Raw genomic sequence first — 57235 nt, 5'->3', positions numbered from 1 at the left:
ACACCCAGTTTGACTGCGGCGTTGTAGAGGCGCGCGCCGTCCAGGTGCAGGGCCAAACCGTGTTCACGGGTGAAGCTGCGCGCACGGGCCAGATACTCCAGCGGCAGGACCTTGCCCTGCATGGTGTTTTCCAGCGCCAGTAAACGAGTACGAGCGAAATGGAAGTCGTCGGGTTTGATCGCCGCGGCAACCTGGGCCAGGTCCAGCGAACCATCGGCCTGCACTTCCAGCGGCTGCGGCTGGATCGAGCCGAGTACCGCCGCACCGCCACCTTCGTACTTATAGGTGTGGGCCTGCTGGCCAACGATGTATTCCTCACCGCGCTCGCAATGGGCCATCAAACCCAGCAGGTTACTCATGGTGCCGGTGGGGACAAACAGCGCGGCGGCGAAACCCAGGCGTTTTGCCAGTTCGGCTTCCAGGTGATTGACCGTCGGATCTTCGCCATAAACGTCATCACCGGTGGCCGCGCTGGCCATGGCGTCGAGCATTCCCTGGGACGGCTGGGTGACGGTGTCGCTGCGAAGATCGATAACGCTCATGAATCTGGCCTCGGTAAGCAGGGGAAAGTCCCTTTCAAGATCGAAGTACTGCGGGCATGCCGACGATTAATCAACCCTTGGGCGTAGAAAAGGCGCTTTGTGCCTTCGAAAAACTCGATATCAATCATCAGAAAGCAGCAATGCGCACGTAGGAAATATGTGTTAAAAACGCTTCGCCGCCAAATATTCTGGCGGCAAAACGTTCTCAGGGCGGGGTGCAACTCCCCACCGGCGGTAATTGCGCGCAATGCGCATAGCCCGCGAGCGCTTGGCGACAGCACGGCTTCGGCGGTGAATGGCGACAAGGTCAGCAGACCCGGTGTGATCCCGGGGCCGACGGTCATAGTCCGGATGAAGAGAGAACGGGATTGGCGCCAAAGGGCCGCTTGCACGCATTGTTGCGAGCACGCGTACCCTTAAATCCCATTCGATTCATAAGCCCTGTTTTTCACACAAACAGGAACCAGAACATGCAACCCACCGCAATCGACAGCAAAAGCAAAAACCATCACGGCGAGCGCGTCGCGTTCATCCAGGCCTGCTGGCACAAGGAAATCGTCGACCAGAGCCGTAAAGGCTTCCTCGCCGAAATGATTGCCCAGGGCTATCAGGAATCGGACATCGATTTCTTCGAAGTCGGCGGCGCCTTTGAAATCCCGTTGCACGCCAAGCTGCTGGCCAAGTCCGGTCGTTATGCCGGCATCGTTGCCGCCGGCCTGGTGGTGGATGGCGGAATCTACCGTCACGAATTCGTCGCCCAATCGGTGATCAGCGGCCTGATGCAGGTGCAGCTGGAAACCGAAGTGCCGGTGTTCTCGGTAGTCCTGACCCCACACCACTTCCACTCCGGCGAAGAACATCAGAAGTTCTTCTTTGAGCATTTCGTGCATAAAGGCCAGGAAGCGGCGAAGACGTGTGCGGATACGCTGCACAAGACGCGGGCGTTGCGTCGTAGCGAGCCACGGGCGGTAGCGGTCTAGTCAGCGTTGAATGATCGTTCCCACGCTCTGCGTGGGAATGCATCAATGGACGCTCTGCGTCCGCTTTGGGACGTGGAGCGTCCCGGGCGGCATTCCCAAGCGGAGCGTGGGAACGATCAGGGCGCAGGAATCAGGCGAGGTTTTCGTCGCTGGTCGGCACGATCAGGATGCCGGCACGCAGGCCGTTCTTCACCTTGGGGTTCGGGAAGATGATCCGGGCACCCTTCTCTTCGATGATCCAGCGGGTCTGGGCGATGTCTTCGGCCAGTACGTAACCCACTTCCAATTCCGAAAAGTTCTCGATGTCCGCTGGCAGGTTCAAGCGGAAGCTGTCGCTGTGCTTGATGATTTCCCGCGCCACGCTGAACAGCTGCAAACCGTCCAGGGTCGCTTCAGCCACGGGCGGCTCGTTGCCTTCGATGATCTGCTTGAGACGGGTTTCCAGCAGATCGACATTGACCCCGGCGTTATGCCCGAATGGCCGGGCCTTGCCCAATTCAAGGGTGAAAGCCTCGGCACCGAGCTTGTCGTAGGTGTAGGAACTGAACACGATGGATGGCTTGTTCTGCAACAGCACAGCGTCCATGCCGGCAGCGCGCAGGCGCGCCAGTTCCAGGCGCGAGTGCTGGCGACCTTCTTTCCACGGGTACAACGCGAATTGCTCGATCTTCGAACCACGAATCGCCGTGTGCAGGTCGTAGTGCAGACGGTCACGGTCCGGCAGGCTGAAGAAACTCGCCGCCAGCCGTTCCAGTTCACAGGCGCGCAGAGCTTCGGAACCGCTGCTTTGCTCGTGACGGCCGTTGAACAGCCGGTTGACGTCCTGCTCGATGTAACGCTCGCCGCGGCGGATCGCCTCGGGATTGCCGAACAGGAACAGAATACGTGCGCGCGGTTTAAGGTCGCCGCGGGCGATGTCATGCAACAGGCGATCGAGCAACTCGATCGGCGCTGTTTCGTTGCCGTGGATACCGGCCGATAGCAGCAGGTCCAGGCCATTGTCGCGCGCTTCAGGTGGCCGGACTTCCAGCGCACCTTCGCTCAACCAGCGCATGCGCACGCCTTCGACAGTCAGTTGAGTCTTCTCCGCCGGTTCGCGGCCGGCGAGGGTCAGTTCAAGCAGTTTGCCGAGGGCGAGCATAGAGCGATTTCCTTAGTGGTCGTGTGCGCAATCCGGGCCGTGCACGTGGTCTTCGTCACCGACTTCGGCCGGTTCCATTTCCAGTTGCAGACTTACCAGATTAGTCGCCAATGGGCGCAGCAGCAGGTTTGCGTATTCGGCATCGCCCTCTTCGACGTCCACGCCAATCAGCAATTGGCCGCGGCCGTCTTGCTGGATCCACAGCTCTTTGCCTTGCCACAGGACCGCGACGCGGGTGCAGGACGTTTCCAGTTGCGTGCCGTCGGTGTCTTCAAGGATCAGCTGCAGGGTATCGCTCATGTTTTTTTACGCTCTCGTTGGGAGATAAAAGCGGCGCGCCCCTTACAAGAGCCCGCCAGCCCTTAATTGATCTGGAATGGATAAACCGCGCCCAGTTTAAGGATTTGCGTCAATTCATCCAGTGCCGTCCGGCATTCAAGCAGCAATTGCGGGTCCGCCAGATCGTTTTCGGTCATGCGGTCGCGGTAGTGCTTGTCGACCCATTCGGTCAGCGTGCCGTACAACGGTGCCGTCATGATAACCCCTGGATTGACCGCCGCCAGTTCGGTTTCGTTGAGTGCGACGCGAAGTCTCAGGCAAGCCGGGCCACCGCCGTTCTGCATGCTCTGTTTCAGATCGAAGACTTTCACTTCGCGGATCAGCCCGCCGGAGCTGGTCAAACCTTGCAGGTACTGCCAGACGCGCTCGTTGCCACGGCATTCTTCCGGCACGATCAAGAGCATCGAGCCGTCAGGACGCGACAGAAGCTGGCTATTGAACAGGTAGGACCGAACCGCGTCTTCCACGGTAACCGCGGAACGCGGAACACACACAGACTGAAATTTCCCACCGACCTTGGCGAGTTTTCCGGAAAGCTCGGCCAGCATCTGTTCGGTGTCGAGGAACGCGTCCTCGTGATAGAACAAGACTTCGCCGTTGCCCACGGCAATCACGTCGTTGTGGAACACGCCCTGATCGATTACCGATGGGTTCTGCTGCGCGTAAACCACGCCGTCATCGCTCAAGCCGTGCAAACGCGCTACGGCCTGGGACGCTTCGAGGGTCTGGCGCGCCGGGTATTTCTGCGGTGCCGGGTAGCGGTTGTCGAAAGCGCTGCGACCGAACACGAAGAACTCGACGCCCGCCTTGCCGTACTCACGGCAGAAACGGGTGTGGTTGGCCGCGCCTTCGTCACCGAACTGCGCCACGGCCGGCAAGGCGGCGTGGTGCGCGAAGTGTTTCTGGTCAGCGAACATCGCGCCCAGCACGCGGCTGGTGGTCGGGTGTTCGATGCTGCGGTGGTATTTGCAATTGAGGTTGGCGGCGGTGAAATGCACCCGGCCATCAGCAGTGTCCGCACTCGGGCTGACCGTGGCGGCGTTGGCGACCCACATGCTCGAGGCCGAGCAACTGGCGACCAGCAGCGGCATGGCTTCTTTGGCAGCCCGCTCGATCACTTGGGCGTCGGTGCCGCTGAAACCCAAACGGCGCAATGCAGCGACATCCGGGCGTTCTTGCGGTGCCAGTACGCCTTGTTGAAAGCCCATTTCCATCAGGGCTTTCATTTTTGCCAGGCCTTGCAACGCCGCTTCCTTCGGGTTCGAAGACTGCTGGCTGTTGCTCTGGGACGCGACGTTGCCGTAGGACAGGCCGCCGTAGTTATGGGTCGGCCCCACTAGACCGTCAAAATTGACTTCATAGGATTTCATCAGCGAGGCTCCACGAGAATCTGTTTTTATAGGCATCTGGTAACAATTCAGTAAGACCGCGTCGCGGCGTTCGCGGGCAAGCCTTGCTCCTACGGGATTTGTGGTGTGTGCCGATTATGCGGACGCCACAAAACCTGTAGGAGCGAGGCTTGCCCGCGAATGGGCGCTACGCCATCCGTACGCCAGGCGTCAGGGTCGCAGGCAACGTCAGGCTCGGCGTTTCCAGCGAAGCCACCGGGTACGCGCAGTAATCCGCCGCGTAGTAGGCGCTGGCGCGATGGTTGCCCGAGGCGCCGACGCCGCCGAATGGCGCGCTGCTCGCGGCACCGGTCAGCTGCTTGTTCCAGTTGACGATCCCGGCGCGGCTTTCCAGCCAGAACTGCTGATAACGCGCTTCGGAATCCGACAGCAAACCGGCCGCCAGGCCATAGTCGGTGTCGTTGGCTTCGGTGATCGCCGCTTCAAAATCAGCGTAGCGGATCACTTGCAGCAACGGGCCGAACAGCTCTTCGTCAGGACGATCGGCCACGGCGGTCACGTCGAGAATGCCCGGGGTCAGCAGCGCGGCTTGCGCCTGGGGCTGAGTCATTTCCAGCAGCGCCACCGCGCCGTTGCCCAGCAGATGTTCCTGGGCATCCATCAACGCTTTCGCCGCGCCAAGGGAAATCACCGAGCCCATGAACGGCGCCGGCGTCTGATCAAACGCACCAACATCAATCGTCGCGCTGACCGCCACCAGGCGCGCCAGCAATGCGTCACCCCAGGCACCTTGCGGCACCAGCAAGCGGCGGGCACAGGTGCAACGCTGACCGGCGGAAATGAAGGCCGACTGGATGATGGTGTAGACGGCGGCTTCAACATCCGCCACTTCGTCGACGATCAATGGGTTGTTACCGCCCATTTCCAGCGCCAGGATCTTGTCCGGGCGACCGGCGAATTGTTGATGCAGGTGATTGCCAGTGCGGCTCGAACCGGTGAAGAACAGACCGTCGATCCCCGGGTTCGCCGCCAGGGCGATCCCGGTTTCACGAGCGCCTTGCAGCAGGTTCAACACGCCCGCCGGCAGGCCGGCTTCGATCCAGCACTTGACCGTCAGCTCGGCGACTTTCGGCGTCAGCTCGCTGGGCTTGAACAGCACGCTGTTACCGGCCAGTAGCGCCGGCACGATGTGACCGTTGGGCAAGTGGCCCGGGAAGTTATAAGGACCGAACACCGCGACCACACCGTGCGGCTTGTGGCGCAACACGGCAGTGGCGTCGCCCAATGGGCCGCTCTTCTCGCCGGTGCGTTCGCGGTAGCTCTGAATCGAGATGGCAATCTTGTTGACCATGCTGGTGACTTCAGTCGCCGACTCCCACAGGGGTTTGCCGGTTTCTTCACCGATGCAGCGGGCCAGTTCGTCAGAATGATTTTTCAGCGCGGCGGCAAAGGCTTCGAGCACGCTGATGCGCTCGTCCAGGGTGCGACGGGCCCAGCCCGGGAACGCCTGACGCGCGGCTTGCACGGCGGATTCAACCTGAGCGGTGGTGGCGCCTTCGCCGGTCCACAACACTTGCTGGGTCACCGGGTTCAGCGATTGAAAAGCTTCACCCTGGCCAGCCAGCCATTCACCTGCGATGTATAGCGAATTCATTATTTCGACTCCCGAGCAGCGGACAACGGAACGGCGCGCACTTGATCGCCGGCGTTGAGTTGAAGACGTTTGGCGGTCAGCGGATCGACCACCAACGTACCGGCGGCGAAGCGTGCAGGTGCGGCAGTGATCCGGCAGTCTTCGCGCTTGCGGTTGTGAATCAGGAACGGTGTGGCGTCGTCACCTGGGGTGCCGATGGCCAGCACCAGCGCCTGGCTGTCGCGCACGGCGCGGATCTTGCCGGTTTCGCATTCCACCGCCGGGCCAGCGTCGAAGATGTCGACGTAGCCCTGATAGCTGAAACCTTCGCTCTTGAGCATCGACAGGGCCGGCTCGGTGTCCGGGTGAACCTGGCCGATCACGTTGCGCGCATCTGGCGACAGGAAGCAGGTGTACAGCGGAAACTTCGGCATCAGTTCAGCGATGAACGCCTTGTTGCCCACGCCGGTCAGGTAATCGGCCTGGCTGAATTCCATCTTGAAGAAGTGCCGACCCAGGCTCTCCCAGAACGGCGAACGCCCGGCTTCATCGGACACACCGCGCATCTCGGCGATGATCTTGTTGCCGAACAGTTGCGGGAATTCAGCGATGAACAGCATCCGCGCCTTGGCCAACATGCGGCCATTGAGGCCACTGCGGTAATCGGCGTGCAGGAACAGCGAGCACAACTCGGAGTTACCGGTCAGGTCGTTGGCCAGGAATAGCGTCGGGATTTCGCGGTAGATGTTCAGCTCTTGCGAAGCGCTGACGGTCAGGCCGACCCGGAAGTTGTACCAGGGCTCACGCATGCCGACCGCGCCGGCGATGGCGGAAATCCCCACCACGCGACCGTTGTCGTCTTCGAGCACGAACAGGTAGTCCGCATCGCCCCGCCCGGCTTCGCCGCGAAAAGTTTTTTCGGCCCAGCCGACCCGATGGGCCAGACGTTCTTCGTTGGCAGGCAAGGTAGTCAGGCCGGTGCCGGTGCTGCGGGCCAGGTCGATCAGAGCGGGTAAATCGCTGCTGCGTACGGGACGAACGATCATGCTATCTCCTCAAACGGGCCGCTCGCGCCACCCGTGAAACTCTCAGCTTTTATAAGCAAGCTTAAACCGCGACCAGGCGCACGCTGGCACCTTCGCCGACGCCCAGGGCTTCGGCCGCTTCCAGATCCAGGGTCACGGGTTTGCCCGGCGCGTAATCGAGCTCGAGCAACACGGCGCGGTAATCCTGCAACTGGGCGTTGGCCACCAGGTATTGACGACCGGCGCCTTTGACCGGCTCACCGATTTTCACCGGGACCACACGGCTCTGGGCGATCGAGCGGATTCCCGAGACACGGGCGTGCAAGGTCGGGCCGCCGTCGAAAATGTCGATGTAGTGATCAGTCTCGAAGCCTTCGCGCATCAGGATGTCGAACGTGATCTGCGCACGCGGATGCACCTGGCCCATGGCTTCTTGCGCGGAGTCCGGCAGCAGCGGCACGTAGATCGGGTAATGCGGCATCAGCTCGGCGAGGAAGGTCCGGCTCTTCAAGCCACACAGACGCTCGGCGGCGGCGTAGTTGAGGTCGAAGAAGTTGCGACCGATGGCGTCCCAGAACGGCGAGTCGCCATTTTCATCGCTGTAACCGACGATCTCGGTCACCACGGAATCGGCGAAGCGCTCCGGGTGGCTGGCGACGAACAGCAGACGACCACGGGAGTTGAGTTCTGCCCACGGCGAACCCACCAGCTCCGGCTTCACGTAGAAACTGGTCAGCAAGCTGTTGCCGGTCAGGTCGTGGCACTGGGAGAGCACGTGGATCTTGTTATGAATCTTCAGCTCGCGGGAGGCGTGCACGAAGGTTTCATTACGGAAGCTGTAGAACGGCTCGGAATAACCGGCCGAGGCAACGATCGCCGAGCAGCCCGCCAGTTTGCCGGTGGCGCTGTCTTCGAGGACGAAGAAATAGCTCTCTTCACCGTTGAAGCTGACTTCAGCGGAAAACGAGGCCTCGCTCGCCGCGATCTTGTCGCTCAGGCGTTCAACGTCATCCGGCAAGGAAGTGACACCAATCGGGCTGTCCGCAGCCAGACGCTGTACCTCGCCCAGATCAGCCATTTGCGCGGGGCGCATCACCAGCATGGTGTCACTCCTTTCTCGAAAAACTCTTATAGGAAAAATAGCCGGGTCAGTCCTGAAATCTCTCAGAGCCAACTGTGGGAGCCCTTGTGTGGCGAGGGGGCTTGCCCCCGTTGGGTCGCGAAGCGGCCCTAAATCAGTCACCACACTCTCGAATCAGAACGTGGAAACCGATTCACGATTGCTGCGCAATCGAACGGGGGCAAGCCCCCTCGCCACAACAAGCCCGCCCCCACATTGAAGCTAACCCGGCATAAAAATTTGGATCGACGCCTGAATTGTCAGGCGTCGAAGGGTGGATCAGGCTTGCGTCAGTTTTGCAGCAGCGCGCTCGAAACGATCCAGGCCGGCATCGATGTCGGCGTCTTCCACCACCAGGCTCGGGGCGAAGCGAATCACGTCCGGGCCGGCTTGCAGGATCATCAGGCCTTCACGCTCGGCGGCGTTGAAGATGTCCTTGGCCTTGCCTTTCCAGGCATCGCTCAGCACACAACCGATCAACAGGCCCAGGCCACGGACCTGGGTGAACAGGCCGTATTTCTCGCCGATCTGTTCCAGGCGCGCCTTGAACTTGTCGTGCTTGGCATTGACGCCGGCCAGCACTTCAGGGGTGTTGATCACGTCGATCACGGCTTCCGCAACCGCACACGCCAGCGGGTTGCCGCCGTAAGTGGTGCCGTGGGTGCCGACGACCAGGTGTTTGGCCAGGTCTTCGGTGGTCAGCATCGCCGCGATCGGGAAACCGCCGCCCAGGCTCTTGGCGCTGGTCAGGATGTCCGGGGTCACGCCGTAATGCTGGTAGGCGAACAGCTTGCCGCTGCGGCCCATGCCGGTTTGCACTTCGTCGAACACCAGCAACGCGTTGTGCTCGGTGCACAGTTCGCGGGCACCTTGCAGGTAAGCCAGTTCGGCCGGCAGCACGCCGCCCTCGCCCTGGATCGGTTCCAGCACCACGGCGCAGGTCTTGTCCGAAACAGCCGCTTTCAAAGCCGCCAGATCGTTGTAAGGCACGTGGGCGATACCGGTGATTTTCGGACCGAAACCGTCGGAATACTTCGACTGGCCACCGACGTTCACGGTGAACAGGGTGCGGCCGTGGAAGCTGTTCAGCGCGGCGATAATTTCGTACTTCTCAGTACCGAAACGATCGAAGGCGACGCGACGGGCCAGCTTGAACGCGGCCTCGTTGGCTTCGGCGCCGGAGTTGCAGAAGAACACGCGCTCGGCAAACGTGGCGTCGATCAGCTTATGCGCCAGGCGCAGGGCCGGCTCATTGGTGAACACATTGGACACGTGCCACAGCTTGTTCGCCTGCTCGGTCAAGGCACTGACCAGCGCCGGGTGCGCATGGCCCAATACGTTAACGGCAATCCCGCCGGCGAAGTCGATCAGCTCGCGGCCAGACTGGTCCCAGACGCGGGAACCGGCACCACGCACAGGGATGAATGCGGCAGGCGCGTAGTTGGGAACCATTACCTGGTCGAAATCGGCGCGTTGTACCGCAGCGTGCTCAACGGACATCGGAGTCTCCTGAAGAGGAACACTCGCCTGAAACTGGCGAGCGATGAGGGGATTGTAAGGACAGTTTTCAGCCCGGCCTTGCCGCCAAGCGACAACTTCTTATAGCGCAAACCCCGGTTTCAGCCGGGTTTACGGCAATGCGACATATACCGTCGCAAAGGCGCAGTTTAAACCGATGCACGGGATGAGCGGCAGCGTGCGCGACATTAGATTTCAAGTGGTTGGCGAATGTGCGGTAACTATGTACCGCACCTGCGCGATCGATTCGGTGTCTGCTGGCGTCCCCCAACCTGTTCAGGGACGAACCCGTGACTGATTCCAAAGCGCAGCCTCTATGGCCGCAGCATTTCGACAACCACTATGGCCACCTCGCCAACACCCTGCCCCGCTGGCTGATCGACGCCAGCCCTTCCCGCCGAGCCGCCCTGAGCGCCACGGCGCCGCAGATCCGCCAGGCCTTCAAAAACACCTCGCCTGCGCAACACCAGATTCTGAAGCGGCTGAACGCCAGCTACTGGACCGCCCAGAACAGCGTCGACCAGCGCCTGCAACAGCTGCAAGACCCGCGCGCCTTCGGCGAGCCCTTGTTGCGCGACGCGTTGAAAAACCAATACGGCCTCGACCTGGACGTCAATCGCACGTTTTTGCGCCTGTACGTGCCCGCGTCGATTCCCTGGTTCCCGATCCAGTCCGGCGGTGCCCGCGCCTGGACGGTGTCGCTGCTCGACGCCGCGCTGCACAACTTCGAGCCATCGGAGGCCGAAACCGATGCTTACGAGGCCAACTCCACCTACATCACCCAGCCCTCGGCGACCGGTCATTTCGAGGTGCTTGGGCACCTCAAGGATCGCCTGACGATTCCGGACTTTGTGCGCCTGTGCCGGGAACTGGATATCGGCCAGCAATATCAGGACTGGCTCGAAGACAACCTGGGGACGAGCAACCCGGTGACCCAGGCAGTGTTGCAACAGCAAGTCAAGGACAGCCACAAAGCCGCGCTGCGCCTGGCGCTGGAATTAGCGTTGATCGACGACCAGCCGTTAACACCGCACACCTATAACGCGATGCTCGGCGTGATCAATGAAGTGCCGGGCATGCTGCTCGACGGTAAACCGCTGCTGTGCCACGACCTGACGATCATGTCGGCCAGCGTGACCGGCATCCTGCTGTTCGCCCCCGACCTGGAACTCAACCGCAGTGCGGTGCCGGTGGTGGCGTACATCCCGGATGATCCTCAGTCGCCGCTCAAGCAATACCCGTCCACCGCGCACTTCATGGCCGACCTTAGCGGCAAACTGCGCTCGCCCGACTACCAGCGGTTTTTCAGTCGCTTCATTAATCACGCGGACCGCGGGTATTTTTTCGCCGGCCTCAACCAGCGCTTGTCCCGGATCACCTGGCACCCGCACAGCGTCGGCGACCCGCAACCGACCTGGCGCGAAAGCCCGGCACCGCACAGCAACCTGCAGTTTGCCTGCCACGCCATCAGCGGCAATCTGTGGCAACACCTGTATCAGCGCCAACTGGACAAGATCCTCAACGATGGCCGCACCCTGGCCGTCTCGACTGCCAGCAGTGACCAAAAGCAGCGCTGGGAACGCTGGGAATCCTTTACTCACATCGCCTCCACCCTGCTGCAGATTGCCGCGTTCGTTGCGGCGCCCTTCGTGCCCTTCCTCGGCGAGTTGATGCTGGCCTACACCGTTTACCAAGTGCTCGACGAAACCTTCGAGGGCATCATCGACTGGGCGCAAGGCCTGACCGACCAAGCCTTCGAACACACCATGAACGTGCTGCAAACCCTGGTGCAACTGGGGATCTTCGCCGCCGGCGCCACCGTGGCGACCCAGACGTTTCGCCAGGCGTTGCCCAAGGCGTGGATTGATTTCATTGACCGCTTCACGCCGGTCAAATCCACTGACGGTCAAACCCGCTACTGGAACGGCGACCTGGGGCCTTACCAACGGCAAACCCCGCTGCCGAGCGGCAGCCGCCCCAATGCACAAGGGTTGCACACCCTCGGCGAGCACACCTTGCTGCCCCTGGAAGACACGCACTACCAGGTTTCCCATGACGCCACTCGCGGCCAGTTTCGCATCGAGCATCCGACCCGACCCGAGGCCTACAAGCCGCGCCTGGAAACCAACGGCAATGGCACCTGGCACACCGAACTCGAACAGCCGCTGACCTGGGATCGCGCAACGCTGCTGCAACGCCTCGGGCAGGTGGCCGACACACTCTCGGCCAGTGAACGCGAACAAGTGCTGCGAATCAGCGGCTATCACGAAAATGCCTTGCGCCGCATGCATGTCGACCATCAACCCCTGCCGCCGCTGCTGGCCGACACCCTCAAGCGCTTCAAGATCGACAAGGACCTGCAAACCTTTATCGAGCGCATCGCCAGCCAGGACCTGCGCACGTACCTCTCGGCCGACCCGCAAACCCAACTGCAATTGCTCACCGAGCAACTGCCATGGCCCCAGGGCAAAGGGCTGCGTTTGATCGACAGCAGCGGGCAAACAGCCTGGCGCAGTCACACCGGATTGACCCAGGGCGCCCTGGTTTTTGACCTGCCGATGGGCCGTGGCGACGTGCTGGAAATGGCCCTGAGTTTTCTGAGCAAGGCAGAAATCAGAACCCTGTTCGAGGAGAGCTTCGGCGCCCCCGTTCTGGCGCTGGAGGCTCGCGCCGCGAACTTGCGTGCCCGCCTCGCGCGCATCGTGCAGGAACGGCGCGGCACCTTGTTCGAGTCCCGTTATCGTGCGCTGGAGCGCAACGTCGAGCCCCGGGCGCGGCGCCTGATGGACGAGGTTCGGGGCCTGCCGGCCAGTGTCGCCGAGGAACTGCTCAACAGCGCCAGCGGCAAAGACCTGCAACTACTGGAACAAGGCACGCTCAGCCGCGAGCTTCAAGAGCGGGCACGCTGGGCCCAGGAACACGTGCGAGCGGTGCGCGCCCGGGAAAGCCTGGAACTGGCTTCACCGGACAACCCTGACACCGCTCGACTGGCCTTGCATTCATTGCCACGGCTGCCGGGTTGGTCGGGCCAGGTTCGCCTCGAGGTCACGCGCTACTCGTTCAGCGGCGAACGCCTCGACAGCATCGGCAGCCCACAGGCCCCTGAGCGCAAAGTGCTGGTGCAACTGGAAGAGGGCGGTTACCAGGCCTACGACGAACGCGGCGAGGCACTGGCCAACCGCGAGGATTTCTACAGCAGCGTGCTGTGGGCGTTGCCGGACAGCGAACGCCAGCGACTGCAACTGCGCACCGGCCAGGGCCCACGGCTCAAGCAACTGGTGCGCGAACATGCGCTGGATCATGAGGCCTTGCAGAAAGTCTTATCCCCGCACCCGCTGCGCAAACCGCATTACGACCCGCACACCATGCGCCTGCCCGGCGGCATGGAGGGCTACCATCATCTGCAACCCGGAGCGCCTTCGCTGCAGGATCGGGTCCGCGAACTTTACCCGGCGTTTATTCCTGAAGAGGTCGACGCCTACGTGCAGGCCTTGCAACAGCATCCCGATGGCGGCTGGATGGAACTGTCGCGGCGCTACCACGAATACAGAACGCTCCATGACGAACTGCACCTCTGGACCCTGGCCACCCCCTATTTCGACCAGCAAACCGGGGCCAGGCTCAGCATCGCCCAGCGCCTGGACGCCCTGCAAAACCGCAGGTTGCTGATGGAAGAATTGCAGCGTTGCTGGCGTCGGCAAACGGCCCTGAATGACGGCGACCTGGACGCAGGCGATCGCGGCTACATGTTCCGGTGCACCCGCCCGATCATCGGCGAACTGCCGGAGTTGCACGCCGACTTCAGCCACGTGTCGTTCCTGATTCTGGAGGGCCATCCGAACACCCGGGGCGGCGCAGCGTTTCTCAGTCACTTCACCGGCCTGGAACGCATCGAGGTTCGAAACCTGCCCCTGGCCACGTTCCCGGAATCCATCGCCCACCTGCCGAACCTGACCCAAATAGTGCTCAGCAACTGCGGCATCACCCTGACTGCCCAGACCCAAGCCACCCTCGGCTCGTTGAGTCGGCTCAAGGTGCTGGACCTGTCGAAAAACCCGCTGGGCCTGATCGTCAGCCCCCAGGCCATGACCTACCTGAGCTATTTCGACCTTGGCGACACTGGCCTGACCCAACTGCCGCCCGGTCTGCTGAGCCTGGAGCATCTCAATGGCGTCATCCTGCCGGACAACCAGATGACCGAACTGCCCCTTGAACTGTTCGACTTGCCCGCCAGCCAAGCCAGGGGCTTTGACCTCGGCGGCAACCCCTACGACGCCCAGACCCGGGATCGCGTGAAAGCCTATTTTCAAGCGAAGAACGAAGATTGGGGGATCTACGCCCCGCAAGCCGATCTGGAACGCGCCGCCAACCTGTATCCGAAACTGGATCGCGAGATGGCCAGCGACTTCGTCTACCGACTGCCGGGCACGCTGGAGCAAGGACGTGTCGAACTCACACGCCTGGAAGCCGAGTACGACACGCTGACGACGGCGCTCGCCGTCTGGACTGCCGACCTTCCCGCCGTCCACCCTGTCACTGGCCAACCCCTGACTGCGCAAGAAGAGCTGATCGAACACAGCACCCGTGACGACCTCAAGCGCATGATCGAGAAAGGCTGGCGCAAGGAGACGGAGCTGGATGATTTCAACGAAACCCTGGAAGCCTCCTATGAACTGGCCCTGGACTACGTGGTCATCGGCCAACTGCCGACACTGACCGCCGACTTCAGCCACGTGTCGCACCTCTACCTGCACAGCATGGATGGCGTGACCTCGGTCGGCGATGGTTTCCTGCGCTGCTTCCCCAATCTCGAAGGCTTGACCATTCGTGACTACCGATTGGGGGAGCTTCCGCAATCGGTGTTCCACATAGGCGCGCTCAAATCACTGGTCCTGCCGGATTGCGAAATCACATTGACGGCCAACACGGTCCAGGCGTTGGCGGGCATGGAGCACCTGGATTTCCTCGACCTGGGTGGCAACCCGCTGATGCTCGCCCCGGACGTCAGCCATATGCCTCAAATGGCCACGTTGATTCTCGATCACACGCAGATCACCGAATTACCCCCGGGCCTGCTGAACCTCACCGAGCTCGACATTGCCAACTTGAGCGACAACCGGATCGTCGAGCTACCCCACGCCATTCTGGAGACGCCGGTGGAGCTCGCTGAAAGAATCAACCTGCGCGGCAATCCGCTTTCCGAGCAGAGCCTGCAACTGCTGCTGGCTTACTTCAAGAACACCCACTGCGACTTCGGCGTGGAAGAGGTTATCCAACTGGCTGAATTGGAGGTGTCGGACTCGGAGGAATCGACGGTGGAAGACTGAATCGCGGCGCCAGCCCTGCTGGCGCACATCGACCGGATCAACCGCGCTCGGAAGGCACCGAGGACAATTCGAACGGACTGCTGCTGCGCCGCTGGTTGCGATCTTCCCGCGGCGTGGCGCCGAAGAAATTGCGGTAGGCGCTGGAGAAGTGCGGCCCCGAAGAGAAGCCACACGACAGGCCGATCTGGATGATCGACTTGCTGGTTTGCATCAACATCTGCCGGGCCTTGTTCAGGCGCAGTTCCAGGTAGTACTGGCTCGGCACGCGGTTGAGGTATTGCTTGAAGATCCGCTCCAACTGCCGGCGGGACACGCACACGTGCTGGGCGATTTCGTCGGTGGTCAGGGGCTCTTCGATGTTGGCTTCCATCAGCAACACCGCTTGGGTGAGCTTCGGATGGCTGGAGCCGAGACGGTTTTGCAGGGGAATGCGCTGGCGTTCGCCACCCTCGCGGATGCGTTCGACCACCAGTTCTTCGGACACCGCACCGGCCAGTTCGGCGCCATGGTCACGGGCCAGTACCGCCAGCAGCAAGTCGAGCACCGACAGGCCACCGCACGCGGTGAGGCGATCGCGATCCCAGTCGAACAAATGACTGGTGGCGATGACTTTCGGGAAGCGTTCGGCGAAATCGTCCTGCCAGCGCCAGTGCACGGCGGCGCGATAACCGTCGAGCAAACCGAGCTGCGCCAACGGGTAGACCCCGGCGGACAAACCACCGATCACACAACCGGCGCGCACCAGTTGTTTCAGCGAACTGCTGAGGGCTGGCGCGAGTGCGGTCGGCGGCTCATCGGCGAGCAAAAACAGTTTCTGGAAGTTTTCGAGCTTGCCGGCCCAGGGTTCACCGGGCAATTGCCAGGCACCTTCGGTCGGCGGTTCGGCCTGCAAGAACGACAGTTCGTAGACAACGTCCGGATGCACACGCTGGGCAACACGCAAGGCCTCCTCAGCCAGCGCAAGCGTCAGAGCTTTAGTGCTGGGCCAAATCAGGAAACCAATTCGATGGGCAGTCATGGCGGGCAATCCGAAACGAAAACAGTGATGAAGGCATGGGCCAATGCTAGCCCGTAAATGAACGCTTATCTCGAAACTGGCAGCGATCCCCTGTAGGAGCGTGGCTTGCCCGCGAAGGCGGTGTGTCATTCACAAATGATGTCGACTGACACGGCCTCTTCGCGGGCAAGCCTCGCTCCTACAGGGGATCGAGGCCAGTCTTTAGGTCGCGAAGCATGCACTATCCCGGTGCACAACGGGAGCCCGGTTTACTTCAGGCTGCCCGAGAGGAACTGTTGCAGACGCTCGGACTGTGGATTGACCAGCACTTCACGCGGGTTGCCGCTCTCTTCAACCACACCTTTGTGCAGGAACACCAACTGGTTCGACACTTCACGGGCGAAGCCCATTTCGTGGGTCACCACCACCATGGTCCGGCCTTCCAGCGCCAGGGCCTGCATGACTTTCAGCACGTCGCCGACCAGTTCCGGGTCCAGAGCCGAAGTCGGTTCGTCGAACAGCATCACTTCAGGCTCCATCGCCAGTGCACGGGCAATTGCCACGCGCTGCTGCTCGCCGCCGGACATATGGCCCGGGTAAGCGTCTTTACGATGAGCCACGCCAACCTTGTTCAGGTAGTGCTCGGCTTTCTCGCGCGCTTCGGCCTTGGTCATGCCGAGCACGTGGACCGGCGCTTCCATGATGTTTTCCAGCGCGGTCATGTGCGACCACAGGTTGAAATGCTGGAACACCATCGACAGGCGCGAACGCATGCGTTGCAGCTGTTTCGGGTCGGCGGCCTTCAGCGCGCCGTCCTTGTTCGAAACCAGTTTCAGCTCTTCGTTGTTGAGCAGGATCTTGCCCGCGTGCGGCTGCTCGAGCAGGTTGATGCAGCGCAGGAAAGTACTTTTGCCGGAGCCACTGGAGCCGATGATGCTGATCACATCGCCAGCCGCCGCTTTCAGGGACACGCCCTTGAGCACTTCGTGACTGCCATAGCGTTTATGCAGGTCTTGGACTTCAAGTTTGTACATGCGGTCGGTTCTCACAAAAACAGTCAGTCAGTCGTTAAGCAAGCGCCCGTGACGCAGCGCTTCGCGCCCCGCCACCTTGGCCAGCCAGAAACCGGGTTGGGCATAACGTAGCCGTTCAATGGCAAACAGCACCCCGGACGTACCAGCACACACCGTGCTGACCCGATCCGCCAACGGATCGATCACTTCGAAAATCTCATCGCCGGCTTCAATCCATTCACCGGGTTTACGCAGGAAACTCACCACACCGGGGTGCGGCGCGAACAGCAATTCAGTGCCTTCGAACGGCATGCCTTCGCAGGCTTCGTGCGCCGGTTTCGGCCATTCGCCGCTGATCAGGCCTTGCTCGGCGAGGAACGCCAAAATGCCTTCGGCGTGGAACTCGGCTTGCGGGCGACCGGTGTCAGCCTGCCCGCCCAGCTCGATGGTGGTCGCCAGGCACGCCAGAGGGATCTGCGCGTCCGGGAACAGCCGCGACAGACGCAGCCATGACAGCGAACAGGCTTCATCAAAGGAGCTGCCGCCGGAATCTTCCGCCAGCAAACCCACCTTCACGTCCAGATGCGCAGCCAGCGAACGCCATTGCGGCCAATGTTGCGGCAAGGCGTACATGTGCAGCGCGGCCTCGGCATCGCAATGCAAATCCAGCACCACGTCGGCGGTGCAGGCATGGCTGAGCAAGATGCGCTGCATGCCTTGCAACTGGCTGGCGGCGGGTGGCAATGCGGCCAAGGTGTCGCTCATGGCCTGGCGGATCAAACGGATATTGGCGTGGGGATCATCCCCCAGGCGCCCGTCCACCGCAGCGGCCACGGGGGCGCTGAGTTCGACGAAATCGCGGTTGAAGTTTTTGCCGCTGCCCGCGTCGAAACGCCCTTGATGGTTGCCTTGCAACAGTTGACCGAGGCCCAGTGGGTTGGCCACCGGCACCAGTTCGATCACGCCGTTGAGCAAGCCTTGGGCTTCGAGCTCACCTAAACGCTTTTTCAGCTCCCACGCGGTGCGCATGCCCGGCAGTTCATCGGCATGCAGACTGGCCTGGATGTAGGCCTTGCGCTCGCCAGTGCCGAAACGGAACACCGAAATCAGGCGTTCGCTGCCCAGGTGACTCCACGGCAATGAATGATCGATGCGTTCCATATCAGTGCTTCCGCGGGGCCATATAGCCCAGCCAGCGGCGCTCGGCCAGTTTGAAGATCTTCACCAGGATGAAGGTCAGGCACAGATAGAACACGCCGGCGGTGATGTACGCCTCGAACGGCAAGTAGAACTGGGCGTTGACCGTGCGCGCGGCACCGGTGATGTCGATCAGTGTCACGATGGACGCCAGACTGGTGGTCTGCAGCATCATGATCACTTCGTTGCTGTACTGCGGCAGCGCCCGGCGCAAGGCCGACGGCAGCAGGATGCGCTTGTACATCTTGTAGCGGGACATGCCCATGGCCTTGGCCGCTTCGATCTCGCCGTTCGGCGTGGCCCGCAGGCTGCCGGCGATGATTTCCGCGGTGTAGGCGCTGGTGTTGATCGCAAAGGCCAGGCACGCACAGAACGTCGCGCTGGACAGCCACGGCCACATGAAGCTCTCACGTACGGCTTCGAACTGCGCCAGGCCGTAGTAGATCAGGAACAGTTGCACCAGCATCGGCGTGCCGCGGATCACGTAGGTGAACAGCCAGGCACTCATGTTGACGACGGAGTTCTTGGACACGCGCATCAGCCCCAGCGGCAACGCCGCCAGCAGACCAAAAAACAGCGACAGCGCGAGCAACTTGAGGGTGGTCACCAGGCCGCCGAAGTACAGCGGCAGGGCCTCCCAAATGACGTTGTAGTCGAAGATCATAGATCAGCCGCCCTTACGCCTACCGAGTAGCGCTTCTCAAGGTGACGCAATGCCAGCAACGAGACACTGGTGATCACCAGGTACATCGCCGCCACTGCGAGGAAGAAGGTGAAAGGTTCGCGGGTGGCATCGGCCGCCTGCTTGGCCTTGAACATCATGTCTTGCAGACCCACCACCGAAATCAGCGCGGTGGCCTTGGTCAGTACCAGCCAGTTGTTGGTGAAACCCGGAATCGCCAGGCGAATCATCTGCGGCACCAACACCCGGAAGAACACCTGAAAACTGCTCATGCCGTAGGCCATGCCCGCTTCTGCCTGACCTTTCGGGATCGCCATGAAGGCGCCACGGAAGGTTTCCGACAGGTACGCACCGAAGATGAAGCCCAGGGTGCCGATACCGGCGGCCAATGGGTTCAGGTCGATGTAGTCGTCAAAGCCGAGCATCGGTGCGACGCGGTTGAGCAGGTCCTGACCACCGTAGAAAATCAGCAGGATCAGCACCAGATCGGGAATCCCGCGGATCACCGTGGAATACAGGTCGCCCAGCCAGGCCAGCCAGCGGATCGGGGACAGACGCAGCGAAACGCCGATCAAGCCCAGAACAATGGCCAGGACCATGGACGACAAGGCGAGCTGAAGCGTCAGCCATGCGCCATCGAGGATGACAGCCCCGTAGCCTTTCAACATGATTCAGGTCCTCGAAAGTTGGGATGAAAAAATGGCGCAAACCTCAGAGATCCTGTTGCTTGCGCCATTTCGGACTTGTCGCTCGGACGTGTTACTTGCCGTAGATATCGAAGGCGAAGTACTTGTCCTGGATTTGCTTGTATTTGCCGTTCTCGCGAACGGCGGTGATCGCGGTGTTGATCTTGTCTTTGAGCGCATCACCCTTGCGAACGGCAATACCCACGCCGTCGCCGAAGTATTTGACGTCGGTGAAGGCCGGACCGACGAAGGCGAAACCTTTGCCGGCGTCGGTTTTCAGGAAACCGTCATCCAGCAGCGTAGCGTCTGCCACGGTGCCGTCGAGGCGGCCGGCGGCCACGTCGAGGTAGATTTCGTTCTGCGAACCGTAAGGCTTGATCTCAGCACCCAGCGGGGCCAGGACTTCGCGGGCGAAACGCTCGTGGATCGAACCACGTTGCACGCCGATGTTCTTGCCCTTGAGCTCGGCCAGGCTTTCGCTGACTTGAGTGCCGGCCTTCATGACCAGGCGCGCCGGGGTGTTGTAGTACTTGTTGGTGAAGTCCACGGACTTCTTGCGGTCTTCAGTGATCGACATGGACGACAGGATCGCGTCGATCTTGCGCACTTTGAGTGCCGGGATCAGACCGTCGAACTCTTGCTCGACCCAGACGCACTTGACCTGCATCTGTTCGCACAGGGCGTTGCCGATGTCGTAGTCGAAACCGACGATGCTGCCGTCCGGGGCCTTGGAGGCAAACGGAGGGTACGCCGCTTCGATACCGATCTTCAGGGGCTTTTCATCGGCGAAGGTCGGCAGGGACAGCACGGACAGTGCCAGGGCGCCAAGCAGCACAAGTTTCTTCATCTTGGGACTCCATCGGTAAAGGGCAAAAACGGCAGAGTGAGCACAAGCCCAATATGCGAATGGGTTAAACGGGAAAGCGGTGCTGCGTCCTGAGAAACCCGCGCTGATTTCAACGCGAGCAACGACGAGCGAGTGATCGGCATTCTAACGACAGGCCCGAAGTCGATATTTCTTCAATGCGACAACTAATTACAGATGCACTGAGAATGCCGCTTGGGCACGTTGACAGCCTTGCAATTTCATGCAAGAGCAAAAGATTGTAAACCGATCTATGCTGCAAATTGCGGGCCTATTATTGGCAAAGCCTTCTAATCCGGCAAGCGCAGCGTTATGTCTTATTTTTCATGGGCGTTTCCGATGCCCTGAAACGGGACGTTGCGTTTCCCTACGCCCCGGATCGGCGGGGGCGGTTACACATTCAGACACACTCATGGGTGGAGGTAACAGTGGGAAATGGCCTACAGGTGATGCCGATAATTATTCGGCTCACCCGTTGATCGTTCCCACGCTCCGCGTGGGAATGCCGCCATGGACGCTCCGCCTCCGCCGTTGACGCTGTGACGCAGAGCGTCACGGGATGCATTCCCACGCGGAGCGTGGGAACGATCCTACCTCTGTAGGCGCGAGGCTTGCCCGCGAAGAGGCCGGACCTGCCACCCCAAAAACCCAGGCAATAAAAAACCCCACCAGACGTTTTGCCTGGCGGGGCTTGTGCGACTCAGAACCGCTGCTTACGCGACGTTCATCGTCTTGTGCGTATCAATCAAATGCTGCACCACGCCCGGATCCGCCAGGGTGGAGATATCCCCCAACCCATCGTATTCGGCCGTGGCAATCTTGCGCAGGATCCGGCGCATGATCTTGCCCGAACGGGTTTTCGGCAGCCCTGGCGCCCACTGGATCACATCCGGCGAAGCAATCGGGCCAATCTCTTTGCGTACCCAGTTTTTCAGCTCCAGGCGCAGTTGCTCGCTTGGCTCTTCGCCATTCTTGAGGGTGACGTAGACATAAATGCCCTGCCCCTTGATGTCGTGCGGCACGCCAACCACGGCAGCCTCGGCGACTTTCGGGTGCGCGACCATCGCGCTCTCGATCTCGGCCGTGCCCATGCGGTGCCCGGAAACGTTAAGCACGTCATCCACGCGACCGGTGATCCAGTAATAACCGTCTTCGTCGCGACGGGCGCCGTCACCGGTGAAGTACATGCCACGGAAGGTCTTGAAGTAGGTATCGACGAAACGGTCGTGATCGCCATACAACGTGCGCGCCTGGCCTGGCCACGAATCGAGAATCACCAGGTTGCCCTCGGCGACGCCTTCGATGATGTTGCCCAGGTTGTCGACCAACGCCGGCACCACACCGAAGAATGGACGTGCTGCGGAACCCGGCTTGAGGGCGTGAGCACCCGGCAGCGGGCTCATCATGTTGCCGCCGGTTTCGGTCTGCCACCAGGTATCGACGATCGGGCAACGGGACTTGCCCACATTCTTGTAATACCAGTCCCACGCTTCCGGGTTGATCGGCTCGCCGACCGAACCGAGCAGGCGCAAACTGCTGCCATCGGCGCCTTCAACAGCGGCTTGCCCCGACGCCATCATTGCGCGGATCGCGGTTGGCGCGGTGTAGAGGATGTTGACCTTGTGCTTGTCGATGATCTTCGCCACCCGGGTGATATCCGGATAGTTCGGTACGCCTTCGAACAGCAACGTGGTCGCGCCGTTGGCCAATGGGCCGTAGACGATATAGCTGTGGCCAGTGACCCAGCCGACGTCGGCGGTGCACCAGAAGATTTCGCCCGGACGATAATCGAACACGCGCTCGTGGGTCATCGCCGCGTACAACAGGTAACCGGCGGTGGTGTGCTGCACGCCCTTTGGCTTACCGGTCGAACCGGAGGTGTAAAGGATGAACAGTGCTTCTTCAGCGCCCATTTCTTTCGGCGCGCACACACTGCCCGCCACTTTCATCAGGTCTTCGTACCAGATGTCGCGATGCTGGTTCCACTTGATGTTGCCACCGGTGCGCTTGCACACGATGACTTTCTGGATGCTGCTGGTTTCCGGGTTGGTCAGCGCATCGTCGACGTTGGTCTTGAGCGGGATCTTCTTGCCGGCACGAACACCTTCGTCAGCCGTGATCACTACTTTGGATTTGCAGTCGATGATGCGACCGGCCAAGGCTTCCGGCGAGAAACCGCCGAACACCACCGAGTGAATCGCGCCGATCCGGGTGCAGGCCAGCATGGCGACCACGGCTTCAGGGATCATCGGCATATAGATAGTCACCACGTCGCCGCGGTGCACATCCTGGCCGCGCAAGGCGTTGGCGAACTTGCAGACTTGTTCGTGCAGCTCGCGGTAGGTGATGTTGCGGCTCTCGGCCGGGTCATCCCCTTCCCAGATAATCGCGATTTGATCGCCGCGCTCGGCCAGATGGCGGTCGAGGCAGTTGTAGGAAACGTTCAGGGTGCCGTCGGCGAACCATTTGATGTCGACATGGTGATCGTCGAAGGAAGTCTGCTTCACCGTGGTGAAAGGCTTGATCCAGTCGAGGCGCTTGGCTTGCTCGCGCCAGAAGCCGTCCGGGTTGACGACCGACTGCTGGTACATGGCCTTATAGGTGGCCTCGTCAGTCAGCGTATTGGCTGCTACCTCGGGACGAACGGGATACAAAGAAGCCGCACTCATCTTTCTTACCTCGGTGGAATAGTTGTTTTTGTATGGCTCTGTTGTAGCCGGGCCGGGCCTATAGAACCATTCGACGATGGTAGTAACAAGCCCCTATAAAACGTCGTGGTTACGCCCCTTTTTGGGTTAAACCCCCGCAATCCGGGCCTCCCCGCCCCCGTAGGCGCTGGCGAAGCCTGTGAACTTTCGCTCTTTGCAGGGATTGTTACCAAATCCGCGAAAGGTGTTTATCAAAACCACGGGTATATGAATCCACCCCCCACGCCTAAAATCAGCCCCGCCAACAAGGCAACCCTGATTAACCAAGTTGCAGCCCCCACGAAGGCAGTTAATCAAAACACCAAGTACTGAAGTTCCACACGCAATCCCAAAAAGATTGCGTGACCCCTCACGACTTTAGAAAGGTAAAACTGAAATGAAAGCTTTATTAGTTCTGGCCCTCAGCAGCTTGTGCTTAAACGCCATGGCAGACGAGGTCCCGACTGATGTCGCACAGCAACAACCCGTGGTAGAAGAGGAATACACCTACTCCACTCACTTGGACATCGCCAATGTAGTGTCCATGAGCGAAGTCCCGAACGTGTGCGAAGTGGTTCCGATGAAAATGGAATACGACGACTCCAAAGGCCAACGCCACATCCTGCGTTATAGCGTCATGGGTAACGGCTGCTCTAACGGCTGATCTTCCCGCACTTTCCCTTAACGGTTCGACCCACCTGCCCGCTGTTTAAGGCCGATGAAGCGCCGAACCGTATACATCGATAAATACGATTGTTTAGTGCGATTATTTGCGCTTTTTAATCAAATTAACCGGCGTAGTATGAATTCCACACCCAAGGCACAAAACGCCAACGAACCTGGAGCCACCACCATGAAAACCAAACTGATCCTTGCCCTGACCCTTTCCGTACTGGCCGGTAGCGCTTTCGCTGCTGATGGTTATGACCGTACGGGCTCCGCCGTCGCCGCTGACGGTTACGATCGCACCGGCTCTGCCGCGGTTGCTGCGGATGGCTACGATCGCACCGGTTCCGCCACCGTTGCAGAAGACGGCTACGACAAAACCGGCTCGGCGACCTTCGCTGCCGATGGTTTCGAACGCACCAACTCGGCGACTTTCAGCTGACATTTGGCTGAATCAGCATTGCCCGACTTCGGTCGGGCTCAGTTGTGTCTGGAGCCATCGAAAAGCGCCTCAAAACACAACATGTAGTGAAAAACCGGTTTTTTGGCTATTTTTTGAGCAAAAAAACCAACTCGCCAAAATTAATGAAAAAAAATCTGCCCCCGCGATACCCAGCCAAAGCCCTGTAAACCCTCGCTCCGACCAAAAAAACCTCCCCCACCGTCCGATCTCAGTGCCATTTCGTCGCACCACAGCCCTGTTTTTTTCCCTATAATGCGGCGTTAAACGGGCCTGCAATATTCCCTTACACGGATCAGCAGCCAGTCTGAAGCCCACGCAGAAGCGATTGCGTTTTTCTGCGCCCGTCAGCGGCTTCGGCCCCGTAAAAAATTCCTGTTTTTGCCTGCCTTAGCTGCAATTACATTTTCTTAGATCCAACGCGGCCAGTACGACCGTGTGACAAACCATCACATGGGCAATCTGGCCCTCACGCAGGAGACGACACGTCATGCTGAGCTGGGACGAATTCGACAAAGAAGACACGGGCGAAGTAGCCGTAAAAGGCGCCAACGCCGGCCACGCGACTGAAGCCAACATGGACCGCCTCGACACCGCCGGTGGCGTTGCCGCCCAAGAAGCGCGCGCCGTGACCGCCTCCGACTCCGCCGCCATCGCCCGTGCCAAGGCCGCCCTGGACAACCTCGACGTTGCCGAAGGCCTGGCCGAACTCGAAGGCGCCTCCGCCCGTGTTGCCGTCGACGAAAAGCGCATGATCAACTGCCGCGCCGACCTCAACCAACTCGTCCCGTTCAAGTACGACTGGGCCTGGCAGAAGTATCTGGACGGCTGCGCAAACCACTGGATGCCGCAAGAAGTCAACATGACCGCCGACATCGCCCTCTGGAAAGACCCGGAAGGCCTGACCGACGACGAACGCCGCATCGTCATGCGCAACCTCGGCTTCTTCTCCACCGCCGACTCCCTGGTTGCCAACAACCTGGTCCTGGCCGTGTACCGCCTGATCACCAACCCGGAATGCCGCCAGTACATCCTGCGCCAGGCGTTCGAAGAGGCGATCCACACCCACGCCTACCAGTACTGCATCGAATCGCTGGCCATGGATGAAGGCGAGATCTTCAACATGTACCACGAGATCCCATCGGTCGCGAAAAAAGCCACCTGGGGCCTCAAATACACCCGCTCGATCTCCGATCCGAAGTTCGAAACCGGCACCGTCGAAACCGACAAAGAACTGCTGCGCAACCTGATCGCCTACTACTGCGTCCTGGAAGGCATCTTCTTCTACTGCGGCTTCACCCAAATCCTCTCCATGGGCCGCCGCAACAAAATGACCGGCGTCGCCGAGCAGTTCCAATACATCCTGCGCGACGAATCCATGCACCTGAACTTCGGCATCGACGTGATCAACCAGATCAAAATCGAAAACCCGCACTTGTGGGATGCTGAAATGAAGGAAGAAGCTTCGCAGATGATTCTGCAAGGCACTCAGCTGGAGATCGAATACGCGCGTGACACCATGCCTCGCGGCGTACTCGGCATGAACGCGGCGATGATGGAGGACTATCTGAAGTTCATCGCTAACCGTCGTCTGTCGCAGATTGGGTTGAAGGAAGAGTATCCGGGGACTACGAATCCGTTCCCTTGGATGAGTGAAATTATGGACTTGAAGAAAGAGAAGAATTTCTTTGAGACTCGGGTTATTGAATACCAAACCGGTGGTGCGCTTAGCTGGGATTAACTCCCGAGGCTAATCGAAAACCTAGAAGCCCCGATCTAATCGGGGCTTTTTAATGCCTAGAAGAAAACTTGGTCGTCCCTACATCACCTGGCTAAAACTCCTACAGCATATCCAGCCGTTTCCTGATTGATCCCACTTCAATGCACCTCTAAGCTCAATCCAGGTGCCTAAGAAACGCCCAACGTAGAAGCTGACTTATTCACACAGAACCGCGTTTTGTCTTGAAGACTTGCGCGTGAACTTGTGTGAAAGAGAATGGCTGTTGGGATTTCTTACCTCCTCTACGTTGGGTCTGGCTCTATCCAATTCATTCGTAGAGGTAATGGATATGCCCACACAACAAGCAATCCGCTCTCCTGGCATTTTGGAGATCGGTCATGTCTGATCCCTTCATCCCCACTGTCTTCACCCGCCAAAACTTATACCTTCACGCCCTCCTCCTGGAAAACCAGCCATGGTTCTGTGCCCGCGATCTGGGTCGCTTAATGGGTTTCCATTTGAACGATCGATTGGTCAGCAAACTAGACGAAGATCAGCGGCATACATTGCTGATCAATTATCACGGCCAGCCGGAGAAGCGCTTGATGCTCAGCGAGTCCGGCGTGTATGCGTTGCTGGTCTATCACTACGTGCCAGGGAATCGGTTGTTGCGCGAATGGTTGACTCATCAAGTGGTGCCCGCCTTACGTGATGCCGTGCCGTCGAAGAATCCTGATCGACCAATGTTGAGTTTGTTGGATTGGCCGGAGATGTCGTTGAGTCTGTTGCATTGGCAGGATGAGGGCTGGATTCGGCTGCGGGACATGCCTTATCTGTTGCTCAATCGCACGCGGCGGCGCGTTCCAGCGGTTAAGCCTTGGTGGCGCAAGGTCTTGGAGGCGATTTACTCTTCGAAGCACTCAATCGGCTAGACCTGGTTTCGCAGACGCCCCCCAGTCAGTATCGTCCGAGGGCTTTCAACCCTCGGCGATGTTATGAGCGCAAAGAGGAAAGAAAGCGCCTGGAGTGCCCTTGAGATTAAGGCCAATCGCCTTGGCGCATCGCTCAATCAGCGTTCAATTACCTCCAACCGCTGCTTCAACCTCTCATTCATCAGTGTTCCGTGCACGCCAGAATGAATTTCCCGATGACAACTTGGGCACACGGCCCCCACGTAGCGTGGATGATCTAACCCACCATCGGAGAGCCGGTTTACGTGATGCGGCTCTAAGTAGGGTGTGCCGTCCTTTTTCATAAAAGGAGCCGGCTTCTCACAGCTCTCACATTCACCCTCCGCGCGCATCAGTACATAGTGCGCAACCTTACGGCTGCGTTGATAGATCTTACGCGGAGCGGATTGCCCTAGATCATCGCTGCTAGGTTTACATGCAGCCAGAGCAGCCAACCGCGCTGCAGCCAGAGACCCAGAAAGGTCAGCCTCATCTTCATCCTGATCTTCAGCTTCAATTATTTCACTAGGAATGCCCATAGGGACTAACCGAAAAACAATCGCCGTCCGATCCTGGCCGTTCACATCAGGCTGGGTCCGCTCAAACATGTCGGCGCAAGAAAACTCACCCATGTATTCGTTGCCTTTACCTTTGCCGAGGGACTTAAACAAGTGCAGCGCTAGACCATTCTCCGCATGATTAGCGATGGATCTGTTGCCTCGGATCAAAGTCATCGGCCCGCGTTGTCCTTCACCGGTATAAAGGTACGCGCCTTTGTCCCAACCGTCGGCATACCCGTATTGCTCACCACTATCGCCCGTGAACAAAAATATCGCTGGGTAGGTCGCGGACTTTGCGATGCCGCTTTGGAGGCTCCCACCGAACAGTCCATTGATCTCAGTTTTTCTGTCGTAAATAGCCCCCGGCGTGAACTGCAGCACCGGGTCGCCCTCCCCACGCGGTAACTCCACAATAGTGAAGCCTCGCTTTTCCAGGTAACTGTTGGTCGGGCGTCCTCCAGAGAATTCGCCTACGGCAATGCCGGTCGCCAAAGAGACGATTTTCTTCGCCGGATACAGTTCGCCGCCCGCATGAATGGCATAACGATGAGCTAGGTTATTTTCCCAGCCCTGCCACTCACGCCTACTCCGATATTTACGATCAAACTCCAGCATCGCTTTGTCTATTCGTTCCTTCGAAACCGCTTTGATCGCCACGAGTGCTGCCCTTTATCGACAATTGCCGTAGGAAAATTCCTACTGCCGTCAAAGTACCAAAGGGTTTCAATACGTAACAGGGCGAAAAGCCACTATTTCTCGGCGATGGCGGCCTTTTCATCCCTTTGATTGATTCAACACGTGCGCCATGACTCGCTACCCGCTATTAATACCCTCCCCACTCAAGGACCCGAGCCCACCATGAAATTCGACCTCGCCTACTGCCTCAGCCTCGACGACAAGCTGTCGATCTATGACGTGCGGGATTTGAATTTTGACGAGACGATGGCATTCGATTCCGCCAAGGAACACTTCCAGTGTCCCAATGACGCCTGCCGGGCGGCCTTCGATGCGGCGAATGTGCTGACGACGTTCAACGCCAAAAACGTTAACTACGTTCGCACCCCGCACTTCAAGAACACGCCCAGCACGCGGCATGTGGCGGATTGTCCTTATGTCAGTCTCAAGGCATCGGCGTCAGGTGTGGACACGGACGGTGCGGAATCGGATGACAGTCGCGAGGAGCATTTTCCGTCGGAATTGTTACTGACTCGGCGTGAGTATGTGCGCAAGCCGTCGAACCCGGCGGTGGCGGCGGATGTGGTGCGGGATGATCCGAAACCCACGTCAGTGGATAAGCACACGGAACACCCGAGCCGCGAGTCGGCGCCGGACAAGACCAGTGTCTTCGCCCACCCGGTGGAGTGTTTTGTGTCGAACTTCGAAGACAAGGAGTTGCTCAAGCGCATGCCGCTGAAGATTGGCGAGCACACGGCGCCTTATGGGTCGTTCTTCAAGAAGATCGAATACCTGACGGACAACAAGGGGCTGATTTACTGGGGCAAGATCAAGGAAATCAAGGATTACACCCAGAGTTTTCGTATCGATTTCGAGCAGAAGGTCTGGTTCAAGCAGGCGGATGAGGCGAAGAAGAAGCCGTATTCGGTGAATGTTTATTTGAGCAAGAAGTTGATCGACAACTACCGCAAGCGCAAGGCGTTTCTGGAAGAGATCAAGCACGCCAGTGAGAGCGGCAAAGAGTTGTTTTGCTTTTTCTATGGGGTGACGCCGGAGTTGAAGCAGGTGCCGAGCAAGAAAAACCCCGAACAGACGTTCGGGGTGTTCAGTGCGAATATCGAGAACCTGGATCACTTCATTGTTCGTGAAGCGCCGGGGTTGGACGATAAGTAACGCGCGTCAGGGTAATTGCAGCGCGGCACTGCCGGGGTGTTGCTGGATGAGGTTGTAGGGCAGGACGCTGAACGCTGTGTCGCGGCACATGGAAGAGATGTGCGGGAACGATGGCACTAACTTGATGCCGCTTTTGGTGAAGTACCAGGACGGGTATGCCCATGGTTGTTCCTCGCCATAGATGCAGCCGTCTTCACGTTCTGTGGTGGTTTTCATTTCGTCGGGATAGAGCGCGCTGAGTTGCTGAACCAACCATGGCGCCAGGGTTTTGGTGCGGTAGTCGGAATAGGCGTCGTACGATTCGGAAGACGGCGTGGCGTCGTTGTACTCGCGCTCGTAGTGCAGCGGTTTGCCCTGGCCGAGCCACAGCACGTCTTCAAGGGTCAGGGTCTTGCCGGTTTTGACGTCCAGATTGAGTGGCATGTCGTTTTCATCGGTATAGGCGCCGCCGCAACTGTACTCGGTGGCAATGCTCACGCTGATGGTCGACGGCCCCATCCACAAGGGTTCTACCGTTTGTGCGTAGAACGTCTCGCCGGCACTGGCCTCACAGTCGAACTTCCCCGCCACTTCTTGCCACAGGCGCCCCATCAATTGTTGATTGATGCGCTGGCGCTCCGCGGCGGTGTACCCCGACATCACTTCAAACAGTGTCGTTTCGGATGTTGGTTCAATCCACCATTGCAGCGAGTAGCCCATGAAGGTTTCGGCCTTGCCCTTCTTCAGGTCCAGGCCTTGCAGACGCAGGTACTCGTAAGGTGACTGATCACGCAGGGTGGTGAGAAAGGGCACGGTTGCGGCGGGCGCGGGTGCAATGTTGGCTTGCTGTAGATCGACTTTCAGCACCTTGCCTTCGGGGCTGCGCCATTCACCGGACCAACCGTCGGGCTTGGGCTGTAGACGAATCGTCGGGTGGGGAGCGTCCTGATAACCCCGCAGCGGAGCCTCGTCGAGCACCAGCGTTTCCCCGTCCTTTTGGCCGCTGAGCATCAGGTCCTTACGGTACTTTTGGTAGAAGTAGCGGCCACCCACGTCGTCGGCGCTGTCGGCGTTTACTTCAAGCACGATTGGCGTTTTGCCCAAGGTGCCGGTGTAGACCTGCTTGCCACTTTCGGCCCACAGCGCGGTAGAAAACGTTGAACACACCAGCGCGGCAATGCTGGTTAGACGACACAATCCTTTGAACATCAAATCATCCTTGGGTAAATGGCTGGGCATTCTCAGGGTAATTGCAGCGCTACGCCGCCGGGGTGTTGTTTGACGAGGTTGTAAGGCAGAACGCTCCAGTCAATGTCTCGGCACACTGCCGCCGCGTGAACAAAAACGGGCTCCAACTTGAGGCCTTTTTCGGTGAAGTACCAGAGAGGGGAATTCCAAAGGTTATCGTCGTTGTAGACGCAATCGTTCTCCTCCACTTCGGGCTTTGGCGTCATTTCGCTGGGGTTGAGTTTGAGCAATTGCGCCACCAGCCACGGCGCCAGTTCTTTATTGCGATATTCATAATGAGCTTTGAACGCCGGGGATGAGTAATCAAAGCCCTCTTCGAAATGCACGGGTTTGCCCTGCCCCACCCACAGCACATCATCAAGCGTCAGGACATTGCCGGTCCTGGTATCAAAGTTGAGCGATTCGTTGTCCAGATTCGGATGAAGACCACCGCAATAGAAGTCGGTGGCGGTAATGACGCTCATCACCGAAGGCGACATCCATACGGGATGACTTGTTTGAAAATAGGACCCCGGGGCACCATCGACAGTGCACTCCAAAGTTCCCCCGACGCCCTGCCACAAGCGCGCCATCAGTCGCTGATTGATGCGTTGAAGCACTTCAGCGGGATAACCCGAAATGACTTCGAACAGTTGCACTTCTGATTGCGGCTCGCTCCACCATTGCAGCATGTAGCCCATGAAATTTTCGGTCTGGCCTTGTTTGAGTTTCAGGCCTAGCAAGCGCAGGTATTCGTAGGGCCATTTGTCATGAAGTTCGACGAGATAGGGCAAGGTATCGGCGGGCGCTGGCGCAAGTCTGGCTTGCTGCAGCTCCATCTTCAGCACTTTGCCCTTGGCGCTGGTCCACTCGCCAGACCAGCCATCCGGCGTGGGTTTGAGGCGCATGGTCGGGTAAGGCTGACTTCCACCGCCCTCCTCCAGTACCAGTGTTTCCCCTTCTTTTGTAAGGCTCAGAACCAAGTCCTTACGGTACTTTTGGTAGAAGTAACGACCGTCGCCAGAGTCAGGATTCATTTCCAGCACAATCGGCATTTTGCCCAAAGTCCCGGTATAGACCTGAGTACTGGCGTCAGCCCAAATCACAGGCGAAGCCGTTAAGCACGCCAGGACGACAACTCCGGCCAACCAGCGCAATCCGTTGAACATCAGATCTTCCTTGGATAAATGGCCGTATCCAGCCTTAGGGCAATTGCAGAGCGACGCCGCCAGGGTGTTGCTTGATGAGGCTATAGGGCAAAAGACTCCATTCCACATGCCCACACGGCGCCTCCGCATGAGAGAAGTAAGGCTCTAACTTGATGCCTTCTTCAGTGAAATACCAAGTCGGGAGAATCCAACGGTCTGCTTCACCGTAAGCGCAGTTCTCGTCACTGCCAGGTATCTGATCGGGGTGAAGCTTATGCAACTGTTCGACTAGCCAAGGTGCAAGTTTTTGGGTGCGGTACTCGGAATACACTTCGCGCGCTTCCGGGGTTTGGTCATTCAGCTCTTCGTAATGCAGCGGTTTACCCTGCCCGACCCAAAGGACGTCTTCTAACGTCAGGGACTTACCGGTTTTGGCATCCAGGTTAATGGGCGCCTCGCTGTAATCGGGGTGCTGGCCGCCACAACGCCCCTCGGTTTCAACGTTCACGCTGATAACCGATGAGGTGATCAGCAGCGGTGTCATCACTTGGATAAGCGACGTATCGCTACCGCCAGCGAGACACCCGTAGTACCCCACCACTTGCCGCCACAATTGATTCATCAACTGCTGATTAATGTGATCGCGCGCTTCAGGGGTATACCCGGAAACCACTTCAAATATCGCCAACTTCGTCTGCGGCTCACTCCACCACTGCAACGAATAGCCATTAAATGTTTGTGTCTTGCCTTGCTTGAGTTTCAGACCTTGCAGGCGCAGATACTCATAAGGTTCCTGATCATGGAGCCTGGTTAGATAGGGCAACGTATTGGCCGGTAGTGGTGGGCTTTTGGCTCGCGCCAACTCGATCTTCAGCACTTTACCTTCAGGACTGATCCATTCGCCGGCCCAGCCTTCAGGCGTGGGCTGCAAGCGAATTGTCGGGCGCGGCGTGTCCTCGCCGTAAGGTTCTTCACCCTCTTTAAGAACAAGGGCTTTGCCTTCCTTTGTGCCGTTGAGCGCCAGATCCTTGCGGTACTTCTGGTAGAAGTAGCGGCCGGTCGCCGTTTCGGGGTCCATCTGCAGCACAATCGGCGTTTTGCCCAAGGTTCCGGTGTACACCTGAGCGCTGTTTTCCGCCCACAGCGGCGTAGAAAACGTTGAGCACGCCAGCGCGATAACGCCAGTCAGACGACACAATCCATTGAACATCAAATCATCCTTGAACGAAGCGAGCGTTTGCTCGGTAGTAATGGGCGCGGATTATGGCGAAGAGGCGTCAAACAATCGATGCCGCAATGTCGATCATTGCTGCGCCAGTTGCGACTGCAACTGCCCAATCTCGCGCTTCACTGCTTTACGCCGATCACGTGCAGCCTGAACACTTTGTTCATCCTGGCCGGAGTAAGTGCGTAACCAGTGCGCAATCATTTCTTCATCGGGCCAGTAATAGTCCTTATGGCCTTTACTCAGTCGCGGGGTGTCATTCCTCCGAGCGTCGAAGCGGCCAGCCTCGTATTCGTCAGCCGGTAGCGAACCCCATTCGGCGGCGTAATCCTGGAAAATCCAAGAGACTTCGTCGATGTGCTTTTGCGCACCGCGATGCCGGCGCTTATAGAAAACATACTCGCTACAGGCCTGCTCATAACGCTGCTCCATGAGATCGCCATCGATCCATTGAAACAAGTCATTCTGCGTCGCATGGCGCATCAAGCCGTAGAGCCAGCGCTCAGAGAAGCGTTGGATAAATCCGGCAACGTCAGCCTTTTTCGCGTCCGCGAAAATCATGCAGTAACGGGTTTTGATGTGCATGACGAACAGCACGTGCTTGCGCTGTACGGTGATCGCATGGACCAGCCACTGCTCTGTCAGATCAGCCGGTTCATCCTCTTCCGGGGTGGGCGATGGTGGATTGAAGTCCACGGGCGTGATTGTTTTACCCTTTTGGACGCGACTGAAAAACTGGCTGGCTGCTTCGGTGCAGTTAAAGATCAACATCAATGGCCCTCAAGCGTTAGGTGTACTTAATTAACCCACATACCAAGCATCACTAAAAGCAGCAAACCGATGTAGACCCAAGCATGTATGCGATCAGGTATCCGCCCGATCCAAGGCGTAGCCAGCCTCATGCCGATAATCGATCCAGCCCCCAATATCGCAAACGCCAACACATCCACATACCCCACAAACCACGGCCCCAGATCAAACTCGGTGAACCCGGCCATCGCCATGTAAGTCAGCGTCCCGGCCAGGGCCACGGGCAAACTCAGTGGGTTGGCCATGGATGTGGCTTGGGTCATGCTCAGGCCGCATCGCCTCAACAATGGCACGGTCATGACGCTGCCGCCCACGCCGAGAAAGGTGGCGATAGCGCCGATTCCTACACCAGATACCTCCACCCTTCCCAATCGTCGTGGGATTGCGTTACCCGAGTGCGTGAGAAAACCGCGCCTGAACAGGCAGTCCAGAATCGTAATGCCCAAGTACACGACGAAGGCATAGCGAATCACCTCACCCTTGGCCCACATCGCTGCAACAGCGCCGACCATCGCGCCCAACCCGATGTACCCACCTAACGGCCACAGATAATGGCGAATCAGGCTACCGGCGCGCTGATGTTTTCCGGTGGCGATCAGCGCGTTGACGATCATTACGCAAGTCGAAGTGGCAACGGCGATGTGCATTGCCGATTGACCGATGGGGTCGTCGGCCCCATGGCTGGCCATGAGCATCCGATACAGCAACGGCACCACGACGAAGCCGCCGCCGAAGCCGAACAGCACGGCGGTGATGCCGGTCATGCAGCCGAACAGTGTCAGTAAGAGGTAGAACATCGCGCATCGTCCAATAGTAGGGAGCGGTCGACGATAAAGCGGTGCCGCTTGGCCTGCTTCAGCAAGTCAGCCAATAATGCTCGCGTTTACGCCAACTGCTGGATATCGCCCGATGCGCAATGTTTCGATCAATCTGCTGGACGACACCCCGCGGCCGGTGGTGGCGATCGGTACGGATTATTCCCACGGTCATGTGTTGCCCCTTCATACACATCGACGGGCACAACTCCTGTATGGCGCCACTGGCGTGATGCAGGTCAGCACCCACGATGGCAACTGGGTGGTGCCGCCGCAACGGGCGGTTTGGATCCCGGCCGGGGTGGCCCATGAAGTGTTGATGCTCGGGGTGAGTACGCGGAGTTTGTACATCGAGCCGGCGGCGGTTGATCTGGGCAGTCGTTGCCAGGTGATCAGTGTGTCGCCGTTGATGCGGCATCTATTGATGGAGGCTGTAGAGGTGCCGTTGGCCTACGATGAGTCCTGGCGCGACGGTGTGCTGATCGACTTGTTGCTGCACGAACTGGCCCGTAGCGCTCATCTGCCGCTGCATATTCCGCTGCCCGTCGAAGGACGATTGCTCGGGTTGTGTCAGACGTTTCTCCAGCAGCCCAACATCCATCAAGCGCCGCAGTACTGGGCCGATCAGTTGCATATCAGCCTGCGCACCTTTAACCGCCTGTTTCGCCAACAGACCGGCCTGAGTTTCAGCCAATGGCGCCAGCAAGCGTGCGTGGTGCTGGCCCTGGCGCGGCTGGCGGTGGGGACGCCGGTGACGCGGATTGCCGTGGACTTCGGCTACGACAGCCCGGCGGCGTTCTCGTCGATGTTTCGCCGGGTACTGGGGCAGGCACCGTCCGTCTGGATGGATGCGGCGAAATAGCACAAATCAAAAAATGCGTTTGATCCGGGATCAAAACAACTGTACAAAAACACAGTACATTTTGAATCAGCACTCTCGAGCCCGGAGAACACCATGGCCTCTCTTGCGATGAAAATCACCCTGGAACGTATCGCCCTCTTCCAATTCACCCCGGCCCACAGCGCCCAGGCCCGAGCGATGCTGGGTTGGAGCGTGGAAGAACTGTCTCGGGAATCCGGGGTGTCCGTGGACGCCATAGAACGATTCGAGGCCGAACGCGACGTGCTGGATGTCACCCGACTGGCGTTGGCGTACCGGTTTGAATCGGAAGGACTGGTGTTCTTCCCCGGGTTTGCGCCAGGCAGGGGGATGAATGTGAAGGGGGCGACACCCAATCCGGTGGCGCGGCCGGATTATGCGATGGTTGAGTGAGGTGTCCGCAGATGAGTGATATCGATGCAGGGGCCGTGCGAGCCAAAGCCGAATACGTGATGAAAATAGGCATGCTTCTGAAAGCCGGTGAACTAAGCAATGCCGAAGCGGCGCAAAAGCTTGGGCTGTCTCAGGCGGATCTCGATGAAGTGCTACGAGGACAACGTCGCGATGTGACCATGGCAAAGATCTCGGGGCACCTGAATCAGCGACAGGATGAGCCTCGCTAACGGAGTGATGAGACCCGGGCCGCCTCCATGGCAGGCGGCTCGGTCCCACATCATCAAGCGCTCTACGCCGTCACCTGATCGCCAACGCTTTCCAGTTCCGACCACCAAGGGCTGCCGCGCTGCGGATACATCACGTTGAACGCCTCGCCCATCTGCGGCGTGCTGATCGACACGTTCCGCTCCCAGGCCAGCGCCAGGATGCGATCGAAGGGTTCGTACCAGGCGTGCATCGACAGGTCGAAGGTGCCGTTGTGAATCGGCAGCAGCCAGCGCCCTTTGAGGTCGATGTGCGCTTGCAGGGTTTGTTCGGGTTGCATGTGCACGTGTGGCCATTCGACGTTGTAGGCACCGGTTTCCATCAGGGTCAGGTCGAACGGGCCGTACTGTTCGCCGATGCGTTTGAAGCCGTCGAAGTAGCCCGTGTCACCACTGAAGAAGATCCGGGTGTTGCCGTCGATCATCACCCACGAGGCCCACAGCGTGCTGTTGCCATCGAACAGGCCGCGACCGGAGAAGTGCTGCGACGGTGTGGCGATGAATTGAAGGCCATCGACTTCAGTGCCCTGCCACCAGTCCAGTTGGCGAACTTTGCTGGCATCGATGCCCCACTTGATCAGGGTATCGCCCACACCCAACGGCGTGAGGAAGTATTTGGTCTTGTCCGCCAGTTTGAGCACCGCGTTGTAATCAAGGTGGTCGTAGTGGTCATGGGACAGGATCACCGCTTCAATCGGCGGCAATTCTTCCAGGCTGATCGGCGGCTGGTGGAAACGCTTGGGGCCGGCCCATTGCACGGGGGAGGCGCGCTCGGCGAATACCGGGTCGGTGATCCAGAATTTGTCTCGCAGTTTGAGCAGTACCGTGGAGTGACCGAGGCGGTAGACGCTGTGGTTCGGAGCGGCGATCAGCGCGGCCTGGGTCAGGGTGTGCACCGGGATGGCAGCACTCGGGCGGGTGCTGCGTGGTTTGTGGAAGATCATGTTCCACATAATGCGCAGCATTTTGCGAAAGCCTTCGCGCTGGACCGGTTGGTGATTTCGGAAATGCCCTTCTACCTGACGAGAGGCTTCAGGTCGGATGGCGATTTGTGCAGAGGAATTTGTATTGGCCATGAAGGAATGACTCCAGAAAAACCGCGCGATTCACGGGTTTCCGCTTTGGGACGTTAAATGGCCAAGGCACGCACGCATCAGCCGAAGATCTGTTTTTAGCCGTGCAGGATTAACAGCGGATTACACTGCACAGTGTAGTTTCTAGGTTGCATCAATCCTGATGACAAGTAAACTGCCGAGTGTAATTCCCACCTTTTCCTGCCGAAGCGTACTTATGACAGCTCCACAACGCCTGACCGACCGAAAACGCGAAGCCATCATCCAGGCGGCGATTGCCGAATTCCGTACCAACGGTTTCGAGATCACCAGCATGGACAGGATCGCCGCCACGGCAGGTGTGTCGAAGCGCACGGTGTACAACCATTTCCCGAGCAAAGAAGAGCTGTTTGCCGAAATTCTCAACCAGTTATGGGCGCGGGTTACGGAAGAACAGGACACCTCGTACCGCCCTGACCTGCCCCTGCGCGATCAGCTTCGGCAGCTCCTGTTGGCGAAAATGCAGATGATGGGTGATAACAATTTTCTCGACCTGGCGCGTGTCGCCATAGCCGCGACCATCCATTCCCCCGAACGTGCGCAGAACATGATCACCCGCATGGGCGAACGCGAAGAGGGCCTGACCCTGTGGATTCGCGCCGCCCAGGCCGATGGCCGACTGAAACCGGTCGCCCCGGAATTTGCTGCACAGCAGGTCCAGGGTTTGCTCAAATCCTTCGGGTTCTGGCCGCAGATTTCCATGGGCCAGACCGGCCTTTCGCCCGAGGTACAAAGCACGGTCGTCGAGTCGGCCATGGACATGTTCCTGGCCTGCTACCAGCTCTAGAACAAGTCCCGCCACGCCTGCGCCCGTGTTAAATGGCTCCCAAGGACACTGATTATTCCCGTTGGAATAAATGACAATGTCAGCCGCTTTACCGATGAACGGTAACTCTGAATAAAACACGGCAAAGTGTTTCAGAATGAATCTGGCGCAGGGAATTATGGAAAACCAACGCGGCAAGGGCCTTTCGTTTGCCCGACGCATCTACATGCCCAGAACGGTCGGTCTGGGCATCGGCTGTATCTGTGTGACCGCCGCGCTTTATCCATTGAACCTGCCCGGCTGGGTCTGGGTGCTGATGCTGCTCAATGGCTTCGTCTGGCCCCACCTCGCCTACCAGATGGCCACCCGGTCACCGTTTCCCTATCGCGCCGAACGCCGCAACATCATTTGCGACTCGCTGTTCGGCGGCTTCTGGGCGGCTGCCGCTCAGTTCAACCCGATCGTGACCGTCACCATTCTGTCCATGATGACGATGAACAACGTCGCCGCCGGTGGCCCGAGGTTGTTTCTGCACGGCGCCCTGGCGCAAATAGTCGGCGTCATTGTTGCCTGGCTCCTGTTCGGCATCGGCTTTACCCCGAGGGCCACGCCGATTCAGGTGTGGGCTTGCCTGCCGTCGCTGACTCTTTACCCGTTGGCAGTGGGAATGGTGTGTTATCGACTGGCGTTCAAACTCGCCGAACACAAACGCACCTTGAGCGCGTTGAGCCGCACCGACAGCCTGACCGGCCTGCTCAACCACGGCGCCTGGAAGGACCTGTTGCACGTCAAGTTCGAGCAATGCCGGCAGAACCAGGTCGCGTCGGTGATTGCCCTGATCGACATCGATCATTTCAAGGCGATCAACGACACCTACGGGCATATCGTCGGCGATACGGTGCTGCGGCAATTGAGCGTGGAGCTCAAGCGCACCCTGCGTGACAGTGATCTGGCCGGCCGCTATGGCGGCGACGAGTTCTGCGTGATCCTGACGAACATGTCATTGCAGCAAGCCAGGGAAGCGATGGAACGTTTGCGCGAAGTGCTCAACGAATATCGCCACCCGCACGCGCCCGAACTGCGCATCAAGCTGAGCATTGGCCTGGCCGCGTACCAAACGCCTTTCGCCGACGCGATTGCCTGGCTCAACGACGCCGACAAAGCCCTCTACACCGCGAAAAACACCGGCCGTAACAAGATCAGCATGGCGTCGAGTCATTCAACATCGATTCAGCCAATCGACGCTTACGCAGGACTATAGTGATCCCAAGTCCCGATTCCCTGCCGAGCGCACCATGAACTCCACCAAGTCCGACACCCAACCAGCCGCCCCCGTAGATCACCTGCGCTTCCACCGCCCTCACGCTCATCTGGCGCCGACCTTCGGTAATGACAAATTCGCCCTGCGCGCCGAGGCGTTTGCACGGTTCTTCGGCACGCCGACGTTTCTCGGGGCGCAAACCCTGATCGTGGCTATCTGGATCGGCGTCAACCTGGCGGGCGTGACTCACTTCGATGTCTACCCGTTTATCCTGCTCAACCTGGCCTTCAGCCTGCAAGCAGCCTACGCCGCGCCGTTGATCCTGCTGGCCCAGACCCGTCAGGCCGCGCGAGACAAAGCCCAGTCTGACGCCGACGCGCAACACCGCGAAGCCTTGGCCGTCGCCAACAGCGAGCGCCAGGCGCAGGCTGCGCAGAACACCGCGCAATTGCTGGAACTGCTGGAACAGAACACCCGCCTCACCGAAATGACCAAGGCCTTGACCGAACGCATCGAAAACCTGACGTCGGAAATGCATCAGCACTTTGTGCGCAAGGACGAACCCAAAACGCCGATCTAAGGCAAGCGCAGCGCTCGCCCCAGCTCGTCAAACAACGTCACCACCGAGCGCAAGGCGCGGCAGTCCGGACGCGTCAGCAACCATAGCGCCGTGTCGCAGCCCTGCAACGGCCCGGTCAACGGTTGCAAACCCTCGTCGATCAGAAAGTCCGGCAATGCCGCGACGCCAAGCCCCGCCCGCACCAACCCGGTCACCGACAACAGGCTGTTGCAGCGATAACCCGGCACCACGCCGGGCCATTGCTGGCGGCGCCAGGCGATGGTCGGGTGGTCCGGCAGGAAGTCGTCCGGGGCGATCCAGGTCAGCGCTGCCAGATCGGTGGGATCGACGGTGTTCAGATAGGCCGCACTGCCACAGACCCGGTACGACACCTGCGCCAGCCATCGACCGACCAAGTGTTCGGGCGGTGTGCGAGTCAGGCGCAGGGCGATGTCGGCATCCCGGCGGCTGAGGTTGGCGAAGTCGTTGGAGGTGCTGAGTTCGATGTTCAGCGCCGGGTAGGCCGGCATGAACTGCGCCAGCGCCGGCAGCAGCAACTCTTGAAGGACGGAGTCGGTACAGGTCAGGCGCACGGTGCCACTGATGATTTCACCACCCTGCTCCACGCCGACACGCGCCGCGTCCAGTGCCTGTTCGGCGCGTTCCGCCTGTTCGGCCAGGGTCTGGGCCAAGGTCGTCGGCAGATAACCGGCGCGGCTCTTTTCGAACAATTGTTGACCTAGCGCGGCTTCCAAGCGGCGCACGGCCCGGAACACCGTCGAGACATCGACCCTTAACAACTGGGAAGCCCGGGCCAGAGAGCCGCCGCGAACCAGGGCAAGGATCAGGGCCAGGTCCGGGTAGTCCAGTCGATAGTGCGTCGGTGCATTGATCAATTGGGGTAACGCCAATATTGAGTGCGCGAACGCCAATCTATAGTGACTGCCAGAAACGAACAACCTCGCCACAGGTTTGGTCGCCATTTTGCAGATCTCAGCCGACAAGGAAAATCACATGGACTCTGTTTCTCCTGACCATCCCATCCGCATCGCCCTGATCGGCGATTACGACCCGCAAGTCACCGCCCATCAAGCCATCCCCATTGCCCTCGGCATGGCCGCCGAACACTCGGGCCGGGACGTGCAATTCCAATGGCTGGCCACCGACCGCATCCATGCCGGTACGCCGCTGGAGCACTTCGATGGCTTCTGGTGTGTGCCTGCCAGCCCCTATCGCGACATGGACGGCGCATTACGCGCGATCCGTTTTGCCCGCGAACACCAACGCCCCTTCCTCGGCACCTGCGGTGGTTTTCAACACGCAGTGCTGGAATACGCGCGCAATGTGTTGGGCTGGGCCGATGCCGAGCACGGCGAGACATCCCCCGACGCCGCACGGGCGCTGCTCACGCCGCTGACCTGTTCGCTGGTGGAGGCCGTCGACAGCATTCACCTGGTTAAAGGTTCGTTGCTCGCCACGGCGTATGAAACGTCCGAGATTCACGAAGGCTATCGCTGCCGCTACGGTGTGAATCCGCAGTTCGAGCAGGCGCTGTTGAACGGGCAACTCAACGCCGTGGGTCACGATTCGAATGGCGATCTGCGGGCGGTGGAACTGAGAGGTCATCCATTCTTTGTCGCGACCCTGTTCCAGCCGGAACGTGCTGCGCTCAAAGGAACGTTGCCGCCATTGGTGGCAGCCCTGATCGATGCCTGCGCGAGGCAGAAAACATGATCGCCCCGCCCCCCGTCATCTCGGTTTAACCGCGGAAAAGATCGCAGCCTTCGGGCGTACACATCCCCGGTAGGCGCTGCCGAACGCTGCGATCTTTTGACGTTACCCCCGAACCAAACTGCGCACCGCCGAAATCTCCGGCACTTCCAGCCGGTTCATATACACCCGCAACGGTTCGGTGATGTTGATCCGGTCATCGATATTCTGATCCAGCAACAGCTGAATCAGCTCACGCTTAAGGGTCATCGCCTGCTCGGGTCCCGGCGCCCAGACGAATTCGCTGGTGGGGATGATGCCGTCATCCGCCACGTCCATGCCGAAGGCGTCTTCGCTGAAGCGCACGATGTACTGGCCGGTCTTGCGATTGAGGCCGACGAAGCCCTTGAGTTGGTCGGCGGCCTGGCAGATGAGCTGGGAAGTGATGCGCATATAAACCTCACAAAAGGTCGCAAAGGGACCGGTGATCGATGGTTTACACGCAAGGGCTGGGGAACGGGTTTCCCTCTGCCGGGGAAACTGCCGGGGCCAAGAGTACTGCAAAGAACCGCACAAAAGCGCTGAAAAAAATCGCTTTAAACACGTTTATGTCGGTCTGGCGATGGCGCTCCCGGCGCTCAGTTGTTAAAAGGTACGTCTTTGAAAACCTCTGCGAAAGGACCTCGACCATGCCTGCTACCTTCACCAAGAGCGCCTTGGTACTGAGCCTGTTGCTCGGCCTCGGCCAGGCACAGGCCGCCAACCAGCCCAGCCCCACCGCGCGTGCGACCACGCTGGGCATCCCGCATCCGGCCGTGATTGCCCACCGTGGCGCGTCCTTCGATACCCCGGAATCCACCGCCGCGTCCTACAAACTGGCCCGCGACCTGGGCGCCGACTACCTGGAAATGGACCTGCAGCGCAGCAAGGACGGCGTGCTGTTTGCCCTGCACGACAACAACCTGCAGCGCACCACCGACGTCGCCACCAAGTTCCCCGAGCGCAAGGACGCCCCGGCCAATCAGTTCACCATCGCCGAGCTGAAAACCCTCGACGCTGGCAGCTGGTTCAACACCGCTTACCCGGATCGCGCGCGTCCTTCCTACGTCGGCCTGAAAATCCTGACCCTCGATGAAATCATCGACATCGCCCAGGGCAACCCGCTGCACAAACCCGGCCTGTACATCGAAACCAAAGAGCCGAAGCAATTCCCCGGCATCGAGCGCGACCTCAAGGAAAAACTCCAGGATCGCGGCTGGCTGAGCCCGGTCGGTTCGAAACTGGCGAAAAGCGAGATTGCGGTCGGCCAGGGCAAAGGCAAGGTCGTGCTGCAAACCTTCGAGAAGAGCAGCCTCGAACTGCTGCAAAAAGAAATGCCGAACGTGCCGAAGATCCTGTTGCTGTGGGTCGGTGACGGCAGCATCGAGCCGAAATCCAAAGTGACCTTCGCTGAGTCCGGCGACAAGGACAAAGCCACTTACTACGCCAAGCAAGAGCCGAAAAGCAAAGCCGAATTCCAGCAATGGGTCGAGTACGCCAAGGCCCAGGGCGCGATCGGCACCGGTCCTTCGGCCGCGTTGACCAAGGGCGGCGATCAGAGCTACTCGGACCTGGTCAAGCCATGGATGAACCAGTTCACCCACGATCAGGGCCTGCTGGTGCACGTCTACACCATCGACGATGCGGTGGATTATCAGAAAGTCATGGATGCCGGTGTCGACGGTATCTTCACCAACCGCGCCAGCGAATTGCTCAAGTTCTACAAACGCCCGGCGGCGGGCACCGTGGCGCAATTGCTGCAGAACAACGGCTACTGATCGGCGCACCGCATTAACGCCTTCGCGAGCTTGCTCGCGAAGGCCGTTTTTAAGGGTGAATTAAGTTGCGCCGGTTAACCTGAGCCCACTTAAACAGATCACCCCAAGGAAAGACTTTTATGAAAACCCTGACTGCCCTGTTCACCGCCGCTGCCCTGACCCTCACTGCCGGTATGGCCCAGGCTGACATCCGCGTCGACCAGATCCCTGAGCTGGTCAAAAGCGGCAAGATCAAGCCACTGGAAGAAATGAGCCAGGCAGCGCTGAAACTGCATCCGGGTGCGACCATCACCGACACCGATCTGGACAACCACTTCAACGGCTATGAATACGAAGTCGAATTGAAAGATGCCAAAGGCGTTGAATGGGACGTGGATTTCGATGCCGCCACCGGCAAAGTCCTGAGCAACAAACAAGACACATAATCCCCCAATCCCTGTGGATCACCGCCATCCCTGTAGGAGCGAAGCTTGCTCGCGAAGGCGGCAGCACATCCAGCATTGATGTGACTGACACACCCCAATCCCTGTAGGAGCAAAGCTTGCTCGCGATAGCGGTGAATCAGGCGACATCAATGTTGGCTGATCGTCCGCTTTCGCGAGCAAGCTTCGCTCCTACAGGGGTTATGCGAAATCCAAAAAACGCACGATCATCCGGTCGTGCGTTTTTTTGTGCCTGCGCGCGCCAGGATCGCTAGAATCCGTTCACGGCGTTCAAGCAGAGAACAAGAAACATGCAAACAGCGGCAGCAGACATCACCACCATCGGCCGCATCAGCGCCGTGCCGGCGATTCTTCAGGTGATCCGGGAAATGACCGGCCTGCGCTTTGCCGCCGTGGCCCGTGTCACCGAGGATTCCTGGACGGCCTGCGCCGTGCTCGATCAACTGGACTTCGGCCTCAAGGTCGGCGGCGAACTGGATGTGGTCTCCACCCTGTGCCATGAAATTCGCCAGGCCCATGTGTCGGTAGTGATCGACAAGGCCAGTGAAGACCCGCTGTACCGCGATCATCACACCCCGCGCCTGTACCAGTTCGAAAGCTATATTTCGGTCCCGGTGTTCCGTACCGACGGGCGTTTCTTCGGCACCATCTGCGCCCTCGACCCTAACCCCGCCGAGCTCAAGAGCAGCGCGATCCAGACCACCATGGAGTCGTTCGCCAGGGTGCTGTCGCTGCAGATCGAAGCCGAAGAAAACCTGCAACAGACCGAAGCGGACTTGCAGCAGGAACGGCAAACCGCCGAACTGCGCGAACAGTTCATTGCCGTGCTCGGCCATGACTTGCGCAACCCGCTGTTCGCCATCAGCGCCGCCGCCGAAATGCTCCAGCGCAAATCCCCCAATCCGGCCAGCGACAAACTGGTGCAGCACATCCTCACCAGCGCCCGACGTGCCGCGCAATTGGTGGACGACGTGCTGGACTTCGCCCGTGGCCGCCTGGGCAATGGCATCCCGCTCGATATCGCGACCTGCCCGGACCTGGGCGATGCGCTACAGCATGTGATTTCAGAGATCCAGGGCGTGCACCCGCAACGGGTCATCCGCGCGTCGATCGGCGACCTGCGAGACGTCCAATGCGATCGCGAGCGTGTCGCGCAATTGCTCTCCAACCTGCTGGCCAATGCTATTGCCCATGGCGATGTCCGAGGTGACATCGAAGTCATTGCGCAGGTGGATCAGGGCGCCTTGATGCTGGCGGTGAAAAATCAGGGGACGATCCCCGAAGCCGTGCTGCCCCATCTGTTCCAGCCCTACTCGCGACCGACCCGCGACACGCCCCAGGCCGGCCTCGGGCTGGGCCTCTACATTGCCAGTCAGATTGCCCAGTCCCATGGCGGCCAACTGCACGTGGCGTCCACGGCGCAGAGCGGCACGCTGTTTACCTTCAGCCTGCCGGCCGCGAGTTAAGTCGACGTACTGACCATCGACCCGGACGTGCTGCTGCCTTCCTGCTGCAACGCCTGCAACAACGCCGCCGTAGCGGTCTGCAATGAACCCGAGGTGGTTGCGATCTGCGATTGCGCGGCGGCCACATCGGCGGCTTTGGCATCGGCGCTTTCCTGTTTGGCCTGAGCGGCTTGCAGTTGCTGTTGTTGTTCCTGCAATTGCTTTTGCAGCTCGGCGATCTGCTTGCGCAAGTCCTTCACCGCGTCGGATTCCGTGCTGCTGCTCGAACTGCCGCCACCCGCCGCCGGCGCCGTACCGTTCGCGGAAGTCTTGGAGGTATCGCTGGAGGCAGCCGCCGTCACGGAGGTCGCGTCGTCGGTGCTGTCGCTGATCGCGGTTTTGCTGGTCGGTGTTGAAAGGGTCTGGTTGATGGAAACCGAGGTGATGCTAACCATGGGATTGATCCTAGGTGGGTTCAGGTTAAACCCATCATCGACATCCGCTGGCCGCACTTGAGATCGACTGTGTACCGGTTTGGTAAGCGAACCGGTACACAGTGTTTTTGCTTAAGCGCTCAGACGCGCCGTCACTTCATTCAACTGCCCCGACAAGCCGTGCAGGTTGTGGCTGGCGGCTTCGGTACGTTGCACGTTGTCCAGGTTGGTACTGGCGATGGTGGTGATCTCGGTCAGGTTGCGCGAGATGTCTTCGGCCACCGAAGTCTGTTCTTCGGCGGCGGTGGCGATCTGGCGGTTCATGTCGCGGATGGCTTCCACGGCATGGGTGATGCGCTCCAGCATCGCGCCGGCCTCGGTCACCTGGGCGACACTTTCTTCGCTGCGCGACTGACCGCTTTCAATCGCCTGGGCTGCGTCCACCGCACCGGTTTGCACGGTCTGGATGATCTGGTTGATCTCGATGATCGACGCCGCCGTGCGCTGGGCCAGGCTGCGCACTTCGTCGGCCACGACCGCAAAGCCGCGTCCGGCTTCACCGGCACGGGCCGCTTCGATGGCGGCGTTGAGCGCCAGCAAATTGGTCTGCTCGGCGATGCCGCGAATCACTTCCAGCACTTTGCCAATGCGGCCGCTGTCGGTTTCCAGACGACGGATCACCGTGGCCGTATTGGCGATTTCGCCGCGCATCTGGGTGATGGTGTGAATGGTGCCCTGCATAACCTTTTCGCCTTGCTGGGCGGACTGGTCGGCATCGTCGGCGGCGCGTGCCGCATCGGCGGCGTGACGCGCCACTTCCTGAGCCGTGGCGGACATTTCGTTCATCGCCGTGGCCACTTGGTCGGTGCGGTTGAACTGTTCGTTGGTGCCGCTGGCCATCAGGCCGGCGATGGCGTTCAACTCGCCGCTGGCGCTGTCCAGGTCCTTGGCACTGCGCTGCAAACGGTTGAAGGTTTCGGCGAGGAAATCGCGCAGGGTGTTGGCGGCCATGGCCAGTTTGCCCAGCTCATCCTGACGGGTGCTGGCCACGCGGTCGGCGAACTTGCCCTGGCTCAGTTGCGCCACGTAGTCGATCAGTTTGCGGATCGGGTCCACCAGGTTGCGGTTGATCAGCCACAGGCTCAACAGGCCAATCAACAGACCCGAGGCGAGCATCACGATAATCCCCAACATCACCGTGCGCTCGGCACCGGCGCTGATCAGTGCCGATTGCTCGGTGCCCTGCTTGCGCAGTTCGCCGACCAATTCGCTCATTTGATCGCTGGTGGCGCGGTCCACGCCTTTGACGGCGGTGTCGCCAGCGGTTGGGTCGGCACCGGCGGCGACGTAGGCATCGCGTCCTTTCTGGTAGGCGCTGCCCAACTGACGGTGTTCGTCACGCAGGCGTTCGATGCGGGTCTTGAGCTGGCCGTCCAGGCCTTTCTGGCTGGCCAGTTCGCTGAGGATGCCCTGCACGTCGCGCTGGCGGTCTTCGAATTGCTTCCAGTATTTATCCAGGTCCGCCGGCTGCTTGCCGCGCAGCAGGACGTTTTTCCACTCCTGTACCTGCACTTTGAATTGCAGGTTGGCCTCATCGATCAATTGCGAAGTGTGCAACGGCCCGTCGATCAGATTGGCGTAGCTTTGCACGCCGCTGGACAGGAAATGAAAGCAGGCCAAGGCGATCAGCAACATCGCCAACAGGCTGCCGCCGAGCAATGCGAGGATTTGGGCTCTCAGGGATTTTTGCAGCATCGAGTGATACTCATGACAGGAAATAGGCACGCCTGGTTGGGCGTGAGAGACGTCCAAACTTCCCTGTCTGCGGTCCCGGCTCGTGGCCGAAGCCGCGCAACCTAACACCTGCGTCATCGGCGTGCCAGAGCGGTTCTTGAATCAATTCCGATCATCGGTAGCGCACACGTTTGCGCACCACGCAACTGTCACAAAACCGTCAAGAGACCTTGCGATGATGCGGCTCAAGTGAACCTGTGAAACCCGCGACAGGCACTTCCTCCCAGCGAGACCTCATGAACCACAGCATCGATCACACTCACCGCGACACTGACTTGTTCGGCTTGCTGTACGGCTTCCGTTTTCGTCCGGGTGAGCGCGGCCGGGAGATCGATTCGGCTGAGGCGCTACGCTGTTTGCAGCAACCGGATGACAGCGACGAATTCCTCTGGCTGCACCTGAACCTGGCCCACGCCGCGTGTGAGCGCTGGATGAAAAGTCATCTGGAATTGCCCGAGGAGTTTTTCGAGGCGCTGCACGAGGGCTCGCGTTCGACGCGGATCGAGCATGTGGATTCGGCATTGCTGGCGGTGGTCAACGATGTGGTGTTCAACCTCAGCAGCATGGTGTCCTCGGATGTCTCGACGCTGTGGGTCTGCGCCCGCAGCAAATTGATCATCAGCGCGCGCCTGCAACCGCTGCACTCGGTGGATAAGTTGCGTTCCTCGGTGAAGGCCGGCGAGTGCTTTCGTTCGCCGCTGGAATTGCTCGTGCACCTGCTGCGCGATCAGGGCGAAGTGCTGACGCAGATCGTGCGCAAGACCAGCCAGAGCGTCGATCAGATCGAAGACGAATTACTCTCCTCGCGACTGTCGACCAACCGTGCCGAACTGGGCGCCAATCGTCGGGTGCTGGTGCGCTTGCAACGGCTGCTGGCGCTGGAGCCGGGGTCGTTGCTGCGCCTGCTCAACCGGCCGCCGCAATGGCTGCAGAAGGAAGACGTGAAGGAGCTGCGCAAGTCCACCGAGGAGTTTGCGCTGATCATCAACGACCTCACGGCCCTGGGTGAACGGATCAAGCTGTTGCAGGAAGAAATCGCCGCCAACCTCAACGAACAGAGCAACCGCACGCTGTTTACCCTGACCGTGGTCACGGTGCTGGCGTTGCCGATCAACATCATTGCCGGTTTTTTCGGGATGAACGTGGGTGGCGTGCCGCTCTCCGGCGACCCGGAAGGTTTCTGGATTCTGGTGGCGCTGGTGGCGACCTTTACCTTGATTGCCGGGCGTTGGGCGTTTCGTAAGCGCCAGGATTATTAACGCACCCCATTCCTCTGTAGGAGCGAGGCTTGCCCGCGAATGGAACGCCTCGGTCTATCTGAATGACCGCGTTATCGTTCTTCGCGGGCAAGCCTCGCTCCTACAGGACGTTGATCGTTCCCACGCTGTTGATCGTTCCCACGCTCCGCGTGGGAATGCAGCCAGGGACGCTCCGCGTCCCAAAGCGGACGCAGAGCGTCCGGGGAGGCATTCCCACGCGGAGCGTGGGAACGATCAGTAGGTGAAAAACCCCAAACACTGACCCACCGCAGTCTCTCTGTCACATTTTGAAACGATCATGGGCGACACTCCTTCCCTCATCAGGATTGTCCGTGATGGCTACTCCTTCCTATACCACTGCCCAGGCGCCCGTCAGCGGCAGCAGCGCCAGACCGCAGCTCAATAAAAAACCCGGCCTGTTCACCCTGGTGATTTTCTTCGGGGTACTGGCCAGCGGGTTGTTGTTCACCGCTTACAGCCTGATGCACGACATGCACGAACTCGGCACGGTGGTGACCACCTGGACCCCGTTTCTGCTGCTGGGTGTGGCGCTGCTGATCGCCCTGGGTTTTGAATTCGTCAACGGCTTCCACGACACCGCCAACGCCGTGGCCACGGTGATCTACACCAACTCGCTGCCACCGAACTTCGCGGTGGCCTGGTCCGGGTTCTTCAACTTCCTCGGCGTCCTGCTGTCCAGCGGCGCGGTGGCGTTCGGCATCATCGCGTTGCTGCCAGTGGAACTCATTCTGCAAGTCGGCTCCTCCGCCGGTTTCGCGATGATCTTCGCCCTGCTGATCGCCGCGATCCTGTGGAACCTCGGCACCTGGTGGCTGGGCTTGCCAGCCTCGTCGTCCCACACCTTGATCGGTTCGATCATCGGCGTCGGCGTGGCCAATGCCCTGATGCACGGCCGCGATGGCACCAGCGGCGTGGATTGGGCACAAGCGACCAAGATCGGTTACGCGCTGCTGCTCTCGCCCTTGGTCGGCTTCGGTTGTGCCGCGCTGTTGCTGCTGGCGTTGCGCGCCTTCGTCAAGAATCGCGCGCTGTACAAGGCACCGGAAGGCGACGCACCGCCGCCATTGTGGATTCGCGGCCTGTTGATCCTGACCTGCACCGGCGTGTCCTTCGCCCACGGTTCCAACGATGGCCAGAAAGGCATGGGCCTGATCATGTTGATCCTGGTCGGGACCCTGCCAATGGCCTACGCGCTGAACCGCACCATGCCCGCCGATCAGGCGTTGCAGTTCGCCGCCGTGGCCGAAGTCACCCAGCAAGCCTTGGTCAAAGCATCGCCGCAGCCGGCCCCGGCGGATCCGCGAGCGATCCTTTCCGACTACGTACGCAGCAAGGAGGCCACGCCACAATTGGTCCCCGCCCTCGCCGAACTGACCGGCCGTATCGGCGCCGAGGTCAAGGGCTACGGTTCGCTGTCGAAAGTCCCGGCCGAGGCCGTGGGCAACGTGCGTAACGACATGTACCTGACGAGCGAAACCATTCGCCTGATGGACAAGAACAAGGTCGGCAACTTCGACGCCGACACCAGCGGCAAGCTGCAACTGTTCAAGCAACAGATCGACAACTCCACGCGCTTCATTCCGCTGTGGGTGAAGATCGCCGTGGCCATCGCGCTGGGGTTGGGCACCATGGTCGGCTGGAAGCGCATCGTGGTGACGGTCGGTGAAAAGATCGGCAAGACCCACCTGACCTACGCCCAGGGTGCATCGGCGGAAACCGTGGCCATGCTGACCATCGGCGCCGCTGACATGTTTGGTTTGCCGGTGTCGACCACCCACGTGTTGTCCTCGGGGGTGGCCGGTTCGATGGTCGCCAATGGCGGCGGCTTGCAGATGAAGACCATCCGCAACCTGCTGATGGCCTGGGTCCTGACCTTGCCGGCGGCGATCCTGTTGTCGGGCAGTTTGTACTGGTTGTTCACCAAACTGTTCTGACCCGCCCGGACCTGTGTAGGAGCGAGGCTTGCCCGCGAAGGCTGCTTAACATTCAACGTAAATGTTGACTGATAGACCGCTTTCGCGAGCAAGCTTCGCTCCTACAGGGGTCAGTGGGTTGCCTGGATAACGTGTTCCAGCCACTCCATGAACGCCCGCACCCGCAACGGCAAATGCCGCTGCCGCGCATACAGCAGTGATACGTCCATCGACGGGGCTCGCCATTGCGGCAGCACCTCCACCAGCTCCCCCGTGAGCAGATACGGCCGCATGCCATGCAACGGCGCCTGGATCAAACCGAAACCACCCAGGCACGCCGATTCGTAGCCATCGGAGTTGTTCACCGTGATGCTGCCGGCCATCGGCACGCGACGGGTTTGCCCCGCCGCCTCGTACACGAATCCTTCCGAACGTGAACCCAGCACACCGACGTAATGCACCAGCCGATGCCGGGCTAAATCATCGAGGTGTTCCGGCACGCCATAACGCTCCAGGTACGCCGGGCTCGCGCAGTTCACCATGGAAAACTCGCACACCCGGCGCGCCACCACCGATTGATCCGGTTGCGCCCCGACCCGCACCACGCAATCAAACCCCTCGCTGAGCAAATCGACCCGGCGGTCGGTGCTGCTGATCTCCAGTTCCAAGTGCGGATGCTTGGCCATGAACTCCGGCAGGCGCGGCATTACGAAGCGCCGCGCCATGATGCTCGGCATGTCGATGCGAATCCGCCCCGCCAGCGAGGCCTCGTCCTGCTTGAACAGGCCTTCGATTTCATCCATGTGCGACAGCAGATCCTTGCTGCGCTCGTACAACGCCAGGCCATCCTGGGTCGCCTGGACCTTGCGCGTGGTGCGTTGCAGCAGGCGTGTGCCGAGCAGGGTTTCCAGGGCCTGGATGTGCTCGGACACCGTAGACCGAGGCAGGCCAAGGCTCTCGCCGGCGAGGGTAAAACTCGACATTTCGCTGACACGGACGAAGGTGCGCAGCAGTTCCAGCTTGTTCATAGGCCGACCTTTATTGTTCGGATTAACCGACCAGTGATTCCGATTCACTCCTGTTTATCACTGCCAGGCGGATAAATACACTTCCTCACATCGCTCACCCACCGCTTGAGGAAATCCCATGAACCGTAAAATCGCATTGATCACTGGCGCCAGCCGCGGCCTGGGCAAAAGCACCGCGCTGCACCTGGCCACCCAAGGCATCGACGTCATCGGCACCTACCACAGCCGCGCCGATGAGGCCCAGGCACTGGTCGCGGAAATCGAAAGCCTCGGTGGCCGCGCCGCCATGCTGCAACTCGACGTCGGCCAGAGTGAAAGCTTCGCCGCCTTCAGCAGCGAAGTCGCCAAGGTGCTGAAGAACCACTTCGATCGTCAGCACTTCGACTTCCTGGTCAATAACGCCGGGATCGGTGTGCACGCCAATTTCGTCGACACCACCGTCGAGCAGTTCGACTTGCTGGTAAATATCCATTTCAAAGGCCCGTTTTTCCTGACCCAGAACTTGCTGCCGCTGATGAATGACGGCGGGCGCATCGTCAATATTTCCAGCGGTCTGGCGCGCTTCAGCCTGCCGGGTTACGGCGCTTATGCGGCGATGAAAGGCGCGATGGAAGTGCTGACCCGGTATCAGGCCAAGGAACTCGGCGAGCGTGGAATTGCCGTGAACATCCTGGCGCCGGGGGCCATCGAGACTGATTTTGGCGGCGGCGCAGTGCGAGATATCGCTGTGGTGAATCAGATGGTAGCGAGCAACACGGCGCTGGGTCGCGCCGGTCAGCCGGATGATATTGGTGCGGCGATTGCGCTGTTGCTGTCGCCGGGCGGCCAGTGGATCAACGGCCAGCGCATTGAAGCGTCGGGTGGGATGTTTTTGTAGGAGCGAGGCTTGCCCGCGATGGCACTTGCTGACTGAATGACCGCCATCACCTGTAGGAGCGAAGCTTGCCCGCGAAGGCGTCGTCACAGCCACTATCAATGTCGGACGTGATGGCCTCTTCGCGGGCAAGCCTCGCTCCTACAGGTTTAACGCGCCAGCAGTTGTTTGAGCACGGTCAACAACTCGACCCGGCCTTTGCGCGGTTCGCCTTCAAACTCGATCCAGCCTTCATTGAAGCCATCGAGCATCTGCATCCGTGGCAATGGATGGCGCATCCCCTGACGTTCAAACAAGCCCTGCCAGGTTTCCCGTGGCACGACGTGCATGCGCACCGGTTTACCCAGCAATTCGCTGAACCCGGCGCCCAGTTGCAGCGGCGTGATCCGTTGCGGGCCTTCCAGTTCGACGATGCGTTGACCGCGCCAATCCTCTTGCAACAGCTCGGCGGCGACGCGACCGACATCGGCGGTGGCGATCATCGGCACGGGTTTATCCAGCGGTTGCAGGAAGCTCGGTATCCCGCCCGAACCGACGGCGTGCTCGACATCCCATAACGCGTTTTCCATGAACCAGGCCGGCCGTAACAGGGTGACGGGCAAGGCCAGCTCGCTCAACGCCAGCTCCAGCAAGCGCAATTGATTAAGCAGGTTCGGTTGGGAAGCCTGAGCGCCGATAGTCGACAGGGCCACAACTCTGCCGGGGCGCGCCGTTTCCAGCGCCGAACCGATGTTCTCCACCACTTGCCGGGTTTCCGGGAAACCTGGAGACGGGTCGAAGTTCGACGGCATCATCACGAACACGCCTTTTACGCCGGTAAACGCCTCGATCATGGCGTTGCGGTCATCGACATCCGCCACCGCCACCTCACAGCCCTGCCGCACCCACACCGCACCTTTATCCAGACTGCGCACGACCGCGCGCACCGGATGCCCGGCGGCCAGCAACGTCCGGGCGACCGCGCCGCCCACTTTCCCGGTAATGCCCATGACTGCGTACATCAGCTGTTCTCCTGCGCGATGGCGACGGTTGTCGCGATGGACGCAATTATTGGGTGCAGAGCGGACATTCTCCGATAGCATGAATGTCATTGAACAAATGATCGGGAGTCATCAATGAGTTTTGATGCGAGCCTTGCCAGCGGCATGGGCGTGTTCAGCGCGGTGGTCGATGGCGGCAGTTTCGTGCGGGCGGCCGAGGCGCTGGAGCTGACGCCGTCGGGTGTCAGCCGCGCCATTGCCCGGTTGGAAAAACGCTTGGGCATCCGGTTGTTCGACCGCACCACGCGCACGGTCACGCTGACCGATGAAGGCCGGCGCTTGCATGGCGAAATCGCGCCGCTGCTGGCCAGCCTGGAAGAAGCCGCCAACTCGGCCTCAACCAGCGCCACCCAAGTGCGCGGACGGTTGCGGGTGAACATGGACCCGTATTTTTCACGGCTGATTCTGGGGCCGAAGCTGGGGCAGTTCATGGCGCGCTATCCCGAGCTGTACCTGGAGCTGCAAACCCGCGATCAGCTCGGAGACATGGTGGCGGAAGGGTTTGATCTGGCCGTGCGGTTCGGCCATCCACAGTCGTCATCGCTGGTGGCGCGCAAGTTGTTGGAGGTGCGCGTGTTGACCCTGGCGTCGCCGGCGTATCTCAAGCGCCACGGCCGACCGCTGGCACCGCTGGACATGGAAGACGAGCGACACACCTGCGTGCAGTTCCGCGACCCGCAAACGGCGCGGCCGTTTGGCTGGGAATTCCATCGCCCGGGCCGCGCGGTGCTGCATGTGCAGCCGCATTGCCGGTTGCTGGTCAATGACGTCGGCACGTTGCACAGCGTGTGCGAAAGCGGCGAGGCGATTGCCCAGGTGCTGGATTTGGGGATCGCCCCGGCGTTGGCCGAAGGCCGCTTGGTGGAGTTGTTTCCCGATTGGCCGGACGAGCGATTTCCGTTGTATGCGCTGTACCCGTCGCGGCATTTGCCGGCGGCGAAGGTGCGGGCGTTTTTGGGGTTTGTGAGTGAGTTGTGTGCCGGATGATTCCTTTGTCGCCGCGATCCCTGTGGCGAGGGAGCTTGCTCCCGCCCGGCTGCGAAGCAGTCGTAAAACCATCAACGCGGTTCCTCCGATAAACCGCGTTTTGCCATTTTGGGACCGCTTCGCGCTCCAGCGGGAGCAAGCTCCCTCGCCACAAAAGCTACCCGGCGTCAGCGGATTGCCCGGCCCATCAACAACCGCTCCCGCACCACGTCATACCCCCAGTGGTAAACATAGGTGTACGGCAGGAAAAACAACAACACACCGATGTCGAGCAAGAACGCCTGCCACAGGCTGATGCTCAGCCACCAGGCAATCAGCGGCACGCCCATCACGATCAGGCCGCCCTCGAACAGCAGCGCATGCACCACCCGCACCCAGGCGTTGCGCACGATGTCGTAGCGCTTGAGCAACCGGTCAAAGAACCCGTTGAACACCACGTTCCAGCCCAGGGCCAGGGCGGCGATGGCCACGGTGGCGACGCCCATTTCCAGCATCGGCTTATCCATGACCCAGGCCAGCAACGGGGTGCAGATCAGGACGGCCAGCAGTTCGAAACCGATGGCCTGGAAAATACGTTCAGTAATGGATTTGTTGGCATTCATGGCCAGACTCCCTGAGTGACTGTGGTTGCCATGTTCTGTCAGCACACCGATACTTCATAATCAATAACCATCGATCAAGGCGATAGTTCATGGCTTCTCACGAAGTGTTGCTGGCGTTTGTCCAGGCCGCGACCCAAGGCTCGTTTTCCGCGGCGGCACGCAAACTCGGGCGCAGTCAGTCGACCGTCAGCGCAGCAGTGGCGAGCCTGGAAATCGACCTCAACCTGACCCTCTTCGACCGTAGCAGTCGCAAACCGAGCCTGACCCCGGCCGGGCACGTGATGCTGCAACGGGCCGAAGACATCCTCGCCGCCACCAGTCGCCTGGAAATGACCGCCAGCCAATTGTCCCAAGGGGTCGAGCCGAAGCTGACGGTGGCGATTTCCGACACCTATCAGTCGGATCGTTTCGAAGCGGCGCTCAGTGCCTTTGAACAGCGCTACCCGGACCTGGAGCTGGAATGCCTGATCGCCGAATGCGATGACCTGGTGGCACTGGTGCAACGGGGTCGAGCGCATGTTGCCTTCGCCGAAATGCAGGACAGCTATCCGCCGGACCTGGTCAGTTCGACCGTCGACGAACGCACGGAAATTGCGCTGTTCGTCGCGCAAACCCACCCGTTGGCAACGCAGCGCGGGATCGATCAGGACGTGCTGCAACAGCACCGGGAGTTGCGCCTGGCGACCATCGTCAACCCGTATGAAAGCCGGGCGAAGGGCCGGGTCTGGTCGGCGCCGAGTTACCTGATGCTGCTGGAAATGGCCCAGGGCGGCTTCGGCTGGGCGCCGCTGCCGCGCTGGCTGGTGGGACGGTTTGGCGCGGTGTCGCTGGTGGAGCTGGAGGTGCGCGGCTGGCCGAAACCTGTGTTTGTCGATGCGCTGTGGTCACGACTGCATCCGCCAGGGCCGGCGGGGAGTTGGTTGCTTAGCAAGATGTTGGAATAGATCGCCCCCCTGTAGCCGCTGTCGAGCACCGCGAGGCAGCTGCTACGGGGGATTCTTAGGCCATGATCGTTCCCACGCTCCGCGTGGGAATGCCGCCAGGGACGCTCCGCGTTCCGCTTCTGGAGGTGACGCAGAGCGTCACGGGATGCATTCCCACGTGGAGCGTGGGAACGATCGGTCATTTCAATTCTTGCAGGCGCCCCTCGATAAACCGCCGCTCCGGCGCTTGCTGCGTCAATTCCAACGCCCGCTGATACGCCGCCCGCGCCTCTTCCACCCGCCCCAACTGCCGACAAAACTGCCCCCGCGCCGAATGCGCCAGGTGGTAATCCTGCAACTCGCCCCGGGCCAGAATCCCTTCCACCACCCTCAACCCCGCCAACGGCCCATCGCGCATGGCCAACGCGACCGCACGGTTGAGTTCGATCACTGGCGACGGCACTGCCCGCAGCAGCAAGTCATACAGGCCGACAATCTGCGGCCAATCCGTCTCCCCCGCCGTCAAGGCTTCGGCATGCACCGCCGCAATCGCCGCTTGCAGGCAGTAAGGCCCGAAACGCCGCAGGGTCAGCGCGCGCTCCACCAGTGCACAGCCTTCGGCAATCATCTCGGTGTCCCACAACGAACGGTCCTGTTCATCCAGCAGGATCAACTCGCCGTTTTCAGTGCTCCGGGCCGGGCGCCGGGACTCGTGCAACAGCATCAACGCCAGCAACCCCATCACCTCCGGCTCGGGCAACAACTCCACCAACAAACGCCCGAGGCGAATCGCTTCGCGGGTCAAATCTTCCCGAGTCAGTTCCGCGCCGATGGACGCCGAGTAACCTTCGTTGAACACCAGGTAAATCACTCGCAACACGCTGTCGAGGCGCTCGGGCAATTCCGCCAGGGACGGCACTTGATAAGGGATTTTCGCGTCACGAATTTTCGCCTTCGCCCGCACGATGCGCTGGGCGATGGTGGCCGGCGCCGAGAGAAAGGCCCGGGCGATTTCTTCCGTGGTCAGGTCGCAGACTTCGCGCAAGGTCAGCGGCACTTGGGCGTCTGCCGCGAGGGCCGGGTGACAGCAGGTGAAGATCAGGCGCAGGCGATCGTCTTCCACGTCTTCGTCACTCCAATCGGCCTGTTCCAACTCTTCCAATTGAGCGATCAGCAGCGGCCGCGACGCCTTGAACCGT

General features: G+C 59.9%; 52 protein-coding genes and 1 riboswitch (2 of these 53 only partly in view). Of the genes, 22 read left to right on the top strand and 30 right to left on the bottom strand.

Translation table 11 applies throughout. The features are described 5' to 3' along the window. Positions 1-542, bottom strand: the 5' portion of a protein-coding gene (gene ltaE, locus ACZ89E_RS30695; protein ID WP_476256998.1) for a low-specificity L-threonine aldolase. It extends 463 nt beyond the left edge of the window; the window shows 542 of its 1005 coding nt (coding positions 1-542); it begins with the start codon at positions 540-542; its stop codon lies off the left edge, out of view. Between the two features lie 197 nt (positions 543-739). Continuing rightward, positions 740-910, top strand: a riboswitch (FMN riboswitch). Positions 911-1012: 102 nt separating this feature from the next. On the opposite strand from ltaE, the gene ACZ89E_RS30690 reads away from it, so the two are divergent. Then, positions 1013-1522: a 6,7-dimethyl-8-ribityllumazine synthase gene (locus ACZ89E_RS30690; protein ID WP_149657767.1), complete on the top strand. Its 510-nt coding sequence runs from the start codon at positions 1013-1015 to the stop codon at positions 1520-1522. A gap of 130 nt (positions 1523-1652) precedes the next feature. On the opposite strand, the gene astE is transcribed toward ACZ89E_RS30690, so the two are convergent. The 7 genes from astE to ACZ89E_RS30655 all read right to left on the bottom strand — a co-directional run bounded on the left by astE (position 1653) and on the right by ACZ89E_RS30655 (position 9629). Continuing rightward, positions 1653-2663, bottom strand: coding sequence for a succinylglutamate desuccinylase (astE, locus tag ACZ89E_RS30685; protein WP_476256997.1), 1011 nt, complete (start codon positions 2661-2663; stop codon positions 1653-1655). 12 nt (positions 2664-2675) lie between these two features. Next, complete coding sequence (locus tag ACZ89E_RS30680) at positions 2676-2963, bottom strand: hypothetical protein (RefSeq protein WP_010457234.1); 288 nt, start codon at positions 2961-2963, stop codon at positions 2676-2678. 62 nt (positions 2964-3025) lie between these two features. Then, complete coding sequence (gene astB, locus ACZ89E_RS30675) at positions 3026-4372, bottom strand: N-succinylarginine dihydrolase (protein WP_476256996.1); 1347 nt, start codon at positions 4370-4372, stop codon at positions 3026-3028. A 166-nt stretch (positions 4373-4538) separates the two neighbouring features. Beyond that, on the bottom strand, positions 4539-6008 hold the full coding sequence (astD, locus tag ACZ89E_RS30670) for a succinylglutamate-semialdehyde dehydrogenase (RefSeq protein ID WP_178129042.1): 1470 nt from the start codon (positions 6006-6008) through the stop codon (positions 4539-4541). Next, the gene (astA, locus tag ACZ89E_RS30665; protein WP_133837982.1) at positions 6005-7030 is read right to left on the bottom strand and encodes an arginine N-succinyltransferase; all 1026 of its coding nucleotides are present in this window, start codon (positions 7028-7030) and stop codon (positions 6005-6007) included. Before astA ends, astD begins: the two co-directional genes overlap by 4 nt. A 61-nt stretch (positions 7031-7091) precedes the next feature. Continuing rightward, on the bottom strand, positions 7092-8111 hold the full coding sequence (aruF, locus tag ACZ89E_RS30660) for an arginine/ornithine succinyltransferase subunit alpha (RefSeq protein ID WP_149657773.1): 1020 nt from the start codon (positions 8109-8111) through the stop codon (positions 7092-7094). A 297-nt stretch (positions 8112-8408) separates the two neighbouring features. Next, the gene (locus tag ACZ89E_RS30655; RefSeq protein WP_476256995.1) at positions 8409-9629 is read right to left on the bottom strand and encodes an aspartate aminotransferase family protein; all 1221 of its coding nucleotides are present in this window, start codon (positions 9627-9629) and stop codon (positions 8409-8411) included. Positions 9630-9937: 308 nt separating this feature from the next. Here ACZ89E_RS30655 and ACZ89E_RS30650 point away from each other — a divergent pair, with 308 nt between their 5' ends. Further along, on the top strand, positions 9938-14974 hold the full coding sequence (locus tag ACZ89E_RS30650; RefSeq protein WP_476256994.1) for a dermonecrotic toxin domain-containing protein: 5037 nt from the start codon (positions 9938-9940) through the stop codon (positions 14972-14974). A 37-nt stretch (positions 14975-15011) separates the two neighbouring features. Here ACZ89E_RS30650 and argR read toward each other — a convergent pair whose 3' ends face one another. The 7 genes from argR to acs form a co-directional block, all read right to left on the bottom strand. Then, on the bottom strand, positions 15012-15992 hold the full coding sequence (gene argR / locus ACZ89E_RS30645; protein ID WP_054044763.1) for a transcriptional regulator ArgR: 981 nt from the start codon (positions 15990-15992) through the stop codon (positions 15012-15014). A 248-nt stretch (positions 15993-16240) separates the two neighbouring features. Next, entirely contained in the window at positions 16241-17005 is a 765-nt protein-coding gene (locus ACZ89E_RS30640; RefSeq protein ID WP_123407318.1) for an ABC transporter ATP-binding protein, read from the bottom strand. Between the two features lie 27 nt (positions 17006-17032). Then, the gene (locus ACZ89E_RS30635) at positions 17033-18145 is read right to left on the bottom strand and encodes a M14 family metallopeptidase (RefSeq protein ID WP_476256993.1); all 1113 of its coding nucleotides are present in this window, start codon (positions 18143-18145) and stop codon (positions 17033-17035) included. A 1-nt stretch (position 18146) separates the two neighbouring features. Then, positions 18147-18845: an ABC transporter permease gene (locus ACZ89E_RS30630; protein ID WP_123514330.1), complete on the bottom strand. Its 699-nt coding sequence runs from the start codon at positions 18843-18845 to the stop codon at positions 18147-18149. After that, complete coding sequence (locus ACZ89E_RS30625) at positions 18842-19531, bottom strand: ABC transporter permease (RefSeq protein WP_123407311.1); 690 nt, start codon at positions 19529-19531, stop codon at positions 18842-18844. The genes ACZ89E_RS30630 and ACZ89E_RS30625 overlap by 4 nt, the downstream gene beginning before the upstream one ends. 91 nt (positions 19532-19622) lie before the next feature. After that, the gene (locus tag ACZ89E_RS30620) at positions 19623-20396 is read right to left on the bottom strand and encodes an ABC transporter substrate-binding protein (RefSeq protein WP_476256992.1); all 774 of its coding nucleotides are present in this window, start codon (positions 20394-20396) and stop codon (positions 19623-19625) included. A 731-nt stretch (positions 20397-21127) separates the two neighbouring features. Continuing rightward, positions 21128-23083: an acetate--CoA ligase gene (gene acs / locus ACZ89E_RS30615; RefSeq protein ID WP_149657778.1), complete on the bottom strand. Its 1956-nt coding sequence runs from the start codon at positions 23081-23083 to the stop codon at positions 21128-21130. 415 nt (positions 23084-23498) lie between these two features. Here acs and ACZ89E_RS30610 point away from each other — a divergent pair, with 415 nt between their 5' ends. The 4 genes from ACZ89E_RS30610 to ACZ89E_RS30595 all read left to right on the top strand — a co-directional run bounded on the left by ACZ89E_RS30610 (position 23499) and on the right by ACZ89E_RS30595 (position 26879). Next, positions 23499-23765, top strand: coding sequence for a DUF2790 domain-containing protein (locus tag ACZ89E_RS30610; protein ID WP_149657779.1), 267 nt, complete (start codon positions 23499-23501; stop codon positions 23763-23765). 189 nt (positions 23766-23954) lie between these two features. Beyond that, a complete protein-coding gene (locus tag ACZ89E_RS30605) occupies positions 23955-24209 on the top strand; it encodes a hypothetical protein (protein ID WP_149657780.1) in 255 nt (84 codons plus the stop codon). A gap of 508 nt (positions 24210-24717) precedes the next feature. After that, the gene (locus tag ACZ89E_RS30600; RefSeq protein WP_092279009.1) at positions 24718-25968 is read left to right on the top strand and encodes a ribonucleotide-diphosphate reductase subunit beta; all 1251 of its coding nucleotides are present in this window, start codon (positions 24718-24720) and stop codon (positions 25966-25968) included. 377 nt (positions 25969-26345) lie between these two features. Beyond that, on the top strand, positions 26346-26879 hold the full coding sequence (locus ACZ89E_RS30595; protein ID WP_476256991.1) for a BRO-N domain-containing protein: 534 nt from the start codon (positions 26346-26348) through the stop codon (positions 26877-26879). Positions 26880-27016: 137 nt separating this feature from the next. Here the strand turns inward: ACZ89E_RS30595 and ACZ89E_RS30590 are convergent, their stop codons facing one another. Beyond that, a complete protein-coding gene (locus ACZ89E_RS30590) occupies positions 27017-28114 on the bottom strand; it encodes an HNH endonuclease (RefSeq protein WP_476256990.1) in 1098 nt (365 codons plus the stop codon). 201 nt (positions 28115-28315) lie between these two features. Between ACZ89E_RS30590 and ACZ89E_RS30585 the strand changes: the two genes are divergently transcribed. Continuing rightward, positions 28316-29305 carry a hypothetical protein gene (locus ACZ89E_RS30585; protein ID WP_476256989.1) on the top strand — a complete coding sequence of 330 codons (990 nt, stop codon included), beginning with the start codon at positions 28316-28318 and terminating at the stop codon, positions 29303-29305. A 6-nt stretch (positions 29306-29311) separates the two neighbouring features. Here the strand turns inward: ACZ89E_RS30585 and ACZ89E_RS30580 are convergent, their stop codons facing one another. The 5 genes from ACZ89E_RS30580 to ACZ89E_RS30560 form a co-directional block, all read right to left on the bottom strand. Further along, positions 29312-30493 (bottom strand): hypothetical protein, encoded by a 1182-nt coding sequence (locus tag ACZ89E_RS30580; RefSeq protein WP_476256988.1) that lies wholly within the window; start codon positions 30491-30493, stop codon positions 29312-29314. Positions 30494-30525: 32 nt separating this feature from the next. Beyond that, entirely contained in the window at positions 30526-31680 is a 1155-nt protein-coding gene (locus ACZ89E_RS30575) for a hypothetical protein (RefSeq protein ID WP_476256987.1), read from the bottom strand. A gap of 34 nt (positions 31681-31714) precedes the next feature. Continuing rightward, entirely contained in the window at positions 31715-32869 is a 1155-nt protein-coding gene (locus ACZ89E_RS30570) for a hypothetical protein (RefSeq protein ID WP_476256986.1), read from the bottom strand. Between the two features lie 93 nt (positions 32870-32962). After that, positions 32963-33655 (bottom strand): DUF6933 domain-containing protein, encoded by a 693-nt coding sequence (locus ACZ89E_RS30565; protein ID WP_476256985.1) that lies wholly within the window; start codon positions 33653-33655, stop codon positions 32963-32965. 26 nt (positions 33656-33681) lie between these two features. Beyond that, the gene (locus ACZ89E_RS30560) at positions 33682-34491 is read right to left on the bottom strand and encodes a sulfite exporter TauE/SafE family protein (protein WP_476256984.1); all 810 of its coding nucleotides are present in this window, start codon (positions 34489-34491) and stop codon (positions 33682-33684) included. A gap of 112 nt (positions 34492-34603) precedes the next feature. Here ACZ89E_RS30560 and ACZ89E_RS30555 point away from each other — a divergent pair, with 112 nt between their 5' ends. The 3 genes from ACZ89E_RS30555 (at position 34604) to ACZ89E_RS30545 (ending at position 36012) form a co-directional block, all read left to right on the top strand. Beyond that, the gene (locus tag ACZ89E_RS30555) at positions 34604-35371 is read left to right on the top strand and encodes an AraC family transcriptional regulator (protein ID WP_476256983.1); all 768 of its coding nucleotides are present in this window, start codon (positions 34604-34606) and stop codon (positions 35369-35371) included. Positions 35372-35464: 93 nt separating this feature from the next. After that, positions 35465-35782 (top strand): helix-turn-helix domain-containing protein, encoded by a 318-nt coding sequence (locus ACZ89E_RS30550; RefSeq protein ID WP_149657793.1) that lies wholly within the window; start codon positions 35465-35467, stop codon positions 35780-35782. Positions 35783-35793: 11 nt separating this feature from the next. Further along, a complete protein-coding gene (locus ACZ89E_RS30545) occupies positions 35794-36012 on the top strand; it encodes an XRE family transcriptional regulator (RefSeq protein WP_476256982.1) in 219 nt (72 codons plus the stop codon). 62 nt (positions 36013-36074) lie between these two features. On the opposite strand, the gene ACZ89E_RS30540 is transcribed toward ACZ89E_RS30545, so the two are convergent. Further along, positions 36075-37124 (bottom strand): MBL fold metallo-hydrolase, encoded by a 1050-nt coding sequence (locus tag ACZ89E_RS30540; RefSeq protein WP_149657794.1) that lies wholly within the window; start codon positions 37122-37124, stop codon positions 36075-36077. A gap of 214 nt (positions 37125-37338) precedes the next feature. On the opposite strand from ACZ89E_RS30540, the gene ACZ89E_RS30535 reads away from it, so the two are divergent. The 3 genes from ACZ89E_RS30535 (at position 37339) to ACZ89E_RS30525 (ending at position 39767) form a co-directional block, all read left to right on the top strand. Next, on the top strand, positions 37339-37947 hold the full coding sequence (locus ACZ89E_RS30535; protein WP_149657795.1) for a TetR/AcrR family transcriptional regulator: 609 nt from the start codon (positions 37339-37341) through the stop codon (positions 37945-37947). A 157-nt stretch (positions 37948-38104) separates the two neighbouring features. Beyond that, entirely contained in the window at positions 38105-39187 is a 1083-nt protein-coding gene (locus tag ACZ89E_RS30530; RefSeq protein ID WP_149657796.1) for a diguanylate cyclase, read from the top strand. A gap of 34 nt (positions 39188-39221) precedes the next feature. After that, the gene (locus tag ACZ89E_RS30525; protein ID WP_476256981.1) at positions 39222-39767 is read left to right on the top strand and encodes a DUF1003 domain-containing protein; all 546 of its coding nucleotides are present in this window, start codon (positions 39222-39224) and stop codon (positions 39765-39767) included. Here ACZ89E_RS30525 and ACZ89E_RS30520 read toward each other — a convergent pair. Beyond that, positions 39764-40729: a LysR family transcriptional regulator gene (locus ACZ89E_RS30520; protein WP_476256980.1), complete on the bottom strand. Its 966-nt coding sequence runs from the start codon at positions 40727-40729 to the stop codon at positions 39764-39766. The genes ACZ89E_RS30525 and ACZ89E_RS30520 overlap by 4 nt on opposite strands. Positions 40730-40760: 31 nt before the next feature. On the opposite strand from ACZ89E_RS30520, the gene ACZ89E_RS30515 reads away from it, so the two are divergent. Then, complete coding sequence (locus ACZ89E_RS30515; protein ID WP_476256979.1) at positions 40761-41480, top strand: CTP synthase C-terminal region-related (seleno)protein; 720 nt, start codon at positions 40761-40763, stop codon at positions 41478-41480. A 102-nt stretch (positions 41481-41582) separates the two neighbouring features. On the opposite strand, the gene ACZ89E_RS30510 is transcribed toward ACZ89E_RS30515, so the two are convergent. Then, positions 41583-41909 carry a DUF2025 family protein gene (locus ACZ89E_RS30510; RefSeq protein ID WP_149657799.1) on the bottom strand — a complete coding sequence of 109 codons (327 nt, stop codon included), beginning with the start codon at positions 41907-41909 and terminating at the stop codon, positions 41583-41585. A gap of 236 nt (positions 41910-42145) precedes the next feature. Between ACZ89E_RS30510 and ACZ89E_RS30505 the strand changes: the two genes are divergently transcribed. The 3 genes from ACZ89E_RS30505 to ACZ89E_RS30495 all read left to right on the top strand — a co-directional run bounded on the left by ACZ89E_RS30505 (position 42146) and on the right by ACZ89E_RS30495 (position 45182). Beyond that, the gene (locus ACZ89E_RS30505) at positions 42146-43273 is read left to right on the top strand and encodes a glycerophosphodiester phosphodiesterase (protein ID WP_476256978.1); all 1128 of its coding nucleotides are present in this window, start codon (positions 42146-42148) and stop codon (positions 43271-43273) included. A 119-nt stretch (positions 43274-43392) separates the two neighbouring features. Next, positions 43393-43698, top strand: coding sequence for a PepSY domain-containing protein (locus ACZ89E_RS30500; RefSeq protein ID WP_149657801.1), 306 nt, complete (start codon positions 43393-43395; stop codon positions 43696-43698). A 308-nt stretch (positions 43699-44006) separates the two neighbouring features. Next, positions 44007-45182 (top strand): GAF domain-containing sensor histidine kinase, encoded by a 1176-nt coding sequence (locus tag ACZ89E_RS30495; RefSeq protein ID WP_149657802.1) that lies wholly within the window; start codon positions 44007-44009, stop codon positions 45180-45182. Here ACZ89E_RS30495 and ACZ89E_RS30490 read toward each other — a convergent pair. Then, complete coding sequence (locus ACZ89E_RS30490; protein WP_476256977.1) at positions 45179-45616, bottom strand: hypothetical protein; 438 nt, start codon at positions 45614-45616, stop codon at positions 45179-45181. The two genes, ACZ89E_RS30495 and ACZ89E_RS30490, sit on opposite strands and share 4 nt — an antisense overlap. A 111-nt stretch (positions 45617-45727) precedes the next feature. Beyond that, positions 45728-47350, bottom strand: a complete 1623-nt coding sequence (locus tag ACZ89E_RS30485; protein ID WP_476256976.1) for a methyl-accepting chemotaxis protein — start codon at positions 47348-47350, stop codon at positions 45728-45730. 275 nt (positions 47351-47625) lie between these two features. Between ACZ89E_RS30485 and ACZ89E_RS30480 the strand changes: the two genes are divergently transcribed. Both ACZ89E_RS30480 and ACZ89E_RS30475 read left to right on the top strand, forming a co-directional pair. Next, positions 47626-48648, top strand: a complete 1023-nt coding sequence (locus ACZ89E_RS30480) for a transporter (protein WP_149657805.1) — start codon at positions 47626-47628, stop codon at positions 48646-48648. A gap of 335 nt (positions 48649-48983) precedes the next feature. Further along, positions 48984-50603 carry an inorganic phosphate transporter gene (locus ACZ89E_RS30475; protein WP_476256975.1) on the top strand — a complete coding sequence of 540 codons (1620 nt, stop codon included), beginning with the start codon at positions 48984-48986 and terminating at the stop codon, positions 50601-50603. 110 nt (positions 50604-50713) lie between these two features. Here the strand turns inward: ACZ89E_RS30475 and ACZ89E_RS30470 are convergent, their stop codons facing one another. After that, entirely contained in the window at positions 50714-51610 is an 897-nt protein-coding gene (locus tag ACZ89E_RS30470; RefSeq protein ID WP_149657807.1) for a LysR family transcriptional regulator, read from the bottom strand. Between the two features lie 118 nt (positions 51611-51728). Here ACZ89E_RS30470 and ACZ89E_RS30465 point away from each other — a divergent pair, with 118 nt between their 5' ends. Further along, the gene (locus tag ACZ89E_RS30465) at positions 51729-52487 is read left to right on the top strand and encodes an SDR family NAD(P)-dependent oxidoreductase (RefSeq protein WP_149657808.1); all 759 of its coding nucleotides are present in this window, start codon (positions 51729-51731) and stop codon (positions 52485-52487) included. A 146-nt stretch (positions 52488-52633) separates the two neighbouring features. Here ACZ89E_RS30465 and ACZ89E_RS30460 read toward each other — a convergent pair whose 3' ends face one another. Continuing rightward, on the bottom strand, positions 52634-53485 hold the full coding sequence (locus tag ACZ89E_RS30460; RefSeq protein ID WP_476256974.1) for an NmrA family NAD(P)-binding protein: 852 nt from the start codon (positions 53483-53485) through the stop codon (positions 52634-52636). Positions 53486-53599: 114 nt separating this feature from the next. Between ACZ89E_RS30460 and ACZ89E_RS30455 the strand changes: the two genes are divergently transcribed. After that, positions 53600-54511 (top strand): LysR family transcriptional regulator, encoded by a 912-nt coding sequence (locus tag ACZ89E_RS30455; protein WP_149657810.1) that lies wholly within the window; start codon positions 53600-53602, stop codon positions 54509-54511. Between the two features lie 167 nt (positions 54512-54678). On the opposite strand, the gene ACZ89E_RS30450 is transcribed toward ACZ89E_RS30455, so the two are convergent. Further along, positions 54679-55113, bottom strand: a complete 435-nt coding sequence (locus tag ACZ89E_RS30450) for a multidrug/biocide efflux PACE transporter (protein ID WP_149657811.1) — start codon at positions 55111-55113, stop codon at positions 54679-54681. Positions 55114-55202: 89 nt separating this feature from the next. Here ACZ89E_RS30450 and ACZ89E_RS30445 point away from each other — a divergent pair, with 89 nt between their 5' ends. After that, positions 55203-56057: a LysR family transcriptional regulator gene (locus ACZ89E_RS30445; protein ID WP_476256973.1), complete on the top strand. Its 855-nt coding sequence runs from the start codon at positions 55203-55205 to the stop codon at positions 56055-56057. A gap of 178 nt (positions 56058-56235) precedes the next feature. Here ACZ89E_RS30445 and ACZ89E_RS30440 read toward each other — a convergent pair whose 3' ends face one another. Next, positions 56236-57235 carry the 3' portion of an RNA polymerase sigma factor gene (locus ACZ89E_RS30440; protein ID WP_476256972.1) on the bottom strand. It continues 236 nt past the right edge of the window, so only the last 1000 of its 1236 coding nucleotides appear in the window; its start codon lies off the right edge, out of view — the gene reads right to left on this strand; it ends in the stop codon at positions 56236-56238.

The organism is Pseudomonas sp. TE3899 (assembly GCF_056279105.1).
Note: the sequence above shows the minus strand (reverse complement) of the source record. Positions and strands in the feature narration are given on the sequence as shown.

Coding starts and splice junctions, on each gene's coding strand:
- ACZ89E_RS30480 (WP_149657805.1), top strand. CDS start 47,626: ATGAACCACAGCATCGATCACACTCACCGCGACACTGACTTGTTCGGC.
- ACZ89E_RS30570 (WP_476256986.1), bottom strand. CDS start 32,869: ATGTTCAATGGATTGTGTCGTCTGACTGGCGTTATCGCGCTGGCGTGC.
- astE (WP_476256997.1), bottom strand. CDS start 2,663: ATGCTCGCCCTCGGCAAACTGCTTGAACTGACCCTCGCCGGCCGCGAA.
- ACZ89E_RS30485 (WP_476256976.1), bottom strand. CDS start 47,350: ATGCTGCAAAAATCCCTGAGAGCCCAAATCCTCGCATTGCTCGGCGGC.
- ACZ89E_RS30630 (WP_123514330.1), bottom strand. CDS start 18,845: ATGATCTTCGACTACAACGTCATTTGGGAGGCCCTGCCGCTGTACTTC.
- ACZ89E_RS30505 (WP_476256978.1), top strand. CDS start 42,146: ATGCCTGCTACCTTCACCAAGAGCGCCTTGGTACTGAGCCTGTTGCTC.
- ACZ89E_RS30460 (WP_476256974.1), bottom strand. CDS start 53,485: ATGTACGCAGTCATGGGCATTACCGGGAAAGTGGGCGGCGCGGTCGCC.
- ACZ89E_RS30635 (WP_476256993.1), bottom strand. CDS start 18,145: ATGGAACGCATCGATCATTCATTGCCGTGGAGTCACCTGGGCAGCGAA.
- ACZ89E_RS30580 (WP_476256988.1), bottom strand. CDS start 30,493: ATGTTCAAAGGATTGTGTCGTCTAACCAGCATTGCCGCGCTGGTGTGT.
- ACZ89E_RS30550 (WP_149657793.1), top strand. CDS start 35,465: ATGGCCTCTCTTGCGATGAAAATCACCCTGGAACGTATCGCCCTCTTC.
- argR (WP_054044763.1), bottom strand. CDS start 15,992: ATGACTGCCCATCGAATTGGTTTCCTGATTTGGCCCAGCACTAAAGCT.
- ACZ89E_RS30450 (WP_149657811.1), bottom strand. CDS start 55,113: ATGAATGCCAACAAATCCATTACTGAACGTATTTTCCAGGCCATCGGT.
- ACZ89E_RS30605 (WP_149657780.1), top strand. CDS start 23,955: ATGAAAACCAAACTGATCCTTGCCCTGACCCTTTCCGTACTGGCCGGT.
- acs (WP_149657778.1), bottom strand. CDS start 23,083: ATGAGTGCGGCTTCTTTGTATCCCGTTCGTCCCGAGGTAGCAGCCAAT.
- ACZ89E_RS30495 (WP_149657802.1), top strand. CDS start 44,007: ATGCAAACAGCGGCAGCAGACATCACCACCATCGGCCGCATCAGCGCC.
- ACZ89E_RS30490 (WP_476256977.1), bottom strand. CDS start 45,616: ATGGTTAGCATCACCTCGGTTTCCATCAACCAGACCCTTTCAACACCG.
- ACZ89E_RS30540 (WP_149657794.1), bottom strand. CDS start 37,124: ATGGCCAATACAAATTCCTCTGCACAAATCGCCATCCGACCTGAAGCC.
- astA (WP_133837982.1), bottom strand. CDS start 7,030: ATGATCGTTCGTCCCGTACGCAGCAGCGATTTACCCGCTCTGATCGAC.
- ACZ89E_RS30620 (WP_476256992.1), bottom strand. CDS start 20,396: ATGAAGAAACTTGTGCTGCTTGGCGCCCTGGCACTGTCCGTGCTGTCC.
- ACZ89E_RS30455 (WP_149657810.1), top strand. CDS start 53,600: ATGAGTTTTGATGCGAGCCTTGCCAGCGGCATGGGCGTGTTCAGCGCG.
- ACZ89E_RS30445 (WP_476256973.1), top strand. CDS start 55,203: ATGGCTTCTCACGAAGTGTTGCTGGCGTTTGTCCAGGCCGCGACCCAA.
- ACZ89E_RS30680 (WP_010457234.1), bottom strand. CDS start 2,963: ATGAGCGATACCCTGCAGCTGATCCTTGAAGACACCGACGGCACGCAA.
- ACZ89E_RS30600 (WP_092279009.1), top strand. CDS start 24,718: ATGCTGAGCTGGGACGAATTCGACAAAGAAGACACGGGCGAAGTAGCC.
- ACZ89E_RS30535 (WP_149657795.1), top strand. CDS start 37,339: ATGACAGCTCCACAACGCCTGACCGACCGAAAACGCGAAGCCATCATC.
- ACZ89E_RS30525 (WP_476256981.1), top strand. CDS start 39,222: ATGAACTCCACCAAGTCCGACACCCAACCAGCCGCCCCCGTAGATCAC.
- ACZ89E_RS30465 (WP_149657808.1), top strand. CDS start 51,729: ATGAACCGTAAAATCGCATTGATCACTGGCGCCAGCCGCGGCCTGGGC.
- ACZ89E_RS30560 (WP_476256984.1), bottom strand. CDS start 34,491: ATGTTCTACCTCTTACTGACACTGTTCGGCTGCATGACCGGCATCACC.
- ACZ89E_RS30595 (WP_476256991.1), top strand. CDS start 26,346: ATGTCTGATCCCTTCATCCCCACTGTCTTCACCCGCCAAAACTTATAC.
- ACZ89E_RS30475 (WP_476256975.1), top strand. CDS start 48,984: ATGGCTACTCCTTCCTATACCACTGCCCAGGCGCCCGTCAGCGGCAGC.
- ACZ89E_RS30510 (WP_149657799.1), bottom strand. CDS start 41,909: ATGCGCATCACTTCCCAGCTCATCTGCCAGGCCGCCGACCAACTCAAG.
- ACZ89E_RS30545 (WP_476256982.1), top strand. CDS start 35,794: ATGAGTGATATCGATGCAGGGGCCGTGCGAGCCAAAGCCGAATACGTG.
- ACZ89E_RS30530 (WP_149657796.1), top strand. CDS start 38,105: ATGGAAAACCAACGCGGCAAGGGCCTTTCGTTTGCCCGACGCATCTAC.
- ACZ89E_RS30470 (WP_149657807.1), bottom strand. CDS start 51,610: ATGAACAAGCTGGAACTGCTGCGCACCTTCGTCCGTGTCAGCGAAATG.
- ACZ89E_RS30690 (WP_149657767.1), top strand. CDS start 1,013: ATGCAACCCACCGCAATCGACAGCAAAAGCAAAAACCATCACGGCGAG.
- ACZ89E_RS30640 (WP_123407318.1), bottom strand. CDS start 17,005: ATGTACAAACTTGAAGTCCAAGACCTGCATAAACGCTATGGCAGTCAC.
- ACZ89E_RS30655 (WP_476256995.1), bottom strand. CDS start 9,629: ATGTCCGTTGAGCACGCTGCGGTACAACGCGCCGATTTCGACCAGGTA.
- ACZ89E_RS30500 (WP_149657801.1), top strand. CDS start 43,393: ATGAAAACCCTGACTGCCCTGTTCACCGCCGCTGCCCTGACCCTCACT.
- ACZ89E_RS30585 (WP_476256989.1), top strand. CDS start 28,316: ATGAAATTCGACCTCGCCTACTGCCTCAGCCTCGACGACAAGCTGTCG.
- ACZ89E_RS30625 (WP_123407311.1), bottom strand. CDS start 19,531: ATGTTGAAAGGCTACGGGGCTGTCATCCTCGATGGCGCATGGCTGACG.
- ACZ89E_RS30565 (WP_476256985.1), bottom strand. CDS start 33,655: ATGTTGATCTTTAACTGCACCGAAGCAGCCAGCCAGTTTTTCAGTCGC.
- astB (WP_476256996.1), bottom strand. CDS start 4,372: ATGAAATCCTATGAAGTCAATTTTGACGGTCTAGTGGGGCCGACCCAT.
- ACZ89E_RS30520 (WP_476256980.1), bottom strand. CDS start 40,729: ATGGCGACCAAACCTGTGGCGAGGTTGTTCGTTTCTGGCAGTCACTAT.
- ACZ89E_RS30610 (WP_149657779.1), top strand. CDS start 23,499: ATGAAAGCTTTATTAGTTCTGGCCCTCAGCAGCTTGTGCTTAAACGCC.
- ACZ89E_RS30555 (WP_476256983.1), top strand. CDS start 34,604: ATGCGCAATGTTTCGATCAATCTGCTGGACGACACCCCGCGGCCGGTG.
- ACZ89E_RS30575 (WP_476256987.1), bottom strand. CDS start 31,680: ATGTTCAACGGATTGCGCTGGTTGGCCGGAGTTGTCGTCCTGGCGTGC.
- ACZ89E_RS30515 (WP_476256979.1), top strand. CDS start 40,761: ATGGACTCTGTTTCTCCTGACCATCCCATCCGCATCGCCCTGATCGGC.
- aruF (WP_149657773.1), bottom strand. CDS start 8,111: ATGCTGGTGATGCGCCCCGCGCAAATGGCTGATCTGGGCGAGGTACAG.